This is a genomic window from Dyella telluris (genome assembly GCF_014297575.1).
GTDB classification, from domain to species: Bacteria; Pseudomonadota; Gammaproteobacteria; order Xanthomonadales; family Rhodanobacteraceae; genus Dyella; species Dyella telluris.
Genome location: NZ_CP060412.1, coordinates 622,900 through 680,570 on the forward strand (window position 1 = coordinate 622,900; position 57,671 = coordinate 680,570).

A 57,671-nucleotide genomic window follows, 5' to 3' on the forward strand; every position below is an offset into this window, starting at 1 on the left:
GCTTTCAAACCATTCGGTGTGGGTCAACGGCGGATGCCGCGCCGTTTTCGAGAATGTTTCCCGCAACCATGACCACGCAGCGGATGGCAACGATGATGCCGGCAACCCGGCACTGGCGGCCTGCAATAGCCGCAAGGGAAGCCAGGGCGCCGTGGTCACCAGTGTGCCCGTGGGCAACGACTACAAGGAACTGATCATCGACTATCCGGATGGCCGTTTCGTCTGCATGCTGCGAAACGATGGTGGTGTACAGAGCCTGACCCGCACGCGCGGCCAGTGAGGCAAAACGCCGGCCCGCAATGCAGCAAACGGGCCGGCAAGCACTTTCTTCACATTAGGCGGGGCCATGGGGAGTACTGTCGGTAGACCGTCAACGATCGGTGAACCGCCCATGGAAAAAACCGCCCGGCCCATGTCGACGGAGTACATCCACTCCGTATACGCAGGAAAGAAAGCCACGCGCGTCGTCGACGAAACGCAGGACTTCCATTCCACCAACCAGTTTGACCGCGACCCGGAGCACTCCGGTCAGGCCCCGCAAGATCCCAAGAGCATCCGCAAGCCTTATCGGCGCTGACTTGCGCCAGCGCCACAGCCGGCACCCGTACGATGCCGGCTTCGCGTACCGGGCGGAAAGTTCCGCCCCGGTTCGCCGATGCGTCAGCGATTCAGAACCGGTCCGTGCTGGCCAGATAGCGCCACTGCCCCGGCTGCAGCCGCGACATCGAAATGCGGCCGACGCGCAAGCGCTTGATGGCGACCACCTTCAACCCCACGGCACTGCACATGCGCTCCACCCTGTCGGGTGAAATCCGCTTGAGTGCGAAGCGCAGGTGGGATTCGTTCTGCCAGCTCACCTTGATCGGCGGTAGCGCGTAGTTGTCGAAGACCAGCCCGTGATTGAGCAAGGCCAGGCCGTTGGGTGCCAGCTTGCCCTGCACTTCCACCACCAGCTCCTGCTCGATGCGGTCGGCGTCATCTTCCAGTCGGCGTTTCACCCGCCAGTCCTGGGTGAACACCACCAGGCCGCTGGCCTTGTCCGGCAACGGCAGCGGCGACTCCAGGCGGGCGAAGTGACGCTTCAACAGGCGTACGCCGGAGGTGTCGTCCTCGGCATGGCTTTCCATGCGGATCAATGCGCGGGCTTCGTCGATGGAGACGCCGGCAGGCTTGTGCAGCACCATCGTGGCGGGCTCGGCGGGTTCGAGGTGGGCGTGCGGGTCGATCTCGACCTGCTGGTCCAGCACCTTGAACTGCGGCTCTTCGATGGTCACGCCGTCCACGCGCACCCAGCCGCCTTCGATATACATGTCCGCCTCGCGCCGCGAACAGTTGGCGAGGGCAGCGACGCGTTTGGCGAGGCGTACAGGTTCGGTCATCGGCGTTGCCTGAGGAGCGGGCGCGCCATTATAAGCGCGGCGGACACCTGCCGCCGGCTTTCCACCACCCCGCCCGGATGCCCCGAACGCGGCGGCATCAGACCATGCCGGCCGGATCGTTGCCGGTGATCTGCCGCTGGATGTGATCGAGGTAGTCGTCCATTTCCTGCGCGCTGGCAAAGACCTCGTTCACCGGCACGGCCTTCACGATGTCGAAGACCTTGCGCACCTGCGGCTGCGGATTGAGCAGCAAGGTGTGGCCACCACGGGCGCGCATGCTGCGGCGGATCTTCGCAATGCTGCGCAGGCCGGCGCTGCTGATGTAATCGAGCGCGGACAGGTCCAGCACTACCGTGCCGCCTTCGGCGACCCGGGGTAGCACGTCCAGCATGGCAAGGTCGAAATCGTTGAAGGTCTGCGCATCGAGCCGACCATGCAGATGCAGGGTCGTGCGCGCGGGCGACTCGCTTTCAGTCTTCAGGCTGAACGTCATGATCGGACTCCGTACGTGCGGGATGGAGAAAGCGAAGTTGCAGGTGATTGCCTTGTTCGTCATGGCTGTAGCTCAGCTCGCTGGCCATGGCGCGTATCAGGTGAATGCCCAGCCCACCGACCTCTTCGGCGTCGGCGAGGTCGCCCGTGAGCACGGGCGCAGGCGCCTGCAGCGGGTCGAACGGGTATCCGTCGTGATGCAGGTCGACGAGCACGGCGCCATCGCTCAGGCGCATGTGCAGATTGATCGTGCGGTCGGAGCGACCGGCGTGGCCGTGTTCGACCATGTTGACCATGAGTTCTTCCAGCACGAGGCGGATGTCCTCGCGCACGTCGGGCGACACGCCCTGCTCCTGCAGCGACGTGTCGCATCGCTCCAGGGTATCGAACACATGGTCCATCGACGCATGTAGGGTCAGGTCCAGCATGGCGGGGTTCCTGTCGGCGAAGCCATGATGCCAGCTCAGCGCGAGTACGGTGATGTCGTCGGCCTGCCCCGCCCCTTCGGCGAACCGGTCCACCTCGGCCAGCAGGCCGCTGGCCAGGTCAGCGGCGGAAGGTGAGCCCGATCGCTCCAGACAGGCCAGCAGGCGCTCGCTGCCGAACATCTGCTGCTGCGTGTCGGTGGCTTCGGTGATGCCGTCGGTGTAGAGCATCAAGGTCTGGCCGGGCTGCAGGCGCAGCGTGCGGGCCGGATAACGTGCCTCCTCGTCCAGCCCCAGCGCGGCGCCGGTATCCAGCTCGATCAGCCGCACGCCTTCCGCATCGCACAGTACCGGTGGCTCGTGGCCCGCACTGGCCATCACCAGCTCGCCGGTGAAGATATCCAGCATGCCGCACAGCAGGCTCACGAACATGCAGCTGTCGTTGTTTCGGCACAGCTCCACGTTGAGCATGGCCAGCAACTGCTGCGGCGAGCGTGCACGTGGCGCCAAGGCCTTGGCCAGCGTGATGGTGCGGGCCATGAACAGGGCCGCGGGAATGCCCTTGTCCGATACGTCGCCCACCATCACGCAGAAGCGCCGTTCGTTGAGCATGAAGTAGCTGTAGAGATCACCCCCGACCGCACGCGCGGGCCGCAGCAAGGCATGCAGCTCGAAGTTCTCGCAATGCGCATCCAGATAGTGCTCGCCGGGCAGCAGCGCCGTCTGGATCTGGTGCGCAATGTCCAGCTCGCTGGCCAGGCGCTGTTGCTCCCTGGCATTGCGGGTCAGCTCCGCGATGTGCTCCGCCAGCTCCTTGCGCATGCGGTCGAACGCACGGGTCAGCCGACCCACTTCGTCGGGAAAGCGCGCCCGCGGCAAGGCGAAGTCAAGCGCGCCACGCGCCACCTGCTCTGCCCCGGATGCCAGCATGCCCAGCGGCGCAAGCGTGCGGCGCGTCACCACCAGCGTGACCACCGCCAGCGCCAGCAGCGCAAGCAGCCCCAGCGCCAGTACGCGGACGAATGCCTTGCGCACGCCGGCGTAAATCATCGCCTCCGGCTCGGCCAGCCCGAAGCCCCAGCGCGTGCCTTCGACGGGAACCACGTAGATCCACACCGGCTTGCCCTTCGCCTGCGGGTTCTGCGCCACCGCCAGACGCAGACGCGCCGTTTCGTGACGCGCCATCACCTGCACCAGTTCGGCGCGACCGCGCTGGCCGACCAGGGCGGGGTTGTCGTGGGCGAGATACATGCCGTTGTCGTCCAGCACGAACGCGTAGGCACCGTCGGGCTTGTGCAGGTCCTTGAGGACGCGGCTCAGCCAGTCCAGCGAGACATCGGCATTGATCAGGCCCACCGGCTGCCCGTTCCTGCGGATGGCCGCCGAGTAGTTGATCAGCTCGCGCTTGCGGGACTGCGAATAAAAATGCTTTTGCCAACAACCTTCCGCGCAGGCCAGACCCACCTGGAACCAGCTTTTCTCCCAGTAGCGGGTGCCGTCCTGACGCAGGTCGCGCCAGCCCAGCGAGCCGTCGTCCTGCCGGCTGATGAAGGGGGATGTGGGCGGGTTGCCCGCCGCGGGCACGAAGGCGGCGGCGAGTCCGGACAGGTCGCTGTTGCGGGCCAGGGCATCGCGCAGCATGACGTCGATACCTTCGGGACGCGCGCTCACCACGCCGGCCAGCGTCTGGGTGGTATCGGCCACGCGGGCCAGTCGTTGCTCGATGCGGTTGCCGGCTTCGTTGGCCAGCGCCGTGGCCTCGCCGTGGGCCTGCTCCAGGATCTGTGCGCTTACCCGATAGAACAGCACGGCGCCGGCCATGGCCAGCACCGCCACCGAACCGGCAAGCACCGATAGGGACAGCCTCGAAGCGATGCTGCGCAAAAGCATGGCGGGTTCCCCTGTAGACCCGGTCATTCAGCCATGCGCGCACCGCTTCGGCAAGTCATTTGGACGGCTGTTTGTGCACTGTGTCGCGCCCGGCCTCACCCGCGCGGCCTGATGGCGATGCAACGCGAGATGAAAGCGCCCGACAAGGCTCGCTTTCACGCGTTGTGCACGTCAGCCGATGCCGCCATCGGCTGACTTGAACGTCACCACCAGCACATCGCGATGGGCCGGCAGGTCCGCCACCAGCGGCCTTACCGGTGTCACGCCGTGATAGACCACCGGATCGTGGATCAGCGCCGCATCCAGCGCATGCGTCAGCGTGAAATCGCCGAGCAGGCGACCCTCCGGCGTGTGGATGGTGGTGGTACCGCTGGCGATGTTCTCGCGGTCCACCAGCAGCACGAGCACGTAATCCACACCGTCACGATGGCTGCCCTCGGGCGTCGGCTCACCGGCCGCATCCGCGCTCGCTTCGATGCGGAACTGATGCACCTCGATGTGCCAGCGTTTGGTGGCCGGCGCCACGTGCCCGAACAGCTGATGGCAGAAGCGCAGGATAGTGCCCAGGGTGTCGCCGTGCACGATGGCCGCATCGATCGGCTCGAACCAGCGCTGGATGTCCCCCTGCAGCGTGTTGTACTGCAGGCTCTGGAAGTGCGGCTGATGCGGCTCGGCGACAACCGGGCCATCCGCCGGCGCAGAGAACGTTCCGTGCCGCCGCCGGCGAAACCGCCCCTTGGCCGCCAGATACGGATCGGGCGCGAGGTGATTCCAGCTGTCGACAAAGTCGGGCCAGTCCATCAGCGCGCCCAGCGAAGTGAGCAAGGGTTTCATCCTGTCGCCTTCCACAAAGGCGAATCCGGGAGACAGGAGCTGATCGGGCAGCGACGGAACAGACGAATCGGCGGGGTTGTGCATGCGCGTATGTTAAGCGATTGCCGTCGGGCTAACAGACAGGTTTCGTGCAGCGGTGTCGTACCGCGCGCGCATCTTTCAGCGGCGGTGCAGACACGACAACCAGCGAAAGCGCGCGGCAAGCTGCACGTGCGAAGGGGCATTGGCGTCGTGCGTCACGCGTGCGCGCACAACCAGGCGGCGAAAACGACAGCGTCCGCCTGCACGTGCACGCGGACGCCTGGTGATCACCGGTTGCCTGGCGTACTTACTTCACTTCTTCGAAATCGCCGGGCTTCCAGCTCTTGTCGAAGGCTGCCTGCTCAGGTCCGTAGATGCGGATATAGGCAAACCAGCCCTTGCCCGGCGAGGTCTTGATCCAGCGATTCTCGGCACCCTTCGGTGCGGTGGGGCCCACATACAGGTCCACCGGACCATTGGTCGGCAGATCCTTCAGTTCGAACAGCGAACGCAGCGCCGCCTTGTCCTGATCGGTCTGCACCTGCGAACGGGTCTGGGTGTCGTAGATGGTCACGGACCAGAACAGCTTGCCGGGCACCGGCTGTGGAATGGTGAGCTTGTAGGTCTTGCCGCCATCGAGGAACGTGCCCTTGCTGTCGCGCACGCTCATCCAGTACAGCGAGCCGGCACCGGCGGTACGCCGGAACATCGCCGGCGACGTCACGATGGCCTGCGCGAACCAGCGGTCACGCGCTTCCAGGTCCATGCCCCACGGCGTTTCGAACTGCGCGCTGCCCGGCACCAGGCCCACCCACTCCCACTGACGGTCAGGCCAGTTGATGCGGTCCGGCCGGTCGCTGTCGAAGGCAGATACCAGCAGTTGGTCACGTCCTGCCCTGGCGGCGCGTTCAAGGATGCCCTTCATGCGCGCATCGGGCTGGAACGGCTTGCCCTTCTCGATGCCCAGTTCCGCCAGCAGGCCGTACATCGGCAGGTACTGCGGAACCTGCGCCTCGGCGCTGATGATCTTGGACAACTGCTCCCAGAACTGGATGTTGTCCTCCCACTTCAGGCTGCTGCTGTCCAGCGCCTTGCTGGTGAGGTCCACCACTTCCTGCGGTTGCGGCTTGGCGGCGGTGGAAAGCGGGTACACCTTGACCGCACGCAAGGCATTCAACGCTTTCTGTGCATCACCGCCCACGGGAAGCGCGCGGATCGCGAACAGGTTCTTGAACGAGTTGGAGTGACTGACGTGATAACCCGCGGGCGCCTTGCCGGTGTATCCCGGCGGCAGGAACAGATATTTGCCGCCTTTGCCCGCGTCGGGCCCGGGGAGGCCCATGTCCTGCACCCAACCCTGATTGTGATCGTCGACCAGGCCGATATAGGCGCCCGGTGGCAGGTCGATGACCATCGGGCCGTTGGTCAGGTCCAGCACGCCCGAGCCATACGGTGTATCGGAATTGAGCGTGAAGCCCACCTGCCGTGGGCCGGCAGCGGCAACGCCCCAGGCCTTGTTGTCTTCCACACCCACCGCGCGGTTGCCGTTGAAGATGCCCTCCACCGACACCGTGGGATACCAGAAGCGATAAGCCGTCACGGCCCGCTGGAAATCCGCATCGTCCCGCGCCAGCCGGGTAGTCGCCGCGGTCGGGTACCCACGCTCGAACGCATACGAGGTAGCCGCGGGCGGACTCTCGGCGAACGATGCCGTGGCAAGGCAGGCCACCAGAGCGGTGAGCGCAAACTTCAATCGCATGATCAATCTCTCCTGATGGGATGACGTGAGTGGCGGTTCTTATCGGACAGGAGGCGGCGCGATGGCGGCACGGGCATCGCAGCCCACCTGTGCTTACTTCAGAATCTGGGGGTCCGGCAGTTGCCAGGCCTTTTCGAAGAACGACTTTTCCGGCCCGTAAAAGCGGAACAGCACCTCGAACTGCCCATGGGGGCTGGTGGGAACCCAGTTGCTCTCTTTGCCGGCCAGCGCGGCCGGCCCGAAGTACAGATCCACCGATCCGTCCGCGTTCTTTTGCAGCCCCGGCGTATTCGATCCCCGGCTGGACCAGCGCGTGTCACGGATCAGCGCATGGGTGTCGCCGTCATAGGCAGTGGCGGACCAATAGAGCTGGACGGGTGGATGGGCCGGCACGTGCAGGCGATAGGTCTTGCCAGCACCCATGCGATTGCCGTCCTTGTCCTTGATGGTCATCAAGTAGAACTGACCCGCCCCCAGATGCTTCGCGGAAAAGTAAGCCAGCGAGTAACTCACGGCCCGCCCGTCCACCGGATAGCTATTCGGATCGGCGAAGGTAGTGCTCGCGCCTTCCACCACCTTGGGTGACGCAGGCAAGGCCCAGTGGGTTCCCGCGTAAAACGGCGGAATGAATACCTGCTCGGTCCAGGATTCAATCAGCGCGTGAGCTTCCTCGGTGGCCTTGTCAAAGGCCGCCTTGTTGGCAGCCAGTGCGTCGCCCGCCGTTCCCTTCACGATGCCGATGGACGCCAGCGTGTCGATCATCGCCTTGTCACGGGACAGCCAGGGTTCCACTTGCACAAAGCGGTTGAGTGCATCGAAGAAGCGCGCGTCATAGGGAATGGTCGCTTCGTACGGCTTGTCGTAGGCATCGACAAAACGGGTTTCCGCCGGAGCAGCGCCCGCTTTGGGCAGCGGATAAAACTTGACGCGCTTGCCATAGGCCACTGCGCTGGCAATATCGGCGTCGCTGCCGCTCCTGAGGTTCGAGCGGAGCAAGGCAAAGCCTTGATAGGTCTCGGATGGCAGGGCGATATAGCCGTCCGGCACCGGGTCTTTGTAACCGGGCGGAAGAATCAGGTACTTGCCGCCCTTGCCCTTGTCGGCCCCGGCGGGGCCCACGTCTTCCAGCGGATTCTGCCAGCCCGTATCCACGCTGCCGGTGATCGAGCCATCGCCCTCCGGCGGGATTTCAAGCACCACCGGGCCGTTGCGCGTGTCGTAGAACGGCGTGAGGTAAATGGTGTCCGGATTCGGCGTCAGCGTCTGGTCTTTCCAGTTCACCGGCCTGGACCAGTAAACCACCTGGTTCGCGCTGCCGCCCATGGCGGTAAAAGCATCCAGCATCAGCTGGAAGTTCACCGCCGGCATGCCCCAGATAACGGCTTCCACCGCCCGCCGCTCGATGTGGCGCTGCTGTAGCGCCTTCGCATCGGCCGGTGAGGCCGATGGCCGGTGGGAGGTCGCCGCATCCACCGTCGATCCAGTGAAAAGCGTTGCTACCACGACAGCCGACATCAGGATACGCGACGCCATGACCACCCCCTGCCTGAGACAAGCAGGAGATTGCCCCGTAAATCGCCACTCACGCATCCGTAGAAGGTCGGCGCAGGATTACGTACTTCTACCTATGCCCTAAGGATTCGTGGCCGAACCTGCCGGGCCGGCACAGGCGGGCATCGCGTTATCCAGCCAGTGGTCAGTGCGTGAGCTGATCCGGTGACGCACCCGACAGGTCACAAATGGTCAATCGCGTCTTGCCGCTCTTGGTCAGCGGAATCTCGTCCACGAAGTGACAATTCAGCTCCAGGCTGTCGCCCAGCACCTTGTGGATCTCGCTGCGGATGAAGGCCAGCGAATCGTCATCGAAGGCCGCGCCACGCACGATGGATATGTCCAGGCGGTCGAGCTGGTGCTGCACCACCTGATAGCGGTCCACGCCCTTGGTTTCCTTGAACAGGAACGGGAAGAACATGCCCGGCAGGACGCGTCCATCCGGCGTGTGGATGGCATCGAGCACGCGACCATCCACGCTCTTGAGCAGGGGCAAGCCACGGCCGCAGCTGCACTCGTGATGCGCAGGCGTGGCCAGATCAGTCGTGGCGTAGCGGATGAACGGCATGCCGTAATTGGAAAGATCCGTGACCACCACCTCGCCCGTCTCGCCATCGACCGGGGCGTCGGCCGTCTTGGGCAGCTCCACCACCATGTGGTCGCTGTTGACGTGCAAACCTTCGTGCCGTTCGCACTCGGCCGCCACCAGCATGAACTCGCGGCAGCCATAGGTGTTGAACGCCGGGCAGCCGAACGCCTGCTCGATGATGTCGCGCTGGAAATCGTGCATGGCCTCGCCACAGGAAATGAACGAGTGTGGCCGGTACACGCGCCGCCCGCTGTCGAGCATCCACTGCGCCAGGCGGATCAGCGGCCCGGTATAGCCCAGCAGCACGCGCGGCTTGAATTCGTCGATGGCGTCGGCGTACTCGGCCATGTTCGCTTCCGTCATGTGGAAGCTGTTGACGATGCGACGGGAAAACGCCGCGTGGTAAAGGCGCTCCCTCACCCGCTGACGCCATGGCTGGTTGCCCACGCCGGCGCCCCACAGCAGCAGGCTGCGCGTACCCAGTGGCGCACCGGCCCACGCGTAACCTCGCCACATCACCGCGTGACGACGGCTATTGCTTTCGCGCGTATAGCCAAAGCGCATCGGTTCGCCGGTAGAGCCACCGGTAGCCTTGTAGAGCAGGCTGTCGCGCATCGACACCGCCTTGAGGTCGTCAAGGTTCGCGCGGATATCCGCCTTGGTAAGCAAGGGCAGTTTCGCGAAGTCATCCAGGCTGCGGATGTCATCGGGCGTAACGCCCAGTTCGCGCCACTGCTTCTGGTAGTACGGCACTTCGCGAGCGCAGTGCTCCAGCAGTTGCTTAAGCCGCACCCATTGCAACTGCGCCACCTGTTCCGGCGCCAGCCACTGGTCATGCTCGTATCGATCGAGCCAGGACAGCGTGTCGCGGTGACGAAGGCCTGATTCGTAGGCGGGAAAAAGAACCTTGCGGAAAGTTGACTCGTACCACTGACTCATAGGGAAACCCCCGTCATGTCACGGTCGATCGATGCGCTTCAAAAACGCCCCAGTACACGCAAGAAATTGCGCAATGCGCGACGCGCACCACGCATTGTCCTCCCGCTGATTGCGGCGATGCTTACGTCGAACTTGCCCATCTCATCGGAGAAAAGGCCTATATATCCAGGCCAAAACCCGTCCCCCTCTTTCTTACGCACGACATTTGGACGTCCATAAGCATGACGCCCGCCGTTTTCGCCGCACGCAGCACGATTAATGCATGCGACCGCAGGCAAGCCGGATACGTCGTAACGTCGAGGTGGAAACGCAATTACTCGCGACGCGAGCCGGCCTTGGCCCTGGAGCGCTTCTTGGGCGCCGCCGACGGTGCGGCATCCCTCGCCATGGTGGCGGGGCTGCCGTTCATGCGCTCCATCGACGAAAGGTCGTCGATGTAGGCGAGAAAATGCTGCAGATACCCGGGCGACAAATCGCGCATCAGCGCGATGGCGCGATGAACCAGCGCACGCGAGTTGAGCGGCCCGGCATTCTCCGGCGCCTGCTCCATCGACTGGCGCAGCTGGCTTTCGGTACGCACGGAAGACCAGATCCTGCGGAATTCGCCCAGCAGTTCCATCTCCGGCAACGCCGCAGTCTGCGAGGGCGACGTCACCGCCGTGTATTCGCCGCGTACTTCGGATGCACGGGCAAGCTGTTCGATCAACTCGCCGAACGGGCCTGGCGCAGGCGCGCCATTCGATACAACGACATTCGCCGTTGCACCGCCGCCGTTCTTCAACGAACGCGCGACATCGGAGGCATAGGCTTCCATCAGATCCGCAAGTCGCTGGTCGAGCAGGCGACGTGCCCCGCCCTCGTGGCGCGCAGCGCGCGTCGCCAGCGCATCCAGCAGATGAAAGCGGATGGAATCCAGCCGATCCGCACCCTGCTCGCGCCAGGCGTCGAGTTGCGCGCGGACGCTGGCCATGCCATCACTCATGAACGGCAGCAGCCTTCGAAAGGCGCGGCACCGGCGCAATTTCCACCCGTCGGTTCTTCGCGCGCCCCTCGTCGGTATCGTTCGGGCTCACCGGCTGCTCCGCGCCGAACGCGGCGCCGAACACCTGCGAGGCAGGCACGCCAGCAGCAACCAACGCACGAGTCACGGTCAGGGCACGCTCCGCCGACAACTCCCAGTTGTCGGCAAAGTGGCGGTTACCGTCGCGCACCTGCTGGTCGTCGGTGAAGCCACTGACCATCAGGATCTCGTCGCGGGCTTTGAGGTAATCGGCTAGCGGTCCGGCCAGGCTCTTCAGCAGCTCGTGCCCTTCCGGCTGCAGCTGGTCGGAGTTGAGCGCGAACAGCACGTTGCCGCGAATGCCGATGCGCCCATCCACCAGGGTGACGCGGCCGGCAGCCAGCGGCGCGGCCAGCGCGTGCTCCAGCGTCTTGCGGCGCTCCGCTTCGGCCTGATGCTGTTTCACTTCTTCGTCGAGCCGATGCGAAAGCTGCAGCTGCATGCCGATCACGCCGACCAGGATCAGCACGAACACGCCAAGCAACACCGACATCAGGTCGCCGAAGGCCGCCCAGATGGGCGCATTCGATTCGCCGTCGACTTCGATCTCGTCGTTCATGCGGACTCGGTTCCGGCGGCGATGCGCTGGTCAGCGATCTGCCGCAGGTCCTCGATGACCTGCTTCTGCGACAGCATGCTCAGGTCCACCACTTCCTTCGCCTGCGCCACGTAGTAGGCGAGCTGTTCGTCGCTGCGTGCGAGCGTCTTGTCCAGCGCTTCGGCGATGTGCTGCAGGCGTTCCATCAGCGACTCGTTCGACTGGCCGTACAGCTGCACGGCCGCGCCGAAGGCATCGCCGAGGCTGGCCACTTCCACGGCACTGCCGGTGACCTGCGCCGCCACCGCACCGAGCTTGCCGGTTTCGGCCTCGATGTGATCGGTGAAGCGCGTGCTGACGCGATCGAGCAGGTCGGCCGAGGTGGCCACCAGCGCGTCCACGGCTTCGCGCTGTTCGGTGGATGCGTGGTTCACCGCATCCAGCAGGGTTTCCAGCGTGGCGAGCAGGCGGCTGCGCTCTTCCAGCATGGCGGTGTCGCGCACCATGCTGTCGGACAGCTTCTGGCGCAGTTCGGCCACGACGTCTGCCGCGGCCTTCGGCGCTTCGGAAGCGGCCTGCACCAGGCGCGAGATCTCCGCGATGGTGTCGCTGGCGTGGGCCTGGGCCTGACGGGTGATATCGCTGGCAGTCTGCGCCAGCGTCTGGCAGATGGCCTGCTGCTGGCTGACCACCTGTGCGCCAGACTGCGCCCACTGCTCACCCAGCTGGGCGGACATGGCAGCGAAGGTTTCCGTCCACACCGACAGGCGCTGTTCGTCGCGCGCGGCAAGGGCTGCCTGCAGATCCGCATGCGAATCGCGCACGGTGCCTACCAACGCACCGGCGTGCTGTTCGAACGTGGCGGCGGCAGCCTCCAGCGCCTGCTGGTTGTGGGCGGCGTGCCCGGCGTTGACGCTGGCCTGCTGCGACAGTGCGCTGTTCCAGGCTGTCGCCACGTTTTCCGCTGTTGCATCCAGGCGCGCAGACACGCCCTCCAGCAGGCTGGCGGAGCGTTGCTCAAAGGTGTCGGTGAAGTGCGTCAGCGAACCGCGCAGGTCGGCGGCGGCCGCTTCGCTGGTCTGGCGATGGTCCGCCAGCGCCTTGTTCCACAGGTCCGCCACGTTCGCGGTGGCCCGCTCGAAGCCGCTGGAAAGGCCATCGAGCTGCTGCTGCACCGATTGCGTGATCGTGCCATGCAGCGATGCGGTGTCGCGCGTGATGCCGGCCATGGTGGTTTCCACGATGGGCTGCAGCATGGCGGTGGAAGCACGTGCGCTTTCGGCCACGCTCTCCTTCAACGACTGTGCCACCGACGCGGCCAGGTTCGTGTAGGCCGCTTCGGCACGCGAGCGGAAGGCGTCATGGCTGGCGAGCTGCTGTTCGTTGACGGCCTGGCCCTGCTGCATCATCGCGCTGGACGCGCGTGCGCTTTCGGCCACGCTCTCCTTCAGCGACTGCTGCACGGCGGCGGCCAGATGCGTATAGGCCGCTTCGGTGCGTGCGTGGAAGGCTTCCTGGCTGACCAGCTGGCGCTCGTTGGACGCGGTGCCGTGCTGTTCCAGCGCCACCATCATCGACTGCAGGCGATCAACCAGGGTGGGCATCACGGCGGCCTGCTGCTGCAGCAGGCGGAACGCTTCCTCGCGCTGATGCGCCTGCGAATGCACACGCAGGGTGGTGGCGATGGCGCCATCCAGCAACTGCACGGCCTGCTGGCGCTCGCGGCGGCACAGCGCGGAGAGCAGGCCCAGCATGGCCGAGGTAGCCACGCCGGCAATCGATGTGCCGAACGCAAAGCCCAGGCCTTTCACCGGAGCCGCCAGCGAGCCGCGGATGGATTGCAGATCCGTCGCGCTTTCCAGCGCCATGCCGGTACCGCGCAGTGTCGCCATCATGCCCAGCAAGGTGCCCAGCATGCCGAGCAGCACCAGCAGGCCAACCAGATACGGCGTCAGCGCCGGCGCCGGCAAGGCCACGCGCTCGCCTTCCACGCGTAGACGCACGGCGCCGCGCAGGCTGGGATGCAGGCGTGCCAGCCACTCGCCCAGGCTGGCCGGCGCGGAGGCGGCCCCCGCCACGGCCTGCGTGAGCGTTGCCGTAGCCTGGCGATAGCGATGCAGCTCCAGCGCACCGGCCACGTAGCACGCGCCGATCACCGTTGCGACGGCCGCACCCAGCGGGTTCGAACCGATGTAGCCCACGCCGATCCAGCACACGGCCACCAGGCCCACAGCGAACACAGCAAGATTGAGCAGATTCTTCAACGTGATTTCTCGATTAGCGGGCGCGAAGGGCCGCCAGCAGGCCCTCGACCGGTTGAAAACGAACATCCAGTTCGGCGAGCAGTACGCTCTGCATGTCCTTGCGAAACCCATCCAGCCAGACGCTGGACTCACCCTCTGCCCCATCAACCGACGCGCGCTGGCGCAGCCGCTCGAAGTGCTCACCGAGCAGCGCTGGCACCGCCGCCAGCAACATCTGCTCGCGCGGGCTCAGCGACAGCTCCATCACCGAATCCACTTCGGCCAGTCGCGCCATCTCAACCGACTGCCGCGCCAGGCGATCACGCAGGCGACCGCGCAGGTGGCCCGTCGCCGACTGCATGCGACGCTGCAGCGTGAGGTAGCGCTGGCGGAACACGGCATAGTCCGCGGCCGCCTCCCCTGCACCACCGTCCGCCGACGCCACGACCAGCACGGGATCGGTCGCGACCGCCTGGGCCAGCGAAGCCCGCAGCCGGGCGCACTCTTCCTCGTCCTCGTTGCCGAAGGTCGGCCCGTCCAGCGCATCACCGCCCGGCCGGCCATCCAGCGCCGTGGACAACGCAAGCGCATGCGTCCACTCGAGCCACTGGCTCAGGCGGTCGGGCAGCGATTGCCTGGATGCGGGAACGTCAACGTCCGTCAGGCGAGCCAGCAAGCGGATGAACGTCGGGCCATGGGCCGTCGTTCTCTGTGGGACTTGCACCATAACGTCTGGCTAAAAACGAGGCATTTTACACATTGAAGACAGCTCCCGCTGCCTGCCCGTGCCGGCGCCCGGTTCAGCATCGCGGGCACCTGTGAGACTGCAGCGCCGGCCCGCTGCGATTGACATCCCCCGGCAGCCGCTGTAGTTGGCCTTTCCCCCGCCCGGAAACACGCCATGACGACGCTTGAGCAGGCCTCGGCCGAAATCGCCCTGCTGCACGAACAGATCGAACTCTGGTTTCGCGGGGACGCCTCGGCCGATGCGATTGACGCCATGACCGCCTGTTTTGCGGACGGTTTTCGCATGGTGACCATCCGCGGCGACCAGCTGGACCGGGACGACACTCACAGCCTGTTTGCTCGTCTGCACGGCGCACGACCGGGCGTGGTGATCACCATTGACCACGTCGCCGTGCGGGTCGAGCGGCCGGATGGCTGGCTCGTCACCTATCGCGAAACCCAGCGGATGATCGATGGCTCGTCCAACCAGCGGCTGTCGGTGGCGTGGTTGCAGCCCGTCCACCATGGCCGTCCGCGCTGGAGCTTCCTGCAGGAAACGGCGCTGGCCTGAGCGCAGGTGTCCACGCCGGGCGCGCCCGTCACGGTGGCTGGCGCGCGGTGCAGTTGTCCTTCGGGGCAGCCGAGGATGAGCTGCCTGCCGCGCGTGTGCACGACAGCACTTCGCCCTGGGCCACCAGCGCATCGTCCGCCGTAGCACCCACGCGCCCATCGAAGTTCTTGCTGTCGGCAATGTCGATGCGCAGCTTGTCATCAGGCAGGAACACCGCGACGAACGCCTTGTTCTGCACGCCGGTGTAGCGCGGAAGACGCGCAGTGGCCGTCAGCAGGTCACCGTTGCCGCCGCATGGAGTGGCGGTTGCACCTGCACATGGCACGATGCGCTGCCAGGTGACAATCACCGTCTGCCCGGGCGACCAGCGCGGCGTTTCCGCATCGCTCGGCTGCAGGCTCGCCGGCGTGGCGGCCGTGGCGGCCGTGGCTGCCGTGGCCGGCGCATGGTGGTTACCGTCGTACAGGTCGGGTTTCTGCTCCGGATCGCCGTACAGGCTGACGTTGAACACGTCGTTGTTCGACGTATTGACGATGGCCCACTGCTCGCGACGCGCTGTGCGCATCTGCTCCCACGCGCCCTGGCCAAAGATCGACCACAGCATGGCGGCAAGCCCGGCCACCACCACGCCCACGCACAGAACTACCAGCGGAAACACGCCCCAGGTATAGCGCCAGGGGCGCTTCTTCTTCAGCATGAAACGGCCTAGTGCCGCGCCCACCAGAGGCAACAGGGCGATGCCATAGGTGACGGCCTTGCCGGCCATCAGCACCGCGCCCAGTCCTTCCTGGCTGCCGCGCGAACTGGCCAGCACTGCCAGCACGAACACCACGGCCGTGACCACCAGCCCCAGCCCCAGACCGACCAGCGCACCGTGGCTCACGGCGCGTCCCGAAGTGCGGTGGACCTTCGCCGACCGGATGCTGCGCGGCTTGGTGAAACGGCGCGACCGGGTGGCCTTCAGCGTGAGATGTCCCATGGGTCGTTTCCCTCATGGCGTTCGGCCAGCAACCGTTCTTCCGGCCGCCGCCCTCGACTTCCCGAGCTTAGTCAGCCCTGCATGAACGCAAGGCCTGCCACGGCATCACACTTGCGCCAGGCGCTCCTTGAGGAACTCGATGAAGCGCTGTGTCTTGGCGGGAAGCAGGCGCGTTTCCGTCAGCGCATGCACCGAGGTAGCCTGCCCTCGCCACTCCGGAAGCACTGGCACCAACCGCCCTGCGGCCAGGTCGTCGACAACGACTTTCTCCGGCACCAGAACGATGCCCATGCCCAGCGTGGCCAGCGAACGGATCAGCCCCACGCTGTTGATGCTGAAACGACTATGCGTGGATACCCGCACGGATTCCTTGTGCCGATGCAGCGTCCAGGCGCTGGCCTTGAGGATGTTGAGGCATTCGTGCTGCGCGAGATCCGCCGGCTGCGTAGGCATGCCGGCACGCTTCAGATACATGGGCGAGGCATAAAGCTGCGTCACCAGCTGCGCCAGCGGACGTGCGATGAGGTTGGAGCTCTCGGGCTCGCCCATGCGGATGGCCACGTCGAACGGTTCGCTCACCAGATCCACCTGGCGTGGCGTCAGGTCGAAATCGAAGGTGATGCCGGGATACTTGGCGGCAAAATCCGCGATCAACGGCGCCATGTAGATGGTCGCGAAATCGACCGGCAGCGACGCACGCAGCACACCCACGGGCTGCGCCAGCATGTCACCCAGTTGCTCATGCGCCACGCGTGCCTCGTCCACGATGCGCTTGCAGCGCTCGAAGTAGAGCTGCCCCGCTTCGGTCAGCTCGACCTTGCGCGTGGTCCGGTGCAGCAGGCGCAGGCCGATGGCCTTCTCCAGCGCACCGATGCGCCGTGACAGGGTGGAGTTCGGCACGCCCGTCGCCTCGGACGCCCCGCGGAACCCCCGGGCCTTGGCCACTTCGACGAAGAGGGCCATGTCGTTGAGCAGTTCCATTCAATTGCTCCACAAATGGATCAATGCGCTCCAATCTACCGTATTTATCCCAGTAGTGGTTTAACCCAAGATCGTGTCAGCAGGCCGCCCTGCCCGGAGCCACCGCCAGTGGCTTCGACGCAAGGCGGCCTCCCCTCCCCATCTTTCTTGAGAGCGCCACCATGAATCACGTGTTTCTCCCTGTCCGCATGGGCCACCACACCCTGCAGAACCGCCTGGTCATGGCGCCGATGACCCGCAGCCGTGCCGAGCTCGACGGCACCCCGGGGCCGTTGGCCGCCCGCTACTACGGGCAGCGCGCCGGCCTTGGCCTGATCGTTACCGAAGGCACGCAGCCCTCGGACGATGGCCAGGGTTACCTCACCACGCCAGGCATCTACACCGACGCCCATGTCGCCGGCTGGCAGAAGATCACCGCCGCCGTGCACGCCAAGGGCGGCCGCCTGTTTATCCAGTTGATGCACGCCGGCCGCATGTCGCATCCCGACAACACGCCGCATCACCGGCAGGGCGTCGCGCCGTCGGCGATTGCGCCCAACACGCCGATGTTCACCATGAAGGGCATGCAGGACATCCCAGTGCCGCGCGCGCTCAGCACCGACGAGGTGCGCCAGACCATTGCCGACTTCCGTCACGCGGCGCGACGCGCCATCGACGCAGGCGCCGACGGCGTGGAGATCCATGGCGCCAATGCGTATCTGGTCCAGCAGTTCTTCGCGCCCAGCGCGAACACGCGCACGGACGAGTACGGCGGCTCCATCGAGAACCGCGCGCGCTTCGCCATCGAAGTGGCCAAGGCCATTGCCGAGGAAATCGGCCCGCACCGCACGGCGATCCGCCTGTCGCCCGGCACCGCCATGTGGGGCATCGACGAAGGCGCGGAAGGGCCGGATCTGTATCGCTATCTGGTCGCCGAACTCGACAAGCTCGGCCTCGCCTACCTGCACCTGATGCACCTTGGCAACGAAGCGCTGCTCGCCGACCTGCGCAAGCTGTGGAAGCAGACGCTGATCCTCAATCGCCCCGGCCGCCCGCGCGAGCAGATCGGCAACGACGTGGCCTCGGGCCTGGCCGATCTGGAAGCCTACGGCCAGATGGTGCTGGCCAATCCGGATTTCGTCGAACGCCTGAAAACCGGTGCACCACTGAACGATGCCGATCCCAGGACCTACTTCGGCGGCGACGCACAGGGCTATGTCGATTACCCGGCGCTGGACGAAGCCATCAGCGCGTAAGGAATGTGATCAAGGCGCCTCGCGAAAGGCCCACTGCACGCGTGCAGTGGGCCTTGCCGCCGGCAAGATCAACAAAGCGCCCCGCCTGTTGACGCCATGGTCACGAGCACGTGCCCGACGTGCCACAGCACGCCCTGGACGGCGACGACGATGCGTCTGTGGAAACCAGGTCGGTCGCTGGCGCCATTCTCGCCGCTTCGGCAACGCCAGCAGCAGCGGATACCGTCTTCGCCTCCACGGCACCTTTGCGTTCGCTGTAGCGGCTCACGAGATAGTCCGAACGGTCGCGTACCATCAGGGTGAACTTGAACAGCTCTTCCATCACGTCAACGACACGGTCGTAATACGGCGAGGGCTTCATGCGTCCACTCCCGTCGAATTCCTGCCACGCCTTGGGCACGGACGACTGATTGGGGATGGTGACCATGCGCATCCAGCGCCCCAGCACGCGCAAGGTATTGACCACATTGAACGACTGCGAGCCACCGCATACCTGCATCACGGCGAGGGTTCTTCCCTGCGTGGGTCGCACGCTGCCTTCTTCCAGCGGAAGCCAGTCGATCTGGTTCTTGAAGACGCCCGTCACCGTGCCGTGACGCTCCGGACTTACCCACACCTGCCCTTCCGACCAGAGCGACAGTGCGCGCAGTTCCTGCACTTTCGGATGAGTGATGGGCACGCTGTCCAGCACGGGAAGGTCATGCGGGTCGAACACGCGTGTTTCCGCGCCTAACTGGCGCAGGATGCGCTCCGCCTCCAGGGCCAGCTTGCGGCTGAAGGACTGCGGGCGCAGCGAGCCGTACAGAATCAGGATGCGCGGCGGATGGGCGGCGCCAGTTGGCAGAGCCAGCTTTTCCAGCGTCGGGCGGTCCAGTGCGTCGGTGATGACGTGGGGCAAATCCTCGAGCGACATCGTCGCGAAACTCCGGTTGCAACGTTTCCATGATTCTATCAATATAGAAATATGGAAACCAGCACCGCCATCCAGGCCTTGGCCGGGCTCGCCCAGGAGAGCCGACTGGGCATCTTTCGCTATCTGGTCGTGCGCGGCCCGGCAGGCGCGGTAGTGGGCGAGATAGCCGAGCACATGGGCGTTGCCGGCTCCACGCTTTCATTTCATCTGAAGGGCCTGGTCCACGCCGGACTGGCGGAATCCTTCGCGGAAGGCAGATACATCCGCTATCGCGCGAACTTTGCAGCCATGCAGTCGTTGATCGACTACCTCACCGAAAACTGTTGCGCAGGCCAGCAGGACCAGTGCCGCTCGACCACGTGCTGCTAACCCTTCACCGAGAACCCACCACCATGCATCCGTGCCGCGTCCTCTTCATCTGCACGGGCAATTCCGCCCGGAGCATCCTGTCGGAAGCGACGCTCGATCATCTTGGGCAGGGGCGCTTTGTCGCCTACAGCGCAGGCAGCAAACCGACCGGCCGCGTGAATCCGCTTGCGTTGGAGGCGCTGGTCACGGCGAGCATCCCCATCGAGGGTCTTTCCAGTAAATCGTGGGATCGATTCGTCGCCAGCGACGCGCCACCGCTCGACATCGTGGTGACCGTCTGCGACAGCGCCGCCAGCGAACCCTGTCCGGTGCTCTTCGGCGACTTTGTGCGCACGCACTGGGGCCTTGCCGATCCGGCGGCAGCCACCGGCGATCCCGCCGCCATCAGCGAGGCATTTCGCGACGCGCATCGGTTGATCATGCACCGCATCCTGGCACTGCTGGATCTTCCGGTTGAAACCATGAGCCGCGAGGCGCTCAAGCAAGCGCTGGACCGCATCGGCGAACTCGGGGACGGCGACAGCGCCGAAGTCGCCGCATGAATCATGCGACGGCAGTGACGGAGACTGCGACCAACACACCGGGCATCGGTTTCTTCGAGCGTTACCTCACCCTGTGGGTGGCGCTGTGCATCGTCGCGGGCACCCTGCTGGGGCACGCGTTGCCGGACACTTTCGAGTCACTGGGACGCATGGAACTGGCGCAGGTGAACCTGCCGGTGGCCGGCCTGATCTGGCTGATGATCGTCCCCATGCTGCTGAAGATCGACTTTGGCGCCATGGCCGGTGTCCGCCGCCAATGGAAAGGCATTGGCGTGACGCTCTTCATCAACTGGGCAGTGAAGCCCTTTTCGATGGCGCTGCTTGGCTGGATCTTCGTGCGCCACGTGTTCGCCGTGTATCTGCCCGCAGATCAGCTCGACTCCTACATTGCCGGCCTGATCCTGCTTGCGGCGGCGCCGTGCACGGCCATGGTGTTCGTGTGGAGCAACCTGTGCAACGGCGAGCCGAACTTCACACTCAGCCAGGTGGCGCTCAACGACGCCATCATGGTGGTGGCATTCGCCCCCATCGTTGCCCTGCTGCTGGGCATCTCCTCGATTACGGTGCCGTGGAACACGCTGCTGCTATCGGTGGGTCTGTATATCGTGGTTCCTGTCGCCATCAGCGTGCTGCTGCGCCGGGCCATCATGGCCCGTGGAGGCGCTGCCCGACTGCAGGATGTTCTCCATCGACTGGGCCCGGTTTCGCTGGTTGCGCTACTCGCGACACTGGTGCTGCTCTTCGGCTTCCAGGGCCATCAGATCATTGCCCAGCCGGCAGTCATCGCCATGCTAGCCGTGCCCATCATCATCCAGGTTTATCTGAACTCCGGGCTGGCGTACTGGCTGAATCGACGTCTCCGCGTTCCGCACTGCATCGCCGGACCGTCGGCATTGATAGGCGCCAGCAACTTTTTCGAGCTGGCTGTAGCTACCGCGGTGGGCCTGTTCGGCCTGCATTCGGGAGCCGCGCTGGCCACGGTCGTCGGCGTGCTGATCGAAGTGCCGGTGATGCTTTCTGTTGTGCGCATCGTCAACCGCTCGCGTGCCTGGTACGAAGGCAACGCCTGAGTCACCCGCTGCAGGATGCTGACCGCAATGGCTGCCGCATCCCGTCGATCGCAAAGATTGGACATCAGCTCGCGCGCCCGCCGCGGCGGGCCAGACTCGCGACAAAACCCGGCCTGGCCCGAATTCGACGGGCAACGCGATGCGTTGTCCTTACGGCTGGCTATTGGCGCGTATCGTCGCTTCGTTGATCGCACGCACCTGCGCTTCGTCCGCCTTCTCGATCTTGCGGTCGTAGGTGTACAGGCCGTTGTGCTCGCCCTCGACATCGGTGATCTGCGTATAGACGCTGCCGGAGACGCCCACGCCCGGGCCCTTGTCGCGCAGCACGGCGGTATTGGCGACGTAGCCGGCGGTAAGCGCGGCACTGTCTTTCACGGCGCCGTAGGGGTTGATCGGCGTGTTCGGCCACACATGGCCCGGCACACCCAGCGTCAGGCCGCCGTGTTCACCGTCCATGGATGCACGCTGCGCATCCGGGCTCGGCAAGCCGGGGCCCTGGTAATCATGGATGTCGTACACGTCACCCGCATGCGGATCGCCCTTGGTGTCGCAGCAATTGGCGCCGCTGCGTGCATCCACCAGTCGCGACGGATCGCGCTGCTTGATCTGTGCCGACAGCTCGCCCGCCGCCGGGATGCTCCACTGCCCCCAGCCTTCGTTGAAGGGAATCCAGCCGATGATCGAGGTTTCGCCCTTGAGCTGGTCGATGATGGCCGACACGTCACGGCGGAAACCGGCCTTGTCGGCATCACTCAGCGCATCGTTGTGGCCGTTCGGCATCGCCGGCATGTCCTGCCACACCATCAGGCCGATGTGATCGGCCCAATAGAACCAGCGCGCCGGTTCCACCTTGATGTGCTTGCGAATGGTGTTGAAGCCCAGGTCCTTGGTCTTCTGGATGTCGAACTTCAGGGCTGCGTCGGTAGGCGCCGTGTAGATGCCGTCCGGCCAGTAACCCTGATCCAGCGTGGCGAGCAGGAAGGTCGGTTTGCCATTGAGCACGATGCGATTGCGACCACCCACCTTGGCCACGGCAATGCTGCGCAGGCCGGCGTAGCTGGTGACCTCGTCGTGTTGGTCGCCCTGCGTGAGCGTGGCCTTGAAGGTGTACAGGAACGGATCCTGCGGGCTCCACAGGCGCGGATGCGCAATGGCCAGATGCAGCGGCGCCGTTGCCGCACCACTGGCCTCGCCCACCGCCTTGCCGTCCGCGTAAGCGGTGACATGCAGGGTGGCGCCCTTGGCCGCGCCATCCAGCTTCGCGTCGACGGTAAAGCCGTCCAGGCCGCGCACCGGCGTGAAGGTCAACTGCGCCAGGCTCGTCGCCGGCACCGGCTCCAGCCACACCGACTGCCAGATGCCCGAGGCCGCCGTGTAGAAAATGCCTTCCGGCTTCAGGCGCTGCTTGCCCACCATCACGTTGGCGCCGTCCACCGGCGCATGCACCGCCACGATGATTTCCTGCGGTCCCTGCGGGTGCAGCGCCGAGGTGATGTCCGCCGTAAACGAGGTGTAGCCACCGGTGTGTTCTGCCACCTTCGAGCCGTTGACGTACACGGTGGCGTCCTGCGCCACGGCGCCGAAATTCAGCCGCACATGCTGGCCATGGGCGGCGAAGTCCGCAGGTACGTCCACCAGCCGGCGATAGAACATGAAGTCCGCGTGCTGCTGCACGCCCGACAGCACCGATTCCACCGGATAGGGCACCAGCACCTGCGCTTTCAGCGTCTGCCCGAACGGCGGCGCGCCCTTGCCATCAGCCGGCACGTACTGCCACAAGCCATTGAGGCTCATCCATCGCGGATGGTCCAGCGACGGCCGGGCCAGTTGCGGGCGCGGATAGTCGGGCAACGCGTTGTCGGGTGATACCTGCGCCGTCCACGGCGTGGCCAGCGGCGCCGCCTTGCTGCTCCATGTCGCCGCCTGCTCGGGCGCAGCCAGCGCCATCGTTGCCACACCCATCGCCATGAGCGCGCCAAGACCGGTGCATGCACGCCGCACCCTGGTGTATTCCGTCATCCGCTGTTTCCTTGTCACGTGAATCGTCATCAGTGTGCCGCCGTCATCGACGCCGGCGCATCTTGTACATCGGCGCCCCACGACTTGTTGGGCTCCGGCCCCATCTCCAGCACCAGGCTTGCGCCGTTGGCGATATCGGCATGGCTGAACCACGGTTTGTTCCACGGCTTGCCATTGAGCGTGGCGGACTGGATGTAGATGTTTCGTGCCGAATTGTTGTGCGCAACGACCTCGAAGACCTTGCCATTGCCCATGTGCAGGCGTACCCGGTCGAAGATCGGGCTGCCCAGGATGTAGTCGGGGCTGGACGGGTCGACCGGATAGAAGCCCATCGCACTCAGCACGTACCACGACGAGGTCGAGCCCTGGTCATCCATGCCCGGGAAGCCGTAACCGGTGGCGTCGCTGCCGTACATGTCGGTGAGGATGCGACGCGCCAGCGCCTGCGTCTTCCACGGCTGCCCGCTCCACGCATAAAGGTAGGCGGCCTGCTGGTCCGGTTGGTTGCCCTGCACGTACTGGCCGATCAGCCCGGTGCAGTCGCGGCAGATGCCCTTGGGGTTGTATGGCGTGGAGAAGAACGCATCGAGCTTGGCGTTGAACGCGTCGCGTCCGCCCAGCAGGTTCATCAGGCCCTGCACATCGTGCGGCACCAGCCACAGCGTGGACCAGCCCGAGGCCTCCTTCATCATGAAGTTGTAGTACGGCTCGCCCGGATCGAACGGCGAAATCCACTTCCCGTCCGCCGTGCGGCCGCGCATGAAGCCCACCGAGGGATCGAACACGTTGCGGTAGTTGGCCGCGCGACGCAGGAACATGGCTGCATCATCCTGCTTGCCGAGGCGACGTGCGACGTCAGCCAGGGCGTGATCGTCCCAGGCGTATTCCAGCGTGGTGGCGGCACCGGCCTTGCCATCCGCATACGGCGGGCTGGCGTTGGCGGGCGGCAGGATGTCCGAGATCCAGCCCTGCTTCATGTACTCGGCCAGGTAACCGCGCGGCCCCTTGGGGTCGGTTGCATTCTTGCGCAGGTATTCGTACGCGGCGGCATAGTCGAACGGAATACCGCGTTGCCAGGCGCCGTCGTAGAGGAACACGGCATGGTCGCCATGGAACGAGGTGTCCATGTAGCCACGCTCGCGTGCCCGGTCCAGCTCCGAACGCATGATGTTCTGCACCACGTCCGGTTCCATCAGCATCAGCAAGGTGATCTGGTTACGACCGGTATCCCAGAACGGCACCGGCCCGTAACGGTCGTAGCTCGCCACCTGGACCTTGCCGTCCGCACCGGTGAAGTGCTCGCCCTTGTGCGCCAGCAGGCGAGGACTGGCAAACGAGTGGTACAGCGTGGAGTAGAACAGCATGCGCTGCTTGGCCGTGCCACCACTGACTTCCACGCGGTCGAACAGTTGCGCCCAGGCAGCACGTGCCTTTTCGTGGGCGCGATCGAAATCGGCTTCCGCATTCTGGTCGTGGAGACGCTGCTGGGCTTCCTCGGCGCTGTGACCGTGGGCCACCCGCACCAGCACCTGCTCGCCGGCACGGGTATCGAAAGTAACGTAGGCGCCGGCATAGCTGCCGGAAATGGCGCGCCGGTTCGGCTGCACGTCCGCGTCGCCGATGCCATAGCCTTCGTGCTCGTGGTTCGCACGGAAGGTACCGAAACCGGCGAAGGGTTGCGAAAACTCGGCAACGAACCAGTCACCGTCCGAGTCGCGCTCCGGACGACTGTTCTTGGTTACGCCACGGATGGTGTGGTCGCCGACCACTTCCACGTCGCCACCGACACGACGCAGGTTCACGATCACGTTGGAGCGGTGGCTCGCCGGAAAGGTGAAACGCATCAGGCTGGTGCGTTGCGTGGCCGTCAGCTCCACCTTGGTGTGGAAGGTGGCGAGATCCACTGCGTAGTAACCAGGCGATGCCTTTTCCGTCGACTTGTCGTAGTACGCATGCGCGTAATCGGGTGGCACGGTCCAGTCGCCCACCACCGGCATGATCATCGGCGAGGCGCGGCCACCATAGGTCGAGCCGCCACCGGTGAAGCCGATCATGGTGGGGTTGGTGTAGTAGTAGGACATACCCACGCCCGAGGGATAACTCAGGTCGACGTTGAGATTGACCGGCGTCGCTTCGGTCGAACTCTGCGGCAGGGTCGCACCCGGCGAGGTCATGCCCGAGTACAGCGGCTCGCCCGGCGGCGGCGCATTGCCGATCAGTTCCGGCCGGTCCAGCGGCGCCGTGCCCACCAGCGTGTTGGCTTCATCGACGCTCGATGAAGCAGGAGGTGTGGTGTTGCCCTTGCCGGCATAGGCCGCGCCGATGCTTCCGGCGGCGAAGGTGGCCAACACCAGCGCCATGCCAGTGCGCTGACTGAAAAGGAGAGACGCACGACGGCGACGTCGTGCAGCAAGCGGATTCATGCGGGTGTCCTGTGCGGAATGAAGGCGCATCCGCAACCGCGAGGACGCCTGTGGCACTCCTCCTCCCCTGCGGGGAGAAGGAGCCAGTCAAAAGATCTGCCGATGGAAGAGCCGGGCATCATGCCCGGCTCTTCCCGTGGTCGATCAACCGCCATCACCGAACTTGTAGGTCAGGCCCACGTAGTACTGGCGACCGGCGTACTCGAGCATGTACAGGCGCGAGGTGGTGTCGCCGCCCAGGTACTGGCGGGGCAGCTGGCGCGTCAGGTTGATCACCGACGCGGTCACCATCAGGTGCTTGGTGAACTCGTAATCGCCGTTCAGGTCGATCTGGTTGTACGGCTCGGTGTAGATCGGCAGGCCAGCGGCCAGGCCCTGCATGGTGCGGCCGGTCCAGTTGCTGGTGGCACGCAGCAGCAGGCCGTTCTTTTCATAGAACAGCGAGATGTTCGCCGCGTACTTCGCACTGCCGATCAGCTCCGACTTGCCCACTTCCGTATCGCCCAGCGAGACCGGCGTTTCGTTGGTCTTGTTGAGCGTGTAGTTGGCGATGTAGCCAAAGCCCATGTCGAAGGTGTGCTGCGTGTACAGCTCCACGCCCTTGGACGTACCGGAACGACCATTGGCATTGGTACTGTACTGCATGAAGTTCTGCTCGGTGCCGCCGACATTCACCGTGATGTTGTTCACGGTTACCGGCACCACGAAGTTCTTCACCTTCTTCTGGAACAGGTCCACGCCAACCACCGACTCGGGGGCGTAGTACCACTCGCCGGCCAGGTCGAACTGGGTGGCCGTGAACGGCTTCAGGTCCGCATTGGCGCCGCTGCCATACCAGCCCGGCAACGGGGCGCCGAACTGCTTGCGGTCGTTGTAATAGGCCTGGGTGTTGTTGGTCAGGCTGCCCAGCTGGGCCAGGTCGGTGTAGTTGGCGCGGGACATCGCCTGCGAACCGGCAGCGCGCAACAGGAAGTCGTCCGCGAAGCTCCACGCCACGTTGAAGCTGGGCAGCAGCTTGTTGTAGCGCTTGGAGGTGGAGGCGTTGGAGAACGTCTGGATCACCGACTGTTCGCGCGGCAGGTACTGGAAGTCACCCGGTGCGCATGCACCGCCACCCGCGTTCACGCCGGTAGCCGGACAGATCAGGATGTTGCCGTTGGCGTCGTGGTAGTACACGGCGTTGTTGGTGGTGATCTCGTCGGCCACCGTCAGGTCCTGCTTGGTGCTGACATAACGCAGGCCCACGTTGCCGCGCACCGTACCCGTGTCGAAGTTCGCCTGCGCGTAGAGCGCCGAGATCTGCTCCTTGATCGACGACTTGTCTTCGGGATGGTTGTACAGCACCTTGTCATAGGTGGAGTTGAGGTAGTTGTAGTACGCCGGGAAATTGATCGCCGGGAAGGTGCTGTCGTTATAGGCCAGCGTGTTCCCATCCAGCGAGTTGGGCAGCAGGAAGCCAGACGGCAGCTGGCCGGCATTGGGATCGCAGGTCTGGAACTGCAGCGTGGTACCCTTGCAGTACCAGCGCAGCTCGTTGTTCACCTGCGAGGCGTGGTTGTCGCGGTACTTGGCGCCGAACTGCAGCGACTGCATCCAGCTGTCCTCGAAGGCCCAGGTGAAGTCCGCCTGCAGGAAGTTCTGCGAGTTGGTGGTGTTGACCATGTTCGAACCGGTCGAGCCAAGATCCACCTGACCCTCGCCGGCAAGCATGTTCTGCAGCACGCTGGACGACGCGGTAAGCGTCGGCCGGCCGTTCAGCGTCCACGCGGCACCGGTGCTGCCATCCACCCACTGGCCGTTGACGAAGTTGCGCGGCTTGGCGGCCATGCCCAGTTCCACCGACGGTCCGCCCGTCGACCACGTGCGGCCCACGTTGAACGAGCCGCTGAGGGCGCCACCGCTATCCCACTCACCTTCGATGTTGACGGTCTGCGAGGTGGCCTTCTCCACCGAGTAGTTGCCGTTGAGCCACGGGATTTCCGTGGAGCACACGTCCACCGGCTGACGCTGGGCACCCGTCACCGGGTTGGTCAGCGAGTTACAGCCGACGCCTGCGGCCGGCAGCACGTAGTTCGCACCCGTCACCACGGTGTGCGACGGGTCGAAGGTCAGGCCGTTGGGCGCAAGCAAGCGGCCCTGCTGGTCGGCATAGCTGCCGGTGGGCAAGCCCCACTCGGGAACTTCCAGCGTGTTGGTGATCTGCGTCTGCTGACGCTCGAAACGGAAGTAGTTGCCGGTCAGCAGCAGGTGATCCGTCGGCTTGAACTGCATGGTGGCCTGCCAACCCTTGGTGGTCAGGTCCAACTGGTTGCGGCTGGTGGCGAACTGCTGCGGCATCCAGTAACCGGAATAGCTCTTGCCCGACTGGTCAACCACGCCACCACCGGACCACAGGTCGATGTTGGGCGCCACATCCGCACCGTATGCATTGCCGTGCACATCGGTCGGCGGCGCGGTACACGTCGTGTGGTCGGTACAGTTGTTGGACCACCAGTGCCAGCTGGATGCATTGGCCGTGTAATCGACATCGCGGCGCTTCTGGTACGAGCCGGCGACCAACACGCCAAAGGTTTCGTCCTTGTTCTTCCACGACCACAACGCCGAGCCTTGCGGCGTGACCTTGCCGCTGTTGTCGGAACCGGCCGCATTGAGCGAGATGAACCCGTCGTTCGCCTTCATTTCCAGCGGGCGGCGCGTGCGCAGATCCACGTTGCCGCCAATGCCGCCTTCGTCCAGGCGCGCTTCCTGGCTCTTGTAGAGCTTCACGTCCGAGAACATGTTGGCGGGCATCAGCGTGTAGTTGAACGAGCGCGACAGGCCGGCCGATGTATCGGCCGAGGCCACGTAGTTGCCGTTCAACTCGGTAAGGGTGAGCTCGGGCGCCAGGCCGCGGATACTCACCGTCTTGCCTTCACCCGATTCGCGGGTGATGACCACGCCCGGCACGTGCGCCAGTGCGTCGGCGATGTTCTTGGCGGGGAACTGGGCAATATTCTGCGCGTTGATCACTTCCACGATGGAATTGGAATCGCGCTTGTCCTGCATGTTCTGGTCGATGGACTGACGGAAACTGGTGACCACGATCGCATCGAGCGTCTTGGCATCGTCCTTGTCGGATTTCTTGTCCATGTCATCCTTTTTGGCGGCAGTGCCGTTAGTAGCCTGTGCCGGTGCCGGTGCTGCGGCCGCAGGAGCGGCGGCAGGCGTCGCGGTCTGCGCGAAAGCATCGGCAGGAACGCCAAGGCAGGCGCCGAAGGACAAGGTGGCCATGGCCAGTGCGGCGTACAGCGGTTTACGTGTCAACGCGTGCTGGAGGTACGTCATGTGTGTTCTCCCCTCAAATGTGATTCGCGCCCGTGTTCCACTGGCGCGGTGCTCCCCGTTTCGATCACTGCATGCAGATGCGCGATTTAGTGCTGCACGCTGCCTCCCTCTTTTCCAAATTAGATCGATCTAAACTTCGGACAGCCAACGACCCTTCAGCTCATTGGCCATGAAAGCGTCAAGGCCCGATGCGCTAAGGCGCAGGCCTGGATCCGGCGCCGCTAAAGCGACATGCCGCCACGTACTCCCTGGCAGACCAAGGCGGATCGATGGATGGAATCAGACGTGCCTAAGCACGCGTTGCGGTGCTGGCCGTCCATCGGAAAGACGGCGCGGATGGCCTTGCCTGCGGGTGAGTGATGCCCTCGACGTGCTCGCGGACTTTCCACACACGCACCGTGCGACGACGCATGCACCGCCGCGCCAAGGCGGGAACGAAACACAGGCCGGCCACCCTGCCCGCCATCGAGAACTGCATCCAGCAACGCGCGCAGACCCACGGTACGCAGGTCTGTCATCACGGAAATTCGGGCGGTACCTGCTTTCATGTCACGGCCTCCCATTCCCCTGAACCGTTATGACGGGAAGCAACCACCCTCAGGACGCCGCCAGACCGGCGCGCCCTTGGCCTCTCCCGCCCGACTCAGGTTGTGCCGGTCACCCGCCATGCGATGTGACCTGGATCACTACCAACCTGAATCGATCTAAATCCCCTTGGGCCAAATTAAGCAGCGGGAGCCGCAAGCTGTCACGCTGCGCCGCAAAAACGCCACGTGTCGCCGTTAAGTTTTCTCGATGGGCGGGAGGCGTGGATGGCGCCCAGGTCGCGATCCTGGAGGGGTCTGCCATGTCTTGCACGCAAGCGGGTGGTCTTCCGGCATGGCACCCGGCGACTTCGCTTCCGCGCAGGGTGCATCCCGGATTCCCGCTACGCTTCATCCGGGCTACGTGGCACGGTGCGTCAATCGGGACGACGCATGAGGAAGAGTTGCTCTGCACCGATGCGGAAATAATCGGCAGGTCCACCGCCACGCAGAATCGGTTGCCCAGCAGCGGTGTCGTAGATGCCGTTCTTCAGAAGACGCCGTGCAATATGCACGGCCACCACTTCGCCCAGCACCAGCCACCGCTCTACCCGCGTTCCATCGGCGCCCTGCAACTGCACGATCTGCGAGCACTTGCATTCCATGCTCACCGGGCTCTCGGCCACCCGCGGCGGCTTGACCCGCTGCGAGGCCACGGCGGTGAGCTGCCCCAGTTCGAACTCATCCACCTCCGGCGCCACCATCGCGCAGCTTTGGTTCATCGCCTCCGCCAGCGGCAACGTGGCCAGGTTCCACACGAACTCGCCGGTCTCCTCGATGTTGCGCAAGGTGTCCTTGCGACCCTGGCTGGAGAACCCGAGGATGGGCGGCGTGTAGTTGAAGGCGTTGAAGAAGCTGTAGGGCGCCAGGTTGTTGATGCCGCCGGCGCTGCGCGTGGAGATCCACCCGATGGGGCGAGGCCCGACGATCGCGTTGAACGGGTCATGGGGAAGGCCATGCCCTTCGCTGGGGCTGTAACTGTAGAAATCGCTGTTGGAAGTGTCCATCCGGGCGCTACGTGTTCGGTGGGTAGCCAGACAGTTTGCACGCTGGGTCGGCACTTCGATAGGCATGGAAGGTACCGTGGTAAATCCCCCTGCCCCGTCACCACCCGGTTCGCGTATCGATCGCCGGTCGGCCATGTCAGCGCGCGCCTGCGCGCCACACGTCGACGCAGGAAGCTGCGTCATCCCGTACCGAAGCCCCAGCGTCGTGATGCACGACGGCCGCCTGGCACGATGCATCCGCGCAGAGCCATGACGTTCCCGGACGATCATGTTTTCGCGCAACGCGGGCTCTTTCGACCAACGCCATTCATGGCGTGAAGCGGACGTATGGACGCCCATTTGATCGAATCGCCCCAGCAAGCCCCGTCAATAATCCTTCATGGCCCGGCACCAGCGTGGCCGTGCTCCCTCATACCCGGGCGAGCCTATGTGCATCCTTGCCGGCTTCCCCAGCACACCGGCGAAAACCGCCAAGCCACTCGCCTATCCGTTCTCGCTGTGGTTCGCCGACGCCCACACGCTTTACGTCGCCGATGAAGGCGACGGCTAGGCGAGCGCCAGCGACCTGTACACCCACGCCGCCGCGCAGACCACGGCCGGCCTGCAGAAGTGGGGGTTCAACAGCAGCAGCAAGACCTGGACGCTGGCCTACACCCTGCAAGCGGGCCTGAACCTTGGCCAGGCCTATACGGTGAACGGTTATCCCACCGGCACCAACGCCGCCACTGGCCTGCCCTGGTCACCCGCCACCGACGGCCTGCGCAACCTTGCGGGCCGCCTCGACCACGATGGACGCGTCACCCTCTGGGCGACCACCTCGACCATCAGCGGCAACGGAGATACGGGTGCCGAGCCGAACCAGCTCGTGGCCATTCGCGACACGCTGAAGAGCAGCGATGCCACGGCCGCTGCACAGGAAACGTTCGTGACCCTGCGTAGTGCGGGTTTTGGCGAAGTGCTTCGCGGCAACTCGTTCACGCCGGATCGGGATGCGGACGATCACGACCACGATCATCACTGAGCCCTTCGCGACCCTCCGTTGATCCGGATGCAAGGTGCCGGCCGCTACACGCCGGCACCTCGTCGACGGGACGGGGTTTATGCCCGCAACCGGCCACTCCCTTCTTCAGCCCTGAGCAAGCCCCAGCCCCGTCTCAGGAAGGCTGATTCACCGGCTACGTAATTCCGCGTACCGGAGTTCCGTAGGTTTGCAGTCGCGCCGGCTGCCCGGTGCGAGGCAATCTGTTCGCCGGGAGGGGCCGGGAGGCATGGGGTGTCGTCGATGAAGGTCGCGGGGGCGTGGCTTGCAAGCCGCGCCGCAATGTCCGCCGTCCGTCATCCATCACGCAGCGTCGGTTTCCGTCGTTGCGCTACGTCATTCCCTTGTTCTCCCCTTCCTGCCCGTTTCAACGACCTGTTTTCACCAAGCATCGGGGATGGTCGCCGGTACAGCTGGCATGACTTTCAAGTGACCGGTATCGCTCCCTCACAATCTACTGGCGAGAGGTGAACAACGATGAAGAAGTTAGCGATGCTGTGCATGGCAGCCGCGGTGCTCGTGATGGCAGGCTGCGTATCCCAACAGAAGTACGACGAATCACAGCAGAGGAACGCCGAACTTGAGGCTCAGTACAAGCAACTGAACGACTCCATGAGTTCGGAGATCTCCTCCAAGAACATGAGCATCTCCCGCATGCAGGACGCCATCAAGGTGTCGCTCAACGACCAGCTGTTGTTCCCGTCGGGTGGCTGGGAAATGTCCGCCGGCGCCAAGAGCAGCATTGCCAAGGTCGCCGCCATCCTGGCGCCGCACCAGAAGAACAAGGTCATCGTGAACGGCTACACGGACAGCACGCCGATCGGCCCCGAACTGGCCAGCAAGGGTGTCACCACCAACCAGATCCTCTCGCAGAAGCGCGCCGACGACGTCATGAACTACATGATTTCGCAGGGCGTCAACCCGAGCATGGTCTCCGCGCATGGCTACGGCGAAAGCAATCCGGTGGCTTCCAATGACACCGCCGAAGGCAAGGCGCAGAACCGCCGCGTGGAACTCACCATCGCGGCTCCGGCCAGCCACTAAGGCAACGACGGCGCGTAGCGCCTCCGTCGCCTGATTCATGCATCGACGTGCACCTGCTCCCGGTTTCGCCGTGGAGCAGGCAGCATGTCGCCGCTCAGGCGTGTTCCGGACTTGCGGCCGCTTCCGCGGCCCTTGCCGCTGCCGCATTGGCCATCAAGCCACTGCGGCACGCCAGGAACCAGATGGCACCCAGCGGCAACGACAATCCGATGATCAGCGGACCATAAAAATTCCTGAAGCCGGAAGCGCCGAACAGCTGGAACGAAAGCAGCTGGAAATCAAATGCTCCCGAGGTCCAGTTGAAGCGCAGCGTGGCAAAACCGAACAGGGTGCTCGCGGCCCACAGCCATTTGCGGCGCGCAATCGGAGTACGCAGGCAAAGCACGAAGGCATAGAGGCTGAATGCCGGAATCACGATGCCGGCGATCAGTACAAGCCAGTGGGCAACCCCCTTGTCACTGAGCGTGAACGCATTCTGCTGTTCCAGCGACTGCGCCATTCGCTGCACGTGCACGCCATCGATGTGGATAGCTTCACCCTCGCCGGACAGCACCATATTGCCCAGCACCCATCCGTCAACGAACTCATATTCATAGGTGAGGTTGTAGCGCATGGCTCCGTTGGCGTTCACCGTGTTGGTACCGACCAGCTTCACCGTGCGCGGCGCACCGACGGGAAAATACCCCGAAATTTCCTTGAGCTTCGCATCGATGCCAGGCTCCTGCTGAAGCGAATCGCCCAGCCGGGCCTTCACGGGTGCGATATCACCTTGCCGCAGTTGATCGAGCGACGACCGCGCGATCTCCGCCGCCGGATGCGGCGTGAACTTGTCGAGCAATGCCTGCTGGCTGCACGCAGCCAGGCACAGACACACGCCTGCGATCATGAAGCGAAACAATGACGTCATGCCTTCCCCCTGTGAAAGACCTGCATAGCTGATTGATGGACATCGGCCGTCCATCGCAGGACCGCCGTCGAAGCCCGGGTTCTCCCGGAGCATCGTCGAGTATCGTTTGTGTGTTGGCTGACTGCCCCTGGCCCGTGGAACGCCATGGCGATCTTCGCTGTTGCGAACTTGGGTAAACCCGCCCCTCCCTCGGGCCCGCACCATCATGGCGGGATTGGGTCGAAAGCGGGCATCCGCATTCTGGCGAAAACGGAGCCCGCCGTGATCAATGTGTACTAACTGACAGGGGTCGCGTTGATGTTCGGCCCGATGCTTCGACTGACAGCAGATAACTGCCAGGGGCGAGATACAGAAGTGCTTTGCTCGGCTTGTCCAGCAGGATTCGATCCTCAGGGACGCTGTCTGGTTCACCCGTGCGTCGGGCGGTCACCAGACAGGGATACGCGGGGCAGTGGTGAGCAACCGCCGTGGGTTCTCTCAATCCATCCAACGAGAGCCAGTGGGCCGTGTCGCGCTCACTGGAGTACGGGGGCCTGTAGATCGACACATCAATGGCGCCGGGGCGGGTTGAAACCGGCCGACCACCCATGAAGACCACGGCGGCGTGGTCGGAAGGCGCGCCTGCATGAGGGCCCCAAAGCTGAGGAGCCAGCCCGAGCAGGTCGGTCTGGTCAACGCTGAGCGGATCGATCTTTGTGATGCTTTTGAAAACGATGGCCATATTCGTGTCCTCCTTCGCGACGTGATCGAAGCCGGCCACCACCAGCATTTTCGCAGTAGGGTCATCCTTGTAGATGTCCGCCAGGTTCTTCGCCTCCCCGGCATCTCTTGCCTTGTCATCAGCGACGTCGAAAACATCGTAGGCGACCAGGCGAAACCCAAGCGATAGTGCCCGTCGAATCAAGGCACCGTACACGGGATCATGCGAGTAGATGCCCGTCTTGACCTGGTCGAGTACGTAGCCGCGCTGACATAGATCGCCATCTGCCAGGTTCACGCAGCCGTGCGCGTTGGATACTGCACCACGGTTGAGCGTTTCGAGTGCGAGGTACTGGAACCCTTCTGCGCGCAGCAAGGGCAACAACTCGATCGGCAGGAGCCGTGTAATGGGTGAGCCGTGGTTCTCGTTGATGAATACGGCACGACGATCCTTCGCCATGGACGCAATCGCGGTGGCGGCATCCACGAATTGCGGCGCCATTCCCGCCTTGTCCAGCGTCGCGATCGACGCTGCACGAGAAAACACCGGGTACGTCTCTACTGCCTTGTCGTAGCGACCAGCAAATGTGTAGAAAGTCGCGACCAGCTGGCTGATCGCCATCTTTCGCCCCTTGTCCTGGGCGCTCAGCAACTCCCGGTTGCCTATCTGGATGGCTTGCGTCAGATCAGTGCCATTGATGAAAACGTTGGTCGCGCTGTGATTGAATGCCGCTGTCCCCTCGTCCCCGCCCGCGATGTAAGCGATATCACCACTCACCGCCGCGAAAGCGATGCACAGGCCCGCGATGACTGCGATGGATCGAATGCCGACGTGGAGACTTGCACGCATCGATGACTCCCCCCGAGCCCCTGATTGTCCAAACAGGCTATGTGGTTGTGCTCTGACCGACGTGCGCTTTGGGTCGAAAGCAGACCTCAACGAACTCCACCAACAACGTTCCTGACGTCCCGTTGGGTGCTGTGATCTGGGAACGCTTGCGGCGGATCATACGAAACCCGGAACGGATCGGCAGCACGACAGGTCTGCACGAACCACGGCTGCTGTCGTATTCCGTGGTTGCCGGAAAGTACCTGTCCCACCTGCCCAAGGGCGGCGGGACAGTAGGGGCCGGGCTCCGCCCGATCATCGCCCCCGCTTTCGGCGAACGGGCCGGCACCTCGCGCCAGGCCGGGAACGACCATGGCGACCATCGACAAGGTGGCGATCGGGTGGATGCGCATTTGCCCGCCCTTCGACCATTGACGGAACCGCCCGCTTCGGGCCGGACGCCCCCAACACATCCGTGACGCGCCTTCAGCCGACGGGGCCATATCGCAGGAATACCCCAGCCGCTCCTGGCGCCTCGCAAGAATATGCGCAAGCCGGCCCTTCGCTATATAGTCGACTACATAGCGAAGGTAAGAGGCTGCGCCAGGCCATTGGCGCGAAAGAAAACGCTTCCTCGACACAAGGATTTGCCCCTTATGCGTCGTGCCGCCCTGTTCAGTGCCCTGCTTGCCTGCCTGACCCACCTTGCCCCCGCCGCGACGGCGGCCGATGCACCCGCACCCCACAGCGACAAGAGCGAAGCCGCCACGCTGGACAAGGTGACGGTGACCGCGCGCCAGCGCGAGGAGGAGTTGCAGAAGGTCCCGGTGGCCGTTTCAGTGGTGAGCGGTGAATGGCTGGATCGCTCGTACACGGTCAACACGCAGCAACTGAGCCTGCTGGTGCCCTCGCTGTATTACAACTCCGCCAACCCGCGTAACACCGCCTACACCATACGTGGCCTGGGCTCGAACACGTTGTCGGTCAGCGCGGCGAACGATGGCATCGAGCCCGGCGTGGGCTTTTATGTGGACGGCGTCTATCACGGTCGCCCGGCCACGGCGGCCTTCGATTTCACCGACATCGAACGCATCGAAGTGCTGCGCGGGCCGCAAGGCACGCTGTTCGGCAAGAACACCACGGCGGGCGCGATCAACATCACCAGCCGGGAACCCACCTTCGTGCCGGAGGGCAGCGGAGAAATCTCCCTCGCCGAGAACGGCTACGTGCAGGCGAAGGCGAACGTGTCGGGCCCGCTGAGCGATTCGGTGGCCGGCCGCTTTGCCGCCCAGTACACCGAACGTGACGGCGTGCTGCACAACGTCACCACCGGCAAGGACGAGAACGGGCTCAACAATTACGCCCTGCGCGGCCAGCTGCTGTACAAGCCGGCCGACGATATCAACGTGCGCCTGATCGCCGACGTTTCCAACCTCGATGCCGACTGCTGCACGCAGAACTATCTGCGCGTGGGCACCAGTCTACGAAGTGCGGCACGTCAGTTCGCAGGGCTGTCCGCGAACCTGCCCAAGCATGGCTTTCCGGCTTACCTTCCGCCCAGCCGCAACGTCTACGACCGGCTTACCGACATCGACGCGCCCTTGCACGTCGACACGCAGGATGGCGGCGTGTCACTCAATGCCGACTGGAATGTCGGCGCCGTCACGCTGACCTCGATCACCGCCTGGCGCTACTGGAAATGGGATGTCGCCAACGATCGCGACTACATCGGTGTACCCATCCAGACGGTTCAGCGCATACCCTCCCGGCAGGATCAGTACAGCCAGGAGTTTCGTGCCGCATCGAACGGTGACGGGCCTTTCAGTTACGTCGGCGGCTTGTATTTCTTCACCCAGGAAATCAACGGCAGCCCGATCAGCATCTATGGCCCGGCTGCCACCTATTGGTTGATCAGCCCCACCAATTTCCCTGGCATGCCGGACAACCTTGCCGACGGCTATGGCCAATATGGCCATTCGCATTTCGAGGTGAAGAGCTACGCGGCCTTTGGCGAAGCCAATTACCACATCACCGATCGCCTGACCGCTACGCTGGGCCTGCGCTACACCTACGAAGACAAGAACGGCACCTATGCCACCACGGTCTCCGGCGGCTTGCCGACCACACCGGGCACGTTGCAGGACAACGCGAAGCTCTCGCTGTTTCGTCCGCAGAGTTATTCCGCATCGGACAGTGGCGGCAACGTGTCCGGTCGCACCAATCTGGCCTATCAGTTCACGGACCGGTTGATGGCGTACATCAGTTACGCGCGCGGCTACAAATCAGGCGGCCTCAACATGTCGGGCCTGCCGCTTGACGCGTCCAACAACCCTGCGCTCGGCACGGCCGTGATCAAGGATGAAACGAACAAGACGTGGGAAGCCGGCCTGAAATCGTCGTGGTGGAACGGCCGCGCCACCTTGAACCTCGCCGCGTATCACACGGTGGTCGACAACTATCAGGCCAACATCAGCTCCAGCGTCGAGACGGCGGCACTGCGCACCTATCCCGCCAACATCCCCGAGGTCACGGTCAAAGGCCTGGAGGCGGACTTCGCGGCGCAGGTCACCACCGGTCTGGTGGTGCACGCGTCGCTGGCCTATGCCGATGGCAAGTACACCGACTATCCGCTGGGGCCGTGCCCGCTCGAATGGCAGAACACCAATGCCGCCGGTGGCTGCCAGCCACTCAAGCCGCCGGCGTCCCTCGCGAACAAGACCTCCAACCCGCGCGGCAACCCGAACGTACCGGGCGCTTATGTGCTTACCGGGCTGCCGCTGGCCGGCCTTTCCAAATGGGCGGGAACACTGGGCCTGGACTACACATTGCCAGCAGGTAGCGGCGCATTTCTCTTTCATGCCGACGTGAGTTCGCGCAGCGGCTACAACAGCGATACCTCCAACTCCATCTACACCGAGATCGCCGGCTACACGGTCACCAACGCGAGCGTGGGCTATCGCTTCAACGATCACTGGGAAGTGGATGTGTTCGCGCGCAACCTGTTCGACAGGAACTACATCACGGCACTCACGATCCAGACCGGCAATTCCGGCCTGATTCTTGGCCAGCCCAGCGATCCGCGCATGGTCGGCGTTACCGTTCGCGCCAGCTTCTGAGCTGGCGCGCGGTTACACACTCAATCGAGCGTGCCCAGGATGATGCTCGATGCCTTGACGATGGCCACCACATCCAGCCCTTCGCGCAGGCCCAGTGCCTCCAGGCTGCCGAGGGTGATCACGGACACCATGACGCTGCCGCCCGCCAGTTGAATGCCGACCTCCGCGTTGACGGAGCCCTTCTGGATGGTCGACACCACACCCTTCAACTGGTTACGTGCCGAAAGCTGCATGGGGCCATCGGGAATGGCGATGATCACCGAGGAAGCCTTGATCAAGGCAAATGCGCTTTTGCCGGGAGCCAGGCCCAGGCTTCGGGTGCTCTCGCGCGTGATGGTGGCCACCAGGCGCTGTCCGCCCTGCAGCTCAAGTTGTACGACGTCATTGACGGCGCCTGCCTCGACGGAGGCCACCACGCCGGCCAGCTGGTTTCGTGCACTGGTTTTCATCAGGAATCGCCTCACCAGGTCGATGTCGGAATGCGGGTTTTCAGCAAAGGCGCCCAGCTGTTCGACGAACCGCTGGTGCAGCGTTTCCATGTGTCCAAACACTTCGATCAGCCGCCGCGCACGATCGGTAAGCGTCGCGCCACCGCCGCTGCGTCCACCCACCGTACGGATGACCAGCGGCTCATCGGCCAGATTGTTCATGGCATCGACGGCTTCCCAGGCGCCCTTGTAACTCAGGCCCACGGCCCTGGCAGCGGCAGCAATGGAGCCCAGTTCGCCAATGCTGGCAAGCAAGGCAATCCGGTCACGGCCGGCAAAGCTCCGCCCGCTTGCTTCCAGTCCAAGGCTGCCTTTGAGGTTCAGCATGCGCGGGGTTCCAGACGGCCATCGCGGGAAATCAGCTTATCCGGGGGGTATGGAACCGGCGAGGCGCGCTCGCGTCAAGTAGTCGCCCGCCATGGTGTCAGCGCAGGGGCCACGGCGCCCCGTCTACGCCTGTTCCGCAGCAAGACGCTCCAGAAAGTCCTGCTTGCCCAATGCACTTTCCAGGCGCCACAGCGACTCGTAGATCTCCGCGTCGGCCTCGCGCATCAGCCGGCGATAGGCGGCCTCGAACATCGGGCGTACATCCAGCAATCGTTGCGCCTGCCCTTTGCCCTTCGCCGTGAGTTTCACGATGGTACGGCGACCGTCCTTGGGATCGGAGCGCGTATCGACCAGTCCCAGCGCGCGAAGCTGCTTCACCGCCTTGATGACGAACGGATGGGATTGGCCCACGGCCGCGGCAATATCGGTCACCGCCTGCGGCCCCTGCTCAAACAACAGATGCACGGTGGATACCAGGCGCGGTGGCACGAGGATGCCCAACTCGGGAAATACCTCGTCGCATGCATCGCTGAAGCGGTTGGCCAGCCGCCGGAGAATGTGCGGAAGAAAGATCAGGCCCTGCGAGTTGATGAAGTCGGTCATGCCGGGAATTTATCTGGAAACGAATCGCCTTGCACCCATTTATGTCACATGTTACGTTTCGCGTGACATAAATGGACAGGGGTAGGGAATGCGCCGGCTTTTGCTCCGCTCCACCCGGCTTCGCGCTACCGCGCTTGCCGCCATGGCCATGGCGGCCGCCACCTGCGCCTCCGCCCTGCCCGTCTCGGGTATTTCATCCATGGATCTGGACCGCTCCGTGCGGCCACAGGACGACTTCTACCAGTTCGCCGTGGGCGGGTGGATCAAACGAGTCAAAGGCCCGGCCTACATGCCCGGCTGGAGCGCCGGCCGCGAGCTTCAGCTCAGTGTCTACCAGGCGCTGGACAGCGATGTACAACGCATCGCGACACTGCCCGGCGCCACGCCCAACGAACACAAGCTGTCGGACATCTACACCAGCTACATGGATGTCGCGCACATCGATGCGGAAGGGCTGCGGCCGCTCGCCCCTTATTTCGAGCAACTGGATCGAATGACCACGCCCGGTGACATCACCGCTGCCGTGGCGATGCTTTCCGCGCAAGGGCTGGATATCGGCATCGGCACCTGGGTACATCCCGACGACGAAGACCCCAGCCAATACGTCGCCGACTTCGTGCAGTCCGACCTTGGCCTGCCAGAGCGCGATTACTACCTGAGCAACGAGCCTCGCCTTGCCACGGTGCGCGATGCCTACCAGCAGCACATCGAGCGCGTGCTGACGCTTTCCGGGCGTGCGGATGCCCCCGCCATGGCCAAGGCTATCGTTGCACTGGAGACGCGCCTGGCCAGCGCGCAATGGACGCAGGTGGCCACGCGTGTGCCCGGCGCCACCTCGCACCGCTGCACGCGCACACAGCTGTCGACGATGTCGCCGGGACTGGACCTCTCCCGGTTCGCGCAAGGCATCGGCATTCCGTCCGCCACGGATCGGTTCAACGTGAGTCAGCCGGACTATGTCGCCACCTACGGCCAGCTCCTGACCGAAGTCCCGGCACCGGTATGGCGGGCTTACCTGCGACTGCGCCTGAGCGACCATCTCGCACGCTTCCTGCCCCAACCTTACCGGGAAGAAGCCGACCGCTTCTTCAGCGGCACCGTGTACGGCGCCACGGCCAGCCGACCGCGCTGGCTGCGCGCCATGGGCGTGCTCGAGGACAGCATGGGCGACGCGCTCGGCCAGCTTTACGTACAACGTCATTTTCCCGCGGAGGCTCAAGCGCGTGCGCGAACCGTGCTGGACAACGTGATCGCTGCATTCCGCCAGCGCATCGAAGCCTCCGACTGGCTGAGCGCCACCGGCAAGCAAGGCGCGCTGTCCAAGCTCGATCACCTGGTGATACGCATGGGCGCTCCCGATCGCATACGCGATTACTCGTCACTGGTCACCCATCCCGACGATGCCGTCGGCAACTGGATGCGGGCGCGAACACTGCTGGCGCGATACGAAATCGACAAACTGAGCCGCCCCGTGGACCGCAATGAATGGACCATGTCGCCGCAATCGGTGAATGGCTACTACTCGGTCAGCCGCAACCAGGTGGTGCTGCCGGCCGCGCTGCTGCAGGCGCCCTACTTCCAGGCGGACGCGGATGATGCCGTCAACTACGGTGGACTGGGCTTCTTCATCGCGCACGAACTGAGTCATGCCTTCGACCGCGCCGGTAGCCAGTACGACGGGTTCGGCAAGCGCGTGGAGTGGATGACCGCGCAAGATCGCGCCGAATTCGAACGCCGCACGCACGCGCTTGTCGCCCAGTACAGCCGGTACGAAGTGGCACCCGGTGACCATCTGGATGGCGAACTCACCATTGGCGAAAACATCGCCGACAATGCCGGCCTGGCGATTGCCTACGCTGCCTACCAGCGCGCACTCGCGCACCGTGCGGCCCCCATCCTCGATGGCTTCACCGGCGACCAGCGCTTCTATCTTGGCTTTGCACGGATCTGGGCATCCGAGCCGATCAACACGCCGACGGGCATCACCCAGGCCCTGGCCGACACCCATGCGCCGGATCGTTACCGCGTGCTTGGCGCCGTGGCGAACCAGGATGCGTTCTATCGCGCATTCAAGGTCGGCGAAGGTGACGCGATGTTCCTTTCACCCGCGCAACGCACGCACCTCTGGTAGCCCGGATGCAGGCAACGGCGGAATCCGGTGGCTCTTCGGGGTTCACAAGCCGCCTGCTGGTTGGGATCAACAGCATTCGACAACTTGGCTATATCGAAGCGCCCTTCCCGGATTCTCGCTGCGCTTCATCCGGGCTACGAGCCTGACAGGTGCCCCGTAGCCCGGATGAAGCCAACGGCGGAATCCGGGGGCTCTTCAGGGTCCACAAGCCGTCTGGTAGTTGGGATCAACAGCGTTCGACAATTCGGCTATAGCGCAGCGCCACTCCCGGATTCTCGCTGCGCTTCATCCGGGCTACGAGCCTGACAGGCGCCCCGTAGCCCGGATGGAGCCAACGGCGGAATCCGGGGGCTCTTCGGGGTCCACAAGCCGTCTGGTGGTTGGGATCAACAGCGTTCGACAACTTGGCTATATCGCAGCGCCACTCCCGGATTCTCGCTGCGCTTCATCCGGGCTACGAGCCTGACAGGTGCCCCGTAGCCCGGATGGAGCCAACGGCGGAATCCGGGGGCTCTTCGGGTTCACCAGCCGCCTGCTGGTTGGGATCAACAGCGTTCGACAACTTGGCTATATCGCAGCGCCCTTCCCGGATTCTCGCTGCGCTTCATCCGGGCTACGCGCCTGGCTGGCGCCCCGTAGCCCGGATGAAGCCAACGGCGGAATCCGGGGGCTCTTCGGGGTTCACAAGCCGCCTGCTGGTTGGGATCAACAGCGTTCGACAACTTGGCTATATCGCAGCGCCCTTCCCGGATTCTCGCTGCGCTTCATCCGGGCTACGAGCCTGGCAGGCGCCCCGTAGCCCGGATGGAGCCAACGGCGGAATCCGGGGGCTCTTCGGGGTCCACCAGCCGCCTGCTGGTTGGGATCAACAGCGTTCGACAACTCGGCTATATCGCAGCGCCCTTCCCGGATTCTCGCTGCGCTTCATCCGGGCTACGAGGCCAGGCAGGTTTACGGAGCCATCTCTTGATCTTGGGGGGAGGCTACCGGCTTCACCTGCTTTGACGACCGAAGCACCCTGCCCTGCAGCCATTTCCGCACCGGCTCGTCGTAAAGCTTCAAACAGGCGTACGCCAACGCCACGCTGGCCACAAACACCAGCGCACCGACGGCCATGGTGTATGCGGGGGATGCCGTGTGACGGCTCACCCATTCCGTATAGGTATAGATGAGCGCGTAGTGAGTAATGTAAATCGGATAGGAGATATCCCCGAGCCACTTCGCGACACGCGTGGGCCAACCGGCCATCAGCGAACCACCGGCGCCCATGGCGACGATCAGGGGGAAGACAGCGATCACGCACAGCGAGTCATACAGGCCATTGAGCCAGAGATGACCGGCACCACCAAGTCGCGGCAACGACAGCGCCACGATCAGCAACACACTGCACAGACCGAACGCGTTCGGGATGCGCACGCGCCTGCCCAGCCGCATCAGCAGCATGCCGGCCAGAAACGGAAAGAGCAGTCGCGCGAAGCCGATATGCAGCTGCTCGGGTTCGATGGCCCAGCCGCCAATCAGGTCGCCACGCTTGCCGAACACCGCCAGTTGAACGAGAAACACGGCGGCGCAGAGCGTCAAGAAGCCAAGCTGACGATTGGACAGCTTGCGCAGCCCCAGCGCGTAAAGAATGTTCGCCACGTACTCGAAGAACAGCGACCATGCCGGGCCATTCAACGGATGCATTTCGCTCCAGCCACGAATATCCATGGAGGGCGGCAAGGGCAGCAAGGTGTAGCCCACCAGCATCACCAGGAACACTTTCCACGCCGGCGTAGCTTCGATCAGCGGAAACGAGTTGCCCGCCTGGAATGGAAAGAACAGCGCGCCGATGGTCATGCCCATGATCACCATGGGCTGCAGGCGGATCAGTCGACGCTTGAAGAATCCGCCGATGCTCAGCGTGTTCCATCGATCATCGTAGGCATACGCAATGACAAAACCCGAGAGCAGGAAGAAGAAATCCACAGCCAGGTAACCGTGGTTGATCAGCTGCGTCAGCGGATGATCGGGGCTATAGGCCTCGCACACATGGAACAGCACGACCATGAGTGCGGCCACGCCGCGCAGGCCATCCAGGATCAGGTAGTGGCTCTTGTCGGCAACGTGGGCTGGCGATGATGGGTTCATGGCTCTCGGGTGATGAAGGACGCGGTAACCCGTGGCGATCCGATGGCTGTAGCGCACATCGTCAGCGGGGCGAAAGCCTGATGAGATAACCGGTTTGCTGCCAAAGCTCAAGCACCGGCATGGTTTGTGCTGAAACCAATTTGGTGTCCACCACACCCACGTAGCCCGGATGAAGCCAACGGCGAAACTCGGGAGCACGCGACAGCGCAGAGCATGCTCGTGACGCGAAAAGTCGCCTGAAATGGCGCGTTTTGCGGCATCCGGGATTCACGCTTCGCTTCATCCGGACCACGCGTGCGGATGGGTGCCGCCCTTCCCTGCGGGGTTTCCGGGTCATGGTGCGCCACCGCTTGACACCGGTGTCAACATCGTTGGAACCTGACGCCCGTTCCAATGCGGGGGAGCGCGCGGGACGTGGCAACGGATCATTCGGATCGACTGACGGGACTACCGACGGCGCCGTTTCTGGCGGCCGACATCGGCGGCACGCACGGACGTGTCGCGCTGATGCGCGCCGCTTACGACGGAGCCCACGGCATCGAGATGCTCGCCTTTCGCGTATTCACCTGCGCCGCGTTTGCGCGCCTGTCGGATCTGCTGCAGGCCTTCATCGACACGGAAGTGAGCATCCCGGTGAAGCACTGCGTGCTGGCGTGCGCCGGTCAGGTGATGGGCGACGAGGTGGTGAACGACAACCTGCCCTGGTCAGTCGACTTGAGCCAGCTGCGTCATGCGCTGGGCTTCGATGAAGTGGCGGTGCTGAACGATTTCGAGGCACTGGCCTATGCGCTCGAAGGCCCGCTTGGCGTCGGCAGCCGTCACCTGTGTGGCCCCGAACACGCTTCCGGCGGCCCCACCCTGGTGATCGGGCCGGGTACCGGCCTGGGCGCGGCGCTGCACGTTCCGGGTCCTGCCGGCGGCGTGGTTCTGCCCACCGAAGCGGGCCAGATGGATTTCGCGCCGAATTCCGTGCGCGAACGCGAAGTGCTCGCGCATCTGGCGCCGTCGGGTGGCTACGTGGCGTTCGAACAGATTGTGTCGGGCCCCGGGCTGCTCGCCCTGTACGCCACGTTGTGCGCATTGCACGACGAAACACCGGAACTGGAAGCTCCCGAGGCCATTACGGCCGCGGCCATGGCGGGCCATGATGCGCGGGCGGTGGAAGCCGTGCAGATCTTCTGCGGCGCGCTCGGCAGCTTTACCGGCAACCTGGCGATGGCCTTCATGGCCACCGGCGGCGTGTATCTGGCAGGTGGTTTCCTGTCGTCCATTTTTGACCTGCTCAGGCACAGCGACTTCGAGGAACGTTTCCTCCACGGACGCAGCGCACGCACGCTGCTGGCGGAGATTCCCGTATGGGTCACCGAGCACGGCCTGCATGGCGTGCAGGGAGCAGCGCGCTGGTATCTGCGACATGGCCCGGGACTGTTCGCTTCGCAGCACGCACTATCCAGCGGAGTGGCTTCGTGAGCCGGCCCGCGCCAGCCACGCTGGTCCGCCGCACGGTCTTCGCGTGGCTGGCAACGATGGGCGTGGCCACGGCCACGCCGGCGGTTCCCGCGTGGTCACTGCTGCCGCAACCGGCCAAGGTGAGCCCTGCTCCGTCCGGTGCCACCGAGATTGCCGATGGTGCCGTGATTGCCGTGCGTGGCGCGGAAGCTGCGCAGGTACAGGCCATCGCGGACCAGCTTGCGCAACGTGTTGCGGACACCCATGGCCTGCACTTGCGCGTGGTCACCACGGATGCCGCGCGCGCTGCGATCACCTTCGAAGTCGACCCGAAGTCCGGCATCGCGGACGACGCCGGCTATCGCATCACCGTGGACGGTAACGGCATCATGGTCACGGCGCGCACGGCGCGCGGTGCGTACTACGGCAGCACCACCGTGTGGCAATTGCTGACACCGGCGGGCTGGAAGCGCGGCGCACCGGTGCAGGTGGCGTACGGCACCATCGACGATCAGCCGCGCTTCGCCTGGCGCGCCCTGTCGCTCGACTCCGGCCGGCATTTCCAGAGTGTGGCCGACATCAAGAAGCTGATCGACTGGATGTCGCTCAACAAGCTCAACGTGCTGCTCTGGCACCTCACCGAGGATCAGGGCTGGCGCATCGAGATCACGAAGTATCCCGAACTCACCAAGACCGGCGCCTGCCGCAAGGCAGTGGGCCTCGATGCCGAACTCACCGGCTCGCCCGACACGCCCTACTGCGGCTTCTACACGCAGGCCGAGGCACGCGACATCGTGCGCTACGCCGCCGAGCGCTACGTGGACGTGGTGCCTGAGTTCGATATCCCCGGCCACTCGCAGGCGGCAGTTGCCACGTACCCATGGCTGGGCGTGACGGGCAAGCGCCCCGAGGTGTGGACCGACTGGGGCGTCAGCCCGTGGCTGCTCAAGCCCGATGCCAAGACCCTGCAGTTTGTCGACGACGTGCTCGATGAACTCATGCAGATCTTCCCCTCACGCTACCTGTCCATTGGCGGCGACGAAGCCGACAAGCAGCAGTGGAATGCATCGCCGGAAGTGCGCGCGCAGATGCACACGCTGGGACTGGCGAACATGGACCAGTTGCAAGGCTGGTTCACCACCCAGGTGGCGGGCCACCTGATCAGCCACGGGCGCATTCCGGTGGGCTGGGATGACGAACTGGTAGCCGGCGCCACGCTGCCGAAGCAGGAAGTGGTGATGTCGTGGCACGGCAACGACAACGAACGCGTGGCGCTGGATGCCATCCGGCAGGGCCACGACGTGGTGATGACGCCGCAGGAGTCGCTGTACTTCGACCACCTCCAGTCCGACCTGCCCGACGAATGGGCCGGCCCGCCGCCAGCGGCCAGTCTTCAGCAGGCCTATGACACGGAGGTCATTCCCGCCGGCGCCAGCGCCAGTGAGGCGAAGCACATCATCGGCGTGCAGGCTGGCCTGTGGGCTGAGCAGATGCCTAGCTTTGCGCACGACCAGCATGCGTTGTTCCCACGCCTTGCGGCGCTGGCGGAACTGGGCTGGTCACCCGCCGCCGCGCACGACTGGAAAGGCTTCCTGCAGCGCATGCCGGCCGAGATCGCGCGCTATCGAGCACTCGGCGTCGACTACGCGGACAGCGCGTTTGCGCCGGCCTTCCAGGTCTCGGCCGCGCCAGGCGGCGCGTTCCGTGTCGAACTGTCCAACCAGGCGAAGTCAGGCACCCTGCGTTACAGCACGGATGGCTCCGACCCTACCGCTCAATCCACGCCTTACGTCAACGCCCTCGTGCTGCCCGGCAAGACCACCTTGCGCGCCGCCACGTTTGCGCCCGACGGCAGCCCACTGGCGGCGCCCCGCACGCAGATGCTGGATGACCACACCTTGCTCGGCCGCGACGGCAGCGCGCTCGCCACGTGTTCCCGACAGCCCGCTTCACGCCTGGAAGGCAGCCGGCCGGCCCAGGGCACGCGCCCGGTGTACGCCGTGGATATCGGCAACGCCTGCTGGCTATGGCCCAAGGCACCGCTGAAGAGCGCCACGCAGGTCACGATGACGGTCGAGCGCATCGCCTGGCGTTTTGGCGACGAAGCCAAAGACGCCGTAGTGCGCCACACCAGCGGCGCAGCCGGCGAGTTTGAAATCCATCTCGATTCCTGCACGGGTCCGCTGCTTGCCCGCCTGCCGCTGGATAGCGCGGCACAGGCCAAGGGGCAGACCCGTCTTGATGCACACGTTGCGATGCCGGTGGGGACCGGCACGCGCAACCTCTGCGTGTTCGCTACCGGTGATCCGCGTGATGGCCAGTGGGCGTTGGCGCGCATGACGTTTTTGAAATAGGCAATACGCGGAGTGGGAGCTCCGCGCAGCAACATCCAGTGATGTGTCTCTGGCCAGGGGCCAGAGTCGGGGACAACGAAGAGTTGCATGACATCGGCGTGCCCGTCCGCAGGCACCGCCGCGCTGTACGCGTTCAGGTAAACCACCCAGCCACCGAGGTTAGACAGGCAACACCACCGAGGCTAAAGCCCATGTCCACCGTACTTCGCAAGCATCCATTGTCGTTCGCCATCACCGTGTCGCTGTTCGCCGTCGTGTCGACGTCGGCCGCGGCGTCGACGTTTGCCGATCTGCAGGCAGACGGCCCGGCACCGCAGACCACCACACAGACCGCACCAGCACCCTCGTCGCCCGATGCCACCAAACCCGGCGCCAAGAAGGCCGACGGCACCGACGCAGAGAAGAATGCGGTCACGCTGTCCACCGTTGCGGTTTCCGGCGTGCGTGCATCGCAGATACGCGCCATCGACCTCAAGCGCGACGCCAGCAACATCCAGGACAGCATCACGGCGGAAAACATCGGCGCCCTGCCCGACACCACCATCACCGACTCGCTGCAGCGCGTGACCGGCGTGCAGATCAACCGCGATGCCGGCGTGGGTACCTCGGTGGACGTGCGCGGCCTGCCCCAGGTCGGCACCATGCTCAATGGCGAAGTGTTCATCACCGCCGACCAGATCGATTCGCAGCAGCCGGACTTCACCATGCTGCCGTCCACGCTGTTCCACGGCGTGGACGTGATCAAGTCGACCACGGCCAGCACCACTGACGGTGGCATCAGCGGCGCCATCGACCTGCACACCTATCGCCCGTGGGATCTCCCCAGCGGCTTCACCTACAGCTATTCGGCCAACGGCGAGCGCGGCAGCACCACCAGCCACACCGGGCCCGAGGCCAATGGCCTGATCTCGTACAACGACAATGGCCACTGGGGCATGTTGATCTCCGCCGACTACTCCGACACGCGGCGCATGAACGCCACGGAAGGCCTGGATCAGTACGGCGTGGTGCTCAATGGCGAGAACGCGGCGAGCGCAGGTGGCTACAACGGCTTCCTGACCCCGTGGAACGGCGCGCCCATTCCATCCAAGATCGTGCAGAACGCCGACGGCAGCGTGGATGTGAACGGCGACGGCAAGTCCAACGGCGTGTTCATGGGCAGCCAGGACATCGGCCTCAACGACATCATCACCCAGCGCAAGCGCAAGTCCGCCAACGCGTCCTTCCAGTTCGACTTCGGCAGCGGCTTCACCGGCACTGCTGATTACTTCTATTCGCAGCAACGCGAATACGATCGCAACGTCGGTATCCAGTTCAACTCCACCAATTGGCAGGGCGCCACTTACGTACCGCTGCAGTCGCGCAACACCGGCATGCCAGCCTATGGCTCCTACGGCACGCCGGAACCGGGCTGGGAAGGCTCGCAGATCTACACCACGCAGGTGTACGAGAAGTGGCCGGGTGACGTGGAGTCGTACTCGCAGATCATCCAGAAGAGTTCCGTCGCGAAGAACCTGAACCTGCAGCTGGATTACGACAACGGCGGTCCGTTTACCGCCAGCGTGCGCGGCATCCACGACACGGCATCGCAGTCGAACCAGGAAACCGACGTCAATATTTCCGATTCCGATGGCGCGCTGTGGCCCAACGTGCTGATGGATGGCGTCGACCCGAACTCGGTGCCGCCCGGCACCATGGTCTATCCGTCGCAACTGGGCGGGAACCGCGTATTCAACGCCAATGGCATTCCGCAGAACACGGTACCGATCGTCGCCAACTTCAACGGCCGCTACATCAAGGTCGACGTTCCTTCGTCGCTGGCCGCCAACTTCGCCAACCCCGCCGACTGGACCATGAAGACGCTGGAATCCTCCGGCGACTACAACCGCAGCGTGGCGTTGAACGCCCTGCGCTTCGACGGCAAGTACGACTTCCAGGACGGCTTCAAGCTTGAGTTCGGCCTGCGCAACAGCATCCGCAGCGCCGACAACGAAGGCTGGACGCTCGAAACACCGGTCTACGCCGGCATGGGCGCCAGCGACCCGAACGGTTGTCTGGTGCGTTATGTCGGCGCCGACGTGGTGATGGACAGCGGCTCGTGTACGGCAGGCAACGACGTGGGCTACTTCCGCGCCGGACCGCAGTCCGCCATCTCCATGCCCAACACGGCCGCGCCCCTGGCGAGCAACTTCAAGCAGTACAACAACCTGCTGGGATCGGGCATCAACTTCTGGGCGATCAACCCCAATGCGATGGTCAACCCCATCGACTACTGGAAGTCGCTCTACCCCGACACCATCCAGGTCGCCGAACCGGGCACCACCTGGGCGGTGCGCCTGAAGGAGCTGTCCGGTTATCTGCAGGCGGATTTCAACGGCACCCTGTGGGACATGCCATACGCTGGCAACGTGGGCGTCCGCATGATCCATACCAACCTGGACGTGACCCAGCACCTTTCCGGTGCGCCGGGCTCCTACGGCGACGAACCGGTCGACGCTGGCACGGACCAGACCAAGCGCAGTTACCAGGATGTACTGCCTTCGATGAACTTCTCGCTGGATATCACCGAGGCGCTGAAGTTCCGCCTGGCCTATTCGAAGAACATGATGCCGCTGGACCTCAGCACCTGGGGCGGTGGCCTGCAGCTCAACTACTCGCTGGCGGAAACGCCACAGGGTCCGATCTTCCGCGTCGCCAACGGCACGTCCACGGGTAATCCCGACCTCAACCCGTGGCGCTCCACCAACTACGGCGCATCGCTGGAGTACTACATCAACCCCACCAGCATGCTGAGCCTGGCTTTGTTCCGCATCAACGTGGACAGCTTCATCAAGAACGGCAGCGTGACCAACTGCAGCCTGCCGGATGAAGACGGCGTGGTGCGCAACCACTGCATCGTGATCACGCAGCCCGTGCAGGGCACCGGCAACAGCATCCATGGCGCCGAGTTCGATTACCGCCAGGGCTTCACTTTCCTGCCGAGCTTCCTGTCCAAGACGGGCATGGAAATCAACGGAACGTACGCGCCCAGCAACTCGGGCGAGACCGACCTGGCCGGCAAGAAGATCCCGTTCCAGGACAACTCCACCAAGTCCGGCAACTTCATCCTGTGGTACCAGGATGATCATTTCCAGGCCCGCGTCGCCTACAACTACCGTTCGCGCCGCGCCGTGATGGACAGCGTCGGCGGCATCACCGGCATGGAGATGTACGAGGCACCGCAGCGCTACGTGGATGCATCGGTCTCGTACAAGTTCAGCAAGTACGCCGAAGTGTTCCTGGACGGCACCAACCTCACCAACGAGTATCAGAAGTACTACCTGGTGTGGCCTGACCAGCCGGCGCACTCCACCTTCTCCGAGCGCATGTTCATGCTCGGCGTGCGAGGCCAGTGGTAACCCGGGCTTGTCCCCTCGCAAGTCCGGCCTTGCCGGTGGTCCCGTTTCCGCTGCGGCGGGGACGGGACCACGGCAACATGGGCCGAGTCCCGCGCAGGTGCATCCCGTTTCGCGATAGCTTCATCGTCATCCCGTTCGCCATCACCTCGACAAGGCAAGCATGCAGAACCCCAGCACGCCCTCGCCCGTAAGCGACCACGCCTTCCATCGCTCCATCGGCCTGTTCTCGGGCACGGCGATCAACATGACCCAGATGTGCGGCATCGGGCCGTTCATCACCATTCCCATCATGGTGGCCGCCATGGGCGGGCCGCAGGCGGTCATCGGCTGGATCGCCGGCGCCATCCTGGCCATGGCCGATGGCCTGGTGTGGGCCGAACTGGGCGCGGCCATGCCGGGTTCCGGCGGCACTTATGTGTACCTGCGCGAGGCGTTCCAGTACCGCACCGGCAAGCTCATGCCGTTCCTGTTCATCTGGACGATGCTGCTGGCGATTCCGCTGCTAATGTCCACCGGCATCATCGGCATGGTGGAGTACCTGCAGTTCTTCTTCCCCAACCTGGGCTGGTGGCCGGTGCACCTGATCGGCCTGGCCTCCACGGCCGTGGTCACGTGGATGCTTTACCGCCGCATCGAATCGGTACGCTCGATAACCATCGGGCTGTGGATCATCATGCTGGTCTCGGTGATCGGCGTGGCGGCAGCCGGCTTCTCGCACTTCCACGCCGAGTTTGCCTTTGCCTATCCCGCGGATACCTTCGGCGGTCATTTCTTCGTGGGGCTCGGCGCCGGCCTGATCATCGGCATCTACGACTATCTCGGCTACAACACCACCGCCTACATCGGTGACGAACTGCGCGACCCGGGTCGCACCATGCCCGGCTCCATCATTGTCTCTGTCATCGCCATGATGGTGGTCTACCTGCTGCTCAACATCAGCGTGCTCGGCGTGGCGCCGTGGCAGGAAATCGCACAGTCCAAGTCGGTGGCGTCACTGGTGGTGGAGCGAAGCTGGGGCCATCTGGCCGCCGCGGTGATGACGGTGCTGATCATCGTCACCGCGTTCGCCTCGGTGTTCACCGGCCTGCTGGGCGGTTCGCGCGTACCCTTCCAGGCCGCGCAGGACAAGGTGTTCCTGTCCGTGTTCAGCCGCCTGCACACCAGGCACGGCTTCCCGCACGTGGCCCTGCTCACCATGGGCGTGGTCACCGCGATCGGTACGTTCTTCGACCTTACCGAAGTGATCAACATGCTGCTGGCTGCCACCATCATCGTGCAATCCATCGCACAGATCGCCGCACTGGTGGTGCTGCGCCGACGCCAGCCGAACCTGCCGCGACCGTACAAACAATGGCTTTACCCGGTGCCGTGCATCGTCGCGCTGGTCGGCTGGATCTATGTGTACGTATCAGCCTCCACCTTGTCGCTGGTCCTGTCCGGCCTGTGGATCGTCGCCGGTCTGGTGGTGTTTGCCATCTGGGCCCGCGTGAACCAGTCCTGGCCGTTTGCGCCCGTGGAAGTACGCGAAACCTATCTTGGGAAACAGTAACGCCATGCACACTCCTGCCAGACACGCGCTAGGGATGATGGTCGCGATGACGTTGTCCGCCACGCCGGCCGTCCATGCCCAGGTGGCCTACGCGCCCACACAGGTCGCCGCCGACGCCGGCACCACCACCGCCATCGGTCACTGGCAGATCCAGGACAGCGCCAAGGCGCAGCAAGGTGGTGCCGATATCTCCGCCACGGGTTACCCCACCGAAGGCTGGTACCCGGTGAGCGGACGCGCCACCGTGATGGCCGGCCTGCTGGAGAACAAGACGTTCAAGAACGACGTGTTCTACGGCGACAACCTGCGCGCCGTGCAGGTGCCGGAGGCCAGCGGCAATCTCTTCGTGGTGCCCTGGTGGTATCGCACCGAGATCACCCTGCCCCAGAGTGAGGCCGCACGCCACACACTGCTGCGTACCAACGGCCTGATCGCAAGCGCCGACCTGTGGGTGAACGGCCATCAGGTGGCCGACCACACCGAGATCGCCGGTGCTTATCCCGTGCACGAGTTCGATGTCACGCACTGGGTACATGCGGGCGCCAACGTGCTCGCGTTGCGCGTGCATCCGGGCGACCCACGACAGAGCCTGTCGATCGGATGGGTAGACTGGAACCCCACGCCGCCGGACAACAACATGGGTCCGTGGCGCGGCGTGGATGTCGTGCAGACCGGACCGGTCGCGCTGAGCTTTCCTCATGTGCAACCGACGTTGTCGCTGCCTGACCTGGCGCGCGCCACACTGGACGTAAAAGTCACCGCGAAGAACCTGGACAGCGTGGCGCACGACGCCACCATCACCGGCACGGTGGCCGGCGTACCGCTGCAACAGACCGTGCACCTCGCGCCCGGCCAGACGCAGGTCGTCGCTTTCTCGCCGAAAACCACGCCGGGCCTCGCACTGGATCATCCGAAAGTCTGGTGGCCCGTCGGCATGGGTGAGCATCCGCTGTACCAACTCGAGCTGGCGGCAGCCGTCGATGGCGCAACCTCGGATCGAGCCACCACCAGCTTCGGCATCCGCAGCGTCAGTTCGCACCTCACCAGGCAGGGCTATCGCCAGTTCGTCGTCAACGGCAAGCCGCTGCTGATCCGCGGTGCGGGCTGGGCACCGGACATGTTCCTGCGCGACGATCCGGCCCGCATGGAGGCCGAGTTCAGCTACGTGCTCAATCTTGGCCTCAACACCATCCGCAGCGAAGGCAAGCTGGAAAACCAGCGCTTCTATGACCTGGCCGACCGCTACGGCGTGATGATCCTGGCGGGCTGGGAGTGCTGCGACAAATGGGAGTCCGCCGCCAAGACCGGTGGCTCGCCGTGGACCGATGCCGACCGGAAGGTCGCCGAAGATTCCATGGCCACCGAAGCGCGCCTGCTGCGCAACCACCCTTCCGTGATCGGCTTCCTGATCGGCAGCGACAACGCCCCTCCCCCGCCCATCGCCAAGATGTACGTCGACACGCTGCACGCGGCGGACTGGTCCTTGCCCATCATTTCGGCGGCGGTGCCGCAGGGTACGGCCGAAACGGGCCCGTCCGGTCTGAAGATGGCCGGCCCGTACGACTGGATTCCGCCCTCCTACTGGTACGCCGACAAGTTGGGCGGCGCCTTCGGCTTCGACTCCGAAGTGAGCGCGGGCGCTGACATTCCGCGCCTTGAGGACGTACAGCACATGCTGTCGCCGCAGGAGCAGGAAGCGCTGTGGAAATACCCGGAGCAGCGGCAGTACCACGCCTCGGCGGACTGGTCGACCTTCGCCGTGCTTACGCCCTTCAGCAACGCGCTTGCCCAGCGCTACGGCGCACCCACCAGCCTGGCCGACTACGTAGCCAAGGCCCAGCTGGACAACTACGACAACGTGCGCGCGCAGTTCGAGGCATTCAGCGCGCGCATGGACGCCGCCAAGCCGGCCACCGGCGTGATCTACTGGATGCTCAACAACGCGTGGCCCTCGCTGCACTGGCACCTGTACGACTACTACATGAATCCGGCCGGCGCCTACTTCGGCGCAAAGAAAGCCAACGAGCCGGTGCACATCCAGTACGCGTACGACACCAAGGGCATCGTGCTGGTGAACCACACGCTGGACGATGCCTATGGCCTGCAGGCGCACATCCGCGTGCGCAACCTGGATGGCAGCGTGCGCTACGAAAAGCAGCTGCAGGGCATTGAGCTGGCCGGCAACCACACGAAACAACTGTCCACGCTGCCGGCCGTCAACGGCCTGTCATCCACCTACTTCGTCGAGCTTGACCTTGCCTCCACCGATGGCAAGCCGGTCAGCCGCAACGTGTACTGGCTATCCACCAAGGCCGACGTGCTCGACTGGCCGAACTCCAACTGGTACCTCACGCCACTCACGCAGTACGGTGATCTGACTGCACTGAAGTCCTTGCCCCCCGCGACCAGCGAGGTACATGCCAGCACACACCACGACGGCAATGACAACGTCACCACCGTCACGTTGTCGGTGCCCGCAGCATCGCCCGCCGTGGCGCTGTTCCAGCATGTCTCGATCAAGCGCAGCGCCGGAGGCGAGCTTGCGCTGCCCCTGACGTGGACTGACAATGACGTCACGCTCTGGCCCGGTGAGTCGATCACGCTGACCGCGCGCTATGCATCGCAGGGAACAGCCGAGCCTGTCATCGAAGTGAGTGGATGGAACGTTCAGGCCCGAAGCGTTCCGGCCGCCGTCACGCAGGGTGAAAATCATTGAAGACGCAAAGGCTTCCATGTCGCGTGTGACCATCAACGATGTCGCCCGTGCATCGGACACCTCGAAGAAGACGGTGTCGCGCGTGCTCAACAACGAGCCGAACGTGCGCGACTCGGTCCGGCAGCGCGTGCTGGCGGCCGTGGCGGAGCTCAACTACCGGCCGCTGACGTCGGCACGCAGCCTGGCGACCAATCGTTCGTTCTCCATCGGGCTGCTCTACGACAACCTGTCACCCAGCTACATCATGGAAGTGCAGGCCGGTGTGCTGGAGGCCTGCGAGGCCAAGCAGTACGGCATGATGGTGCAGCCGCTGGTGTCGACTGCGCCGGACTTCGTGGAGCGCGTGGAAGGCATTCTGCTCAGGCACCAGCCCGATGGGCTGATCCTGACGCCGCCCATCACCGACCACGCCAAGCTGCTCAGCCACCTGCGCAAGATCGACCTGCCGTTTGCCTCCATTGCCCCGCGCCAGCCCAAGGGCTGCATCGGCGTGATGCTGCGCGAGCGCGAGGCCGCGGCGGCGATGGTGGCGCACCTGGTATCGCTGGGTCATCGTCGCATTGCCCATATCCTTGGCGACCCCAAGCACGGCGCTGGCATCTGGCGCCTGGCCGGCTATCGCGATGGCCTGGAGCGCGCGGGCCTGAAGGAAAACCCGGCGTACATGGTGCAGGGCCAGTTCTCGTTCGAATCCGGCGTGGCGGCTGCACGCCGGCTGCTCGCGCTGAAGAACCGCCCTTCCGCCATCTTCGCGGCCGACGATGACATGGCCGTGGGCGCCATCTGGGCAGCGGCCGAGGCCGGCGTGTCCGTACCGGGCGAGATCTCCATCTGCGGCTTCGACGACACCACCATCGCCACGCAGGTGTGGCCGCCGCTCACCACCGTGCACCAGCCCGTGCGCGACATGGGCAAGCGCGCCACCGAAGAATTGCTGCTGCGCGTGCTGGGCAAGGGCGAAGCCCGCATGGTCGAGGTGGCCTACGAAATGCGCATGCGCGCATCGACCGCACCCGCCCCCTGACGCGCACGCTATCCTGCGAACCAGCCACCGATCGAAAGGATCCGTCCATGCCCGCCACGCCTGACGCCAGCCCCGCGACACGGAAGTACCACTTCATTTCAGGGCTGCCGCGCTCGGGCACCACGCTGCTGGCAGCCATCCTCAACCAGAACCCGCGTTTCCGCGCCGGCATGACCAGCCCGCTGGCCGACATCATGGGCCTGGTGATGGCCGAGGCCAGCAGCAAGAACGACTTCTCCTTCGACGTATCCGACGAACAACGCGTGGCGCTGTTGCGCGGCCTGGTCGAGAACTTCTACTCCGTGCAGAACGATGCCGGCGTGGTGTTCGACACCAGCCGGCTGTGGTGCAGCCGCATGCAACTGCTCAACACCCTGTTCCCGGGCGTGAAGGTCATTGCCTGCGTGCGCCAGCTGGCCTGGGTGCTGGACAGCATGGAGCGGCTCGTACAGCGGCAGCCGGTGAGCGTGAGCAAGGTGTTCCGCTTCGACACCAACACCACCGTGTACTCACGTGTGGAGGCGCTGACCGATCCACGCGGCATGGTGGGCTTTGCCTACCAGGCCACCAAGGAGGCGTTCTACGGCCAGTTCGCGCAGAAGCACCTGCTGATGCTGACCTACGAAAGCCTGGTGGCCGACCCAGCCGCCGCCATGCGCGCCGTGTATCGCTTCCTCGACGAGCCCTGGTTCGAGCACGACTTCGACCATATCCAATACAACGCGGACGAATTCGATGCGCGTGTCGGCATGCCCGGCCTGCACTCCGTACGACCGAAAGTGCAGTCCATCGAACGCCAGCCCGTGCTGCCTCGCGAGGTGTTCGGGCGCTTTGCCAACGAAGCGTTCTGGGCCGACCCGAAGAACAACGTCAACCAGGTGCCCATCGTCTGAAGGGCCCGCATCGTCGCAAAGGACAAAGGCCGCTTTCGCGGCCTTTTTTTCTGTCGGTCGATTTTCCCTACGTGGGAGAGGAAGCCTCTTCCTCGTGGCGCCAGCCATTCTCGAACACCAGCGCATCCAGCGACTGCCGCGTGGCCCACTTCTCCTGCTGCAGCATGGGCTCGCTGTAGAACTCGTCGACATGACCCAGGCACAGCACGGCCACCGGGCGGGCACCTGACGGCAGGCCCAGCAACTTGCCGAGCTGGTCGGGATTGAACAGCGACACCCAACCCATGCCGATGCCTTCCGCACGGGCCGCCAGCCACATGTTCTGAATAGCGCACGCGACCGAGGCCAGATCCATCTCGGGCATGGTGCGGCGACCGAATACGTGCTCCTCGCGTCGATCCATCAAGGCGGCCACCAGCACCTCGCCGCATTCCCGCACGCCCTCCACTTTCAAGCGCATGAACTCGCTGCCGCGTTCACCGAGCGCCTCGGCGGTCAGCTGTCGCTCCTCG

Annotated in this window: 43 protein-coding genes (2 of these 43 only partly in view); 19 read left to right on the forward strand and 24 right to left on the reverse strand. The window is 64.4% G+C overall.

The genetic code is table 11. The features are described from left to right. Positions 1-280: the 3' portion of a DUF3011 domain-containing protein gene (locus H8F01_RS03020; RefSeq protein WP_238481124.1), read on the forward strand. The gene continues 491 nt to the left of window position 1, outside the view; the window shows 280 of its 771 coding nt (coding positions 492-771); its start codon lies beyond the left edge, outside the window; its stop codon occupies positions 278-280. Between the two features lie 111 nt (positions 281-391). Continuing rightward, the gene (locus H8F01_RS03025) at positions 392-577 is read left to right on the forward strand and encodes a hypothetical protein (protein WP_187057611.1); all 186 of its coding nucleotides are present in this window, start codon (positions 392-394) and stop codon (positions 575-577) included. A 91-nt stretch (positions 578-668) separates the two neighbouring features. Here H8F01_RS03025 and H8F01_RS03030 read toward each other — a convergent pair whose 3' ends face one another. From H8F01_RS03030 to H8F01_RS03080, 11 genes are all read right to left on the reverse strand, one after another. Then, complete coding sequence (locus H8F01_RS03030) at positions 669-1,379, reverse strand: rRNA pseudouridine synthase (RefSeq protein ID WP_187057612.1); 711 nt, start codon at positions 1,377-1,379, stop codon at positions 669-671. Between the two features lie 97 nt (positions 1,380-1,476). After that, positions 1,477-1,872: an STAS domain-containing protein gene (locus H8F01_RS03035; protein ID WP_187057613.1), complete on the reverse strand. Its 396-nt coding sequence runs from the start codon at positions 1,870-1,872 to the stop codon at positions 1,477-1,479. Continuing rightward, positions 1,850-4,186, reverse strand: coding sequence for a SpoIIE family protein phosphatase (locus H8F01_RS03040; protein WP_187057614.1), 2,337 nt, complete (start codon positions 4,184-4,186; stop codon positions 1,850-1,852). The genes H8F01_RS03035 and H8F01_RS03040 overlap by 23 nt, the downstream gene beginning before the upstream one ends. Before the next feature lie 171 nt (positions 4,187-4,357). After that, entirely contained in the window at positions 4,358-5,020 is a 663-nt protein-coding gene (locus tag H8F01_RS03045) for a 2OG-Fe dioxygenase family protein (protein ID WP_425490065.1), read from the reverse strand. 328 nt (positions 5,021-5,348) lie between these two features. Further along, positions 5,349-6,800 (reverse strand): DUF1254 domain-containing protein, encoded by a 1,452-nt coding sequence (locus H8F01_RS03050; protein ID WP_187057616.1) that lies wholly within the window; start codon positions 6,798-6,800, stop codon positions 5,349-5,351. Between the two features lie 93 nt (positions 6,801-6,893). After that, complete coding sequence (locus tag H8F01_RS03055; protein WP_222615716.1) at positions 6,894-8,333, reverse strand: DUF1254 domain-containing protein; 1,440 nt, start codon at positions 8,331-8,333, stop codon at positions 6,894-6,896. Between the two features lie 163 nt (positions 8,334-8,496). Continuing rightward, entirely contained in the window at positions 8,497-9,879 is a 1,383-nt protein-coding gene (locus tag H8F01_RS03060) for a phenylacetate--CoA ligase family protein (RefSeq protein ID WP_187057617.1), read from the reverse strand. A 313-nt stretch (positions 9,880-10,192) separates the two neighbouring features. Continuing rightward, positions 10,193-10,849, reverse strand: a complete 657-nt coding sequence (locus H8F01_RS03065; RefSeq protein ID WP_238481125.1) for a DUF2894 domain-containing protein — start codon at positions 10,847-10,849, stop codon at positions 10,193-10,195. Between the two features lie 4 nt (positions 10,850-10,853). Beyond that, positions 10,854-11,498: an OmpA family protein gene (locus H8F01_RS03070; RefSeq protein WP_187057619.1), complete on the reverse strand. Its 645-nt coding sequence runs from the start codon at positions 11,496-11,498 to the stop codon at positions 10,854-10,856. Beyond that, entirely contained in the window at positions 11,495-13,741 is a 2,247-nt protein-coding gene (locus H8F01_RS03075; RefSeq protein WP_238481126.1) for a DUF802 domain-containing protein, read from the reverse strand. The genes H8F01_RS03070 and H8F01_RS03075 overlap by 4 nt, the downstream gene beginning before the upstream one ends. A gap of 13 nt (positions 13,742-13,754) precedes the next feature. After that, positions 13,755-14,447 carry a DUF3348 domain-containing protein gene (locus tag H8F01_RS03080; RefSeq protein WP_187057621.1) on the reverse strand — a complete coding sequence of 231 codons (693 nt, stop codon included), beginning with the start codon at positions 14,445-14,447 and terminating at the stop codon, positions 13,755-13,757. A 174-nt stretch (positions 14,448-14,621) separates the two neighbouring features. On the opposite strand from H8F01_RS03080, the gene H8F01_RS03085 reads away from it, so the two are divergent. Further along, the gene (locus H8F01_RS03085) at positions 14,622-15,017 is read left to right on the forward strand and encodes a DUF4440 domain-containing protein (protein WP_187057622.1); all 396 of its coding nucleotides are present in this window, start codon (positions 14,622-14,624) and stop codon (positions 15,015-15,017) included. A gap of 28 nt (positions 15,018-15,045) precedes the next feature. Here the strand turns inward: H8F01_RS03085 and H8F01_RS03090 are convergent, their stop codons facing one another. Together H8F01_RS03090 and H8F01_RS03095 are read right to left on the reverse strand one after the other, a co-directional pair. Next, the gene (locus tag H8F01_RS03090; protein WP_187057623.1) at positions 15,046-15,996 is read right to left on the reverse strand and encodes a hypothetical protein; all 951 of its coding nucleotides are present in this window, start codon (positions 15,994-15,996) and stop codon (positions 15,046-15,048) included. Positions 15,997-16,101: 105 nt separating this feature from the next. Continuing rightward, positions 16,102-16,977, reverse strand: a complete 876-nt coding sequence (locus H8F01_RS03095; RefSeq protein WP_187057624.1) for a LysR family transcriptional regulator — start codon at positions 16,975-16,977, stop codon at positions 16,102-16,104. A gap of 161 nt (positions 16,978-17,138) precedes the next feature. Between H8F01_RS03095 and H8F01_RS03100 the strand changes: the two genes are divergently transcribed. Then, positions 17,139-18,212, forward strand: coding sequence for an alkene reductase (locus tag H8F01_RS03100; protein ID WP_187057625.1), 1,074 nt, complete (start codon positions 17,139-17,141; stop codon positions 18,210-18,212). A gap of 100 nt (positions 18,213-18,312) precedes the next feature. On the opposite strand, the gene arsH is transcribed toward H8F01_RS03100, so the two are convergent. Then, positions 18,313-19,125: an arsenical resistance protein ArsH gene (gene arsH / locus H8F01_RS03105; protein WP_187057626.1), complete on the reverse strand. Its 813-nt coding sequence runs from the start codon at positions 19,123-19,125 to the stop codon at positions 18,313-18,315. Between the two features lie 51 nt (positions 19,126-19,176). On the opposite strand from arsH, the gene H8F01_RS03110 reads away from it, so the two are divergent. The 3 genes from H8F01_RS03110 to arsB are packed head-to-tail and all read left to right on the forward strand — an operon-like array spanning position 19,177 to position 21,106. Beyond that, positions 19,177-19,494: an ArsR/SmtB family transcription factor gene (locus tag H8F01_RS03110; RefSeq protein ID WP_187057627.1), complete on the forward strand. Its 318-nt coding sequence runs from the start codon at positions 19,177-19,179 to the stop codon at positions 19,492-19,494. Between the two features lie 23 nt (positions 19,495-19,517). Further along, positions 19,518-20,036 (forward strand): arsenate reductase ArsC, encoded by a 519-nt coding sequence (locus tag H8F01_RS03115; protein WP_187059122.1) that lies wholly within the window; start codon positions 19,518-19,520, stop codon positions 20,034-20,036. Next, positions 20,033-21,106: an ACR3 family arsenite efflux transporter gene (gene arsB, locus H8F01_RS03120; protein WP_187057628.1), complete on the forward strand. Its 1,074-nt coding sequence runs from the start codon at positions 20,033-20,035 to the stop codon at positions 21,104-21,106. The genes H8F01_RS03115 and arsB overlap by 4 nt, the downstream gene beginning before the upstream one ends. A 150-nt stretch (positions 21,107-21,256) precedes the next feature. Here arsB and H8F01_RS03125 read toward each other — a convergent pair whose 3' ends face one another. From H8F01_RS03125 to H8F01_RS03140, 4 genes are all read right to left on the reverse strand, one after another. Continuing rightward, a complete protein-coding gene (locus H8F01_RS03125; RefSeq protein ID WP_187057629.1) occupies positions 21,257-23,125 on the reverse strand; it encodes a glycoside hydrolase family 2 protein in 1,869 nt (622 codons plus the stop codon). 29 nt (positions 23,126-23,154) lie between these two features. After that, positions 23,155-25,548: a GH92 family glycosyl hydrolase gene (locus H8F01_RS03130; RefSeq protein ID WP_187057630.1), complete on the reverse strand. Its 2,394-nt coding sequence runs from the start codon at positions 25,546-25,548 to the stop codon at positions 23,155-23,157. 144 nt (positions 25,549-25,692) lie between these two features. Further along, on the reverse strand, positions 25,693-28,872 hold the full coding sequence (locus H8F01_RS03135) for a TonB-dependent receptor (RefSeq protein ID WP_187057631.1): 3,180 nt from the start codon (positions 28,870-28,872) through the stop codon (positions 25,693-25,695). Between the two features lie 961 nt (positions 28,873-29,833). After that, complete coding sequence (locus H8F01_RS03140; RefSeq protein WP_187057632.1) at positions 29,834-30,463, reverse strand: flavin reductase family protein; 630 nt, start codon at positions 30,461-30,463, stop codon at positions 29,834-29,836. Positions 30,464-30,890: 427 nt separating this feature from the next. Between H8F01_RS03140 and H8F01_RS21935 the strand changes: the two genes are divergently transcribed. The 3 genes from H8F01_RS21935 (at position 30,891) to H8F01_RS03150 (ending at position 32,546) form a co-directional block, all read left to right on the forward strand. After that, entirely contained in the window at positions 30,891-31,013 is a 123-nt protein-coding gene (locus H8F01_RS21935; protein ID WP_274380577.1) for a hypothetical protein, read from the forward strand. A gap of 141 nt (positions 31,014-31,154) precedes the next feature. Beyond that, positions 31,155-31,484, forward strand: coding sequence for a hypothetical protein (locus H8F01_RS03145; protein WP_187057633.1), 330 nt, complete (start codon positions 31,155-31,157; stop codon positions 31,482-31,484). 495 nt (positions 31,485-31,979) lie between these two features. After that, entirely contained in the window at positions 31,980-32,546 is a 567-nt protein-coding gene (locus H8F01_RS03150) for an OmpA family protein (protein ID WP_187057634.1), read from the forward strand. 94 nt (positions 32,547-32,640) lie between these two features. On the opposite strand, the gene H8F01_RS03155 is transcribed toward H8F01_RS03150, so the two are convergent. Together H8F01_RS03155 and H8F01_RS03160 are read right to left on the reverse strand one after the other, a co-directional pair. After that, positions 32,641-33,660 carry a hypothetical protein gene (locus H8F01_RS03155; RefSeq protein WP_187057635.1) on the reverse strand — a complete coding sequence of 340 codons (1,020 nt, stop codon included), beginning with the start codon at positions 33,658-33,660 and terminating at the stop codon, positions 32,641-32,643. Between the two features lie 58 nt (positions 33,661-33,718). Continuing rightward, positions 33,719-35,002, reverse strand: coding sequence for a hypothetical protein (locus H8F01_RS03160; protein WP_187057636.1), 1,284 nt, complete (start codon positions 35,000-35,002; stop codon positions 33,719-33,721). 635 nt (positions 35,003-35,637) lie between these two features. On the opposite strand from H8F01_RS03160, the gene H8F01_RS03165 reads away from it, so the two are divergent. Continuing rightward, positions 35,638-38,097, forward strand: coding sequence for a TonB-dependent receptor (locus tag H8F01_RS03165; protein ID WP_187057637.1), 2,460 nt, complete (start codon positions 35,638-35,640; stop codon positions 38,095-38,097). Between the two features lie 20 nt (positions 38,098-38,117). Here H8F01_RS03165 and H8F01_RS03170 read toward each other — a convergent pair whose 3' ends face one another. Together H8F01_RS03170 and H8F01_RS03175 are read right to left on the reverse strand one after the other, a co-directional pair. After that, complete coding sequence (locus tag H8F01_RS03170; protein WP_187057638.1) at positions 38,118-38,912, reverse strand: TOBE domain-containing protein; 795 nt, start codon at positions 38,910-38,912, stop codon at positions 38,118-38,120. A gap of 123 nt (positions 38,913-39,035) precedes the next feature. Beyond that, complete coding sequence (locus H8F01_RS03175; RefSeq protein ID WP_187057639.1) at positions 39,036-39,515, reverse strand: MarR family winged helix-turn-helix transcriptional regulator; 480 nt, start codon at positions 39,513-39,515, stop codon at positions 39,036-39,038. Positions 39,516-39,603: 88 nt separating this feature from the next. Between H8F01_RS03175 and H8F01_RS03180 the strand changes: the two genes are divergently transcribed. Then, positions 39,604-41,646 carry a M13 family metallopeptidase gene (locus H8F01_RS03180; RefSeq protein WP_187057640.1) on the forward strand — a complete coding sequence of 681 codons (2,043 nt, stop codon included), beginning with the start codon at positions 39,604-39,606 and terminating at the stop codon, positions 41,644-41,646. A 951-nt stretch (positions 41,647-42,597) separates the two neighbouring features. Here H8F01_RS03180 and H8F01_RS03185 read toward each other — a convergent pair. Beyond that, positions 42,598-43,776: an acyltransferase family protein gene (locus H8F01_RS03185; RefSeq protein ID WP_187057641.1), complete on the reverse strand. Its 1,179-nt coding sequence runs from the start codon at positions 43,774-43,776 to the stop codon at positions 42,598-42,600. Positions 43,777-44,190: 414 nt separating this feature from the next. Here H8F01_RS03185 and H8F01_RS03190 point away from each other — a divergent pair, with 414 nt between their 5' ends. The 7 genes from H8F01_RS03190 (at position 44,191) to H8F01_RS03220 (ending at position 57,159) form a co-directional block, all read left to right on the forward strand. Next, the gene (locus H8F01_RS03190) at positions 44,191-45,246 is read left to right on the forward strand and encodes a glucokinase (RefSeq protein WP_238481127.1); all 1,056 of its coding nucleotides are present in this window, start codon (positions 44,191-44,193) and stop codon (positions 45,244-45,246) included. Continuing rightward, a complete protein-coding gene (locus H8F01_RS03195) occupies positions 45,243-47,579 on the forward strand; it encodes a beta-N-acetylhexosaminidase (protein WP_187057643.1) in 2,337 nt (778 codons plus the stop codon). Before H8F01_RS03190 ends, H8F01_RS03195 begins: the two co-directional genes overlap by 4 nt. Before the next feature lie 191 nt (positions 47,580-47,770). Beyond that, the gene (locus tag H8F01_RS03200) at positions 47,771-50,977 is read left to right on the forward strand and encodes a TonB-dependent receptor (protein ID WP_187057644.1); all 3,207 of its coding nucleotides are present in this window, start codon (positions 47,771-47,773) and stop codon (positions 50,975-50,977) included. A 160-nt stretch (positions 50,978-51,137) separates the two neighbouring features. Then, a complete protein-coding gene (locus H8F01_RS03205; protein ID WP_187057645.1) occupies positions 51,138-52,526 on the forward strand; it encodes an APC family permease in 1,389 nt (462 codons plus the stop codon). Between the two features lie 46 nt (positions 52,527-52,572). Further along, on the forward strand, positions 52,573-55,242 hold the full coding sequence (locus H8F01_RS03210; RefSeq protein ID WP_238481128.1) for a glycoside hydrolase family 2 protein: 2,670 nt from the start codon (positions 52,573-52,575) through the stop codon (positions 55,240-55,242). Between the two features lie 16 nt (positions 55,243-55,258). Beyond that, a complete protein-coding gene (locus H8F01_RS03215) occupies positions 55,259-56,266 on the forward strand; it encodes a LacI family DNA-binding transcriptional regulator (protein WP_187057647.1) in 1,008 nt (335 codons plus the stop codon). Positions 56,267-56,313: 47 nt separating this feature from the next. Beyond that, the gene (locus tag H8F01_RS03220) at positions 56,314-57,159 is read left to right on the forward strand and encodes a sulfotransferase family protein (RefSeq protein ID WP_187057648.1); all 846 of its coding nucleotides are present in this window, start codon (positions 56,314-56,316) and stop codon (positions 57,157-57,159) included. 67 nt (positions 57,160-57,226) lie between these two features. On the opposite strand, the gene bluB is transcribed toward H8F01_RS03220, so the two are convergent. Continuing rightward, positions 57,227-57,671, reverse strand: the 3' portion of a protein-coding gene (gene bluB / locus H8F01_RS03225; protein WP_187057649.1) for a 5,6-dimethylbenzimidazole synthase. It continues 218 nt past the right edge of the window; the window shows 445 of its 663 coding nt (coding positions 219-663); the start codon falls outside the window, past its right edge; its stop codon occupies positions 57,227-57,229.

Bases quoted from the DNA above. Each gene is read 5' to 3' on its own strand.
- H8F01_RS03025 (WP_187057611.1), top strand. From the start codon at position 392: ATGGAAAAAACCGCCCGGCCCATGTCGACGGAGTACATCCACTCCGTA.
- H8F01_RS03030 (WP_187057612.1), bottom strand. From the start codon at position 1,379: ATGACCGAACCTGTACGCCTCGCCAAACGCGTCGCTGCCCTCGCCAAC.
- H8F01_RS03035 (WP_187057613.1), bottom strand. From the start codon at position 1,872: ATGACGTTCAGCCTGAAGACTGAAAGCGAGTCGCCCGCGCGCACGACC.
- H8F01_RS03040 (WP_187057614.1), bottom strand. From the start codon at position 4,186: ATGCTTTTGCGCAGCATCGCTTCGAGGCTGTCCCTATCGGTGCTTGCC.
- H8F01_RS03045 (WP_425490065.1), bottom strand. From the start codon at position 5,020: ATGAAACCCTTGCTCACTTCGCTGGGCGCGCTGATGGACTGGCCCGAC.
- H8F01_RS03050 (WP_187057616.1), bottom strand. From the start codon at position 6,800: ATGCGATTGAAGTTTGCGCTCACCGCTCTGGTGGCCTGCCTTGCCACG.
- H8F01_RS03055 (WP_222615716.1), bottom strand. From the start codon at position 8,333: ATGGCGTCGCGTATCCTGATGTCGGCTGTCGTGGTAGCAACGCTTTTC.
- H8F01_RS03060 (WP_187057617.1), bottom strand. From the start codon at position 9,879: ATGAGTCAGTGGTACGAGTCAACTTTCCGCAAGGTTCTTTTTCCCGCC.
- H8F01_RS03065 (WP_238481125.1), bottom strand. From the start codon at position 10,849: ATGGCCAGCGTCCGCGCGCAACTCGACGCCTGGCGCGAGCAGGGTGCG.
- H8F01_RS03070 (WP_187057619.1), bottom strand. From the start codon at position 11,498: ATGAACGACGAGATCGAAGTCGACGGCGAATCGAATGCGCCCATCTGG.
- H8F01_RS03080 (WP_187057621.1), bottom strand. From the start codon at position 14,447: ATGGTGCAAGTCCCACAGAGAACGACGGCCCATGGCCCGACGTTCATC.
- H8F01_RS03085 (WP_187057622.1), top strand. From the start codon at position 14,622: ATGACGACGCTTGAGCAGGCCTCGGCCGAAATCGCCCTGCTGCACGAA.
- H8F01_RS03090 (WP_187057623.1), bottom strand. From the start codon at position 15,996: ATGGGACATCTCACGCTGAAGGCCACCCGGTCGCGCCGTTTCACCAAG.
- H8F01_RS03095 (WP_187057624.1), bottom strand. From the start codon at position 16,977: ATGGAACTGCTCAACGACATGGCCCTCTTCGTCGAAGTGGCCAAGGCC.
- H8F01_RS03100 (WP_187057625.1), top strand. From the start codon at position 17,139: ATGAATCACGTGTTTCTCCCTGTCCGCATGGGCCACCACACCCTGCAG.
- arsH (WP_187057626.1), bottom strand. From the start codon at position 19,125: ATGTCGCTCGAGGATTTGCCCCACGTCATCACCGACGCACTGGACCGC.
- H8F01_RS03110 (WP_187057627.1), top strand. From the start codon at position 19,177: ATGGAAACCAGCACCGCCATCCAGGCCTTGGCCGGGCTCGCCCAGGAG.
- H8F01_RS03115 (WP_187059122.1), top strand. From the start codon at position 19,518: ATGCATCCGTGCCGCGTCCTCTTCATCTGCACGGGCAATTCCGCCCGG.
- arsB (WP_187057628.1), top strand. From the start codon at position 20,033: ATGAATCATGCGACGGCAGTGACGGAGACTGCGACCAACACACCGGGC.
- H8F01_RS03125 (WP_187057629.1), bottom strand. From the start codon at position 23,125: ATGACGGAATACACCAGGGTGCGGCGTGCATGCACCGGTCTTGGCGCG.
- H8F01_RS03130 (WP_187057630.1), bottom strand. From the start codon at position 25,548: ATGAATCCGCTTGCTGCACGACGTCGCCGTCGTGCGTCTCTCCTTTTC.
- H8F01_RS03135 (WP_187057631.1), bottom strand. From the start codon at position 28,872: ATGACGTACCTCCAGCACGCGTTGACACGTAAACCGCTGTACGCCGCA.
- H8F01_RS03140 (WP_187057632.1), bottom strand. From the start codon at position 30,463: ATGGACACTTCCAACAGCGATTTCTACAGTTACAGCCCCAGCGAAGGG.
- H8F01_RS21935 (WP_274380577.1), top strand. From the start codon at position 30,891: ATGTGCATCCTTGCCGGCTTCCCCAGCACACCGGCGAAAACCGCCAAG.
- H8F01_RS03150 (WP_187057634.1), top strand. From the start codon at position 31,980: ATGAAGAAGTTAGCGATGCTGTGCATGGCAGCCGCGGTGCTCGTGATG.
- H8F01_RS03155 (WP_187057635.1), bottom strand. From the start codon at position 33,660: ATGATGGTGCGGGCCCGAGGGAGGGGCGGGTTTACCCAAGTTCGCAAC.
- H8F01_RS03160 (WP_187057636.1), bottom strand. From the start codon at position 35,002: ATGCGTGCAAGTCTCCACGTCGGCATTCGATCCATCGCAGTCATCGCG.
- H8F01_RS03165 (WP_187057637.1), top strand. From the start codon at position 35,638: ATGCGTCGTGCCGCCCTGTTCAGTGCCCTGCTTGCCTGCCTGACCCAC.
- H8F01_RS03170 (WP_187057638.1), bottom strand. From the start codon at position 38,912: ATGCTGAACCTCAAAGGCAGCCTTGGACTGGAAGCAAGCGGGCGGAGC.
- H8F01_RS03175 (WP_187057639.1), bottom strand. From the start codon at position 39,515: ATGACCGACTTCATCAACTCGCAGGGCCTGATCTTTCTTCCGCACATT.
- H8F01_RS03180 (WP_187057640.1), top strand. From the start codon at position 39,604: ATGCGCCGGCTTTTGCTCCGCTCCACCCGGCTTCGCGCTACCGCGCTT.
- H8F01_RS03185 (WP_187057641.1), bottom strand. From the start codon at position 43,776: ATGAACCCATCATCGCCAGCCCACGTTGCCGACAAGAGCCACTACCTG.
- H8F01_RS03200 (WP_187057644.1), top strand. From the start codon at position 47,771: ATGTCCACCGTACTTCGCAAGCATCCATTGTCGTTCGCCATCACCGTG.
- H8F01_RS03205 (WP_187057645.1), top strand. From the start codon at position 51,138: ATGCAGAACCCCAGCACGCCCTCGCCCGTAAGCGACCACGCCTTCCAT.
- H8F01_RS03210 (WP_238481128.1), top strand. From the start codon at position 52,573: ATGACGTTGTCCGCCACGCCGGCCGTCCATGCCCAGGTGGCCTACGCG.
- H8F01_RS03215 (WP_187057647.1), top strand. From the start codon at position 55,259: ATGTCGCGTGTGACCATCAACGATGTCGCCCGTGCATCGGACACCTCG.
- H8F01_RS03220 (WP_187057648.1), top strand. From the start codon at position 56,314: ATGCCCGCCACGCCTGACGCCAGCCCCGCGACACGGAAGTACCACTTC.